Annotated in this window: 62 protein-coding genes and 1 pseudogene (2 of these 63 cut by a window edge); 29 read left to right on the top strand and 34 right to left on the bottom strand. The window is 72.6% G+C overall.

Features of this window, described 5'->3' with window-relative positions; translation table 11 throughout:
- From OG218_RS14910 to OG218_RS14895, 4 genes are all read right to left on the bottom strand, one after another.
- Positions 1-748, bottom strand: partial view of a hypothetical protein gene (locus OG218_RS14910; RefSeq protein WP_328294013.1) — the 5' portion only. The gene continues 692 nt to the left of window position 1, outside the view; only the first 748 of its 1,440 coding nucleotides appear in the window; the start codon lies at positions 746-748; its stop codon lies beyond the left edge, outside the window.
- Complete coding sequence (locus OG218_RS14905) at positions 741-1,493, bottom strand: glycosyltransferase family 2 protein (protein WP_328294012.1); 753 nt, start codon at positions 1,491-1,493, stop codon at positions 741-743. The genes OG218_RS14910 and OG218_RS14905 overlap by 8 nt, the downstream gene beginning before the upstream one ends.
- Positions 1,494-1,502: 9 nt before the next feature.
- Positions 1,503-3,629 (bottom strand): SpoIIE family protein phosphatase, encoded by a 2,127-nt coding sequence (locus OG218_RS14900; RefSeq protein ID WP_328294011.1) that lies wholly within the window; start codon positions 3,627-3,629, stop codon positions 1,503-1,505.
- Positions 3,630-3,741: 112 nt separating this feature from the next.
- Positions 3,742-4,170, bottom strand: a complete 429-nt coding sequence (locus OG218_RS14895; protein ID WP_328294010.1) for an ATP-binding protein — start codon at positions 4,168-4,170, stop codon at positions 3,742-3,744.
- Between the two features lie 276 nt (positions 4,171-4,446).
- On the opposite strand from OG218_RS14895, the gene OG218_RS14890 reads away from it, so the two are divergent.
- Entirely contained in the window at positions 4,447-5,394 is a 948-nt protein-coding gene (locus tag OG218_RS14890) for a glucosyl-3-phosphoglycerate synthase (RefSeq protein WP_328294009.1), read from the top strand.
- 61 nt (positions 5,395-5,455) lie between these two features.
- On the top strand, positions 5,456-6,169 hold the full coding sequence (locus tag OG218_RS14885; protein ID WP_328294008.1) for an alpha/beta fold hydrolase: 714 nt from the start codon (positions 5,456-5,458) through the stop codon (positions 6,167-6,169).
- Here the strand turns inward: OG218_RS14885 and OG218_RS14880 are convergent.
- Complete coding sequence (locus tag OG218_RS14880) at positions 6,148-6,495, bottom strand: rhodanese-like domain-containing protein (protein ID WP_328294007.1); 348 nt, start codon at positions 6,493-6,495, stop codon at positions 6,148-6,150. The genes OG218_RS14885 and OG218_RS14880 overlap by 22 nt on opposite strands.
- A 61-nt stretch (positions 6,496-6,556) precedes the next feature.
- Here OG218_RS14880 and OG218_RS14875 point away from each other — a divergent pair, with 61 nt between their 5' ends.
- A complete protein-coding gene (locus tag OG218_RS14875) occupies positions 6,557-7,495 on the top strand; it encodes a ribose-phosphate diphosphokinase (protein WP_380162290.1) in 939 nt (312 codons plus the stop codon).
- Positions 7,496-7,512: 17 nt separating this feature from the next.
- On the opposite strand, the gene OG218_RS14870 is transcribed toward OG218_RS14875, so the two are convergent.
- On the bottom strand, positions 7,513-9,555 hold the full coding sequence (locus tag OG218_RS14870; protein WP_328294005.1) for a HelD family protein: 2,043 nt from the start codon (positions 9,553-9,555) through the stop codon (positions 7,513-7,515).
- Positions 9,556-9,785: 230 nt separating this feature from the next.
- On the opposite strand from OG218_RS14870, the gene OG218_RS14865 reads away from it, so the two are divergent.
- The 4 genes from OG218_RS14865 (at position 9,786) to trpS (ending at position 13,860) form a co-directional block, all read left to right on the top strand.
- Positions 9,786-10,301: an SSI family serine proteinase inhibitor gene (locus OG218_RS14865; protein WP_328294004.1), complete on the top strand. Its 516-nt coding sequence runs from the start codon at positions 9,786-9,788 to the stop codon at positions 10,299-10,301.
- Between the two features lie 192 nt (positions 10,302-10,493).
- Complete coding sequence (locus OG218_RS14860; RefSeq protein ID WP_328294003.1) at positions 10,494-11,429, top strand: ferritin-like domain-containing protein; 936 nt, start codon at positions 10,494-10,496, stop codon at positions 11,427-11,429.
- Between the two features lie 35 nt (positions 11,430-11,464).
- A complete protein-coding gene (locus OG218_RS14855) occupies positions 11,465-12,496 on the top strand; it encodes a cell wall-binding repeat-containing protein (RefSeq protein ID WP_328294002.1) in 1,032 nt (343 codons plus the stop codon).
- 281 nt (positions 12,497-12,777) lie between these two features.
- Positions 12,778-13,860, top strand: coding sequence for a tryptophan--tRNA ligase (trpS, locus tag OG218_RS14850; protein ID WP_328294001.1), 1,083 nt, complete (start codon positions 12,778-12,780; stop codon positions 13,858-13,860).
- Positions 13,861-13,905: 45 nt separating this feature from the next.
- Here the strand turns inward: trpS and OG218_RS14845 are convergent, their stop codons facing one another.
- The 4 genes from OG218_RS14845 to OG218_RS14830 all read right to left on the bottom strand — a co-directional run bounded on the left by OG218_RS14845 (position 13,906) and on the right by OG218_RS14830 (position 16,942).
- On the bottom strand, positions 13,906-14,409 hold the full coding sequence (locus tag OG218_RS14845; RefSeq protein ID WP_328294000.1) for a hypothetical protein: 504 nt from the start codon (positions 14,407-14,409) through the stop codon (positions 13,906-13,908).
- A 79-nt stretch (positions 14,410-14,488) separates the two neighbouring features.
- A complete protein-coding gene (locus OG218_RS14840) occupies positions 14,489-14,743 on the bottom strand; it encodes a hypothetical protein (protein ID WP_328293999.1) in 255 nt (84 codons plus the stop codon).
- A 146-nt stretch (positions 14,744-14,889) separates the two neighbouring features.
- A complete protein-coding gene (locus OG218_RS14835) occupies positions 14,890-15,990 on the bottom strand; it encodes a glycerophosphodiester phosphodiesterase family protein (protein WP_328293998.1) in 1,101 nt (366 codons plus the stop codon).
- Positions 15,991-16,054: 64 nt separating this feature from the next.
- Positions 16,055-16,942 (bottom strand): Fpg/Nei family DNA glycosylase, encoded by an 888-nt coding sequence (locus tag OG218_RS14830; RefSeq protein ID WP_328293997.1) that lies wholly within the window; start codon positions 16,940-16,942, stop codon positions 16,055-16,057.
- A gap of 146 nt (positions 16,943-17,088) precedes the next feature.
- Between OG218_RS14830 and OG218_RS14825 the strand changes: the two genes are divergently transcribed.
- Positions 17,089-17,706: a TMEM165/GDT1 family protein gene (locus OG218_RS14825; RefSeq protein WP_328293996.1), complete on the top strand. Its 618-nt coding sequence runs from the start codon at positions 17,089-17,091 to the stop codon at positions 17,704-17,706.
- Positions 17,707-17,898: 192 nt separating this feature from the next.
- A complete protein-coding gene (locus OG218_RS14820; RefSeq protein WP_328293995.1) occupies positions 17,899-18,279 on the top strand; it encodes an ATP-binding protein in 381 nt (126 codons plus the stop codon).
- On the opposite strand, the gene OG218_RS14815 is transcribed toward OG218_RS14820, so the two are convergent.
- Positions 18,276-18,845 (bottom strand): TetR/AcrR family transcriptional regulator, encoded by a 570-nt coding sequence (locus OG218_RS14815; protein WP_328296245.1) that lies wholly within the window; start codon positions 18,843-18,845, stop codon positions 18,276-18,278. The two genes, OG218_RS14820 and OG218_RS14815, sit on opposite strands and share 4 nt — an antisense overlap.
- Before the next feature lie 183 nt (positions 18,846-19,028).
- On the opposite strand from OG218_RS14815, the gene OG218_RS14810 reads away from it, so the two are divergent.
- The 3 genes from OG218_RS14810 (at position 19,029) to OG218_RS14800 (ending at position 23,648) form a co-directional block, all read left to right on the top strand.
- Entirely contained in the window at positions 19,029-20,759 is a 1,731-nt protein-coding gene (locus tag OG218_RS14810) for an amidohydrolase (protein WP_328293994.1), read from the top strand.
- An 11-nt stretch (positions 20,760-20,770) separates the two neighbouring features.
- On the top strand, positions 20,771-22,132 hold the full coding sequence (locus tag OG218_RS14805) for an APC family permease (RefSeq protein ID WP_328293993.1): 1,362 nt from the start codon (positions 20,771-20,773) through the stop codon (positions 22,130-22,132).
- A gap of 61 nt (positions 22,133-22,193) precedes the next feature.
- A complete protein-coding gene (locus tag OG218_RS14800) occupies positions 22,194-23,648 on the top strand; it encodes an NAD(P)/FAD-dependent oxidoreductase (protein ID WP_328293992.1) in 1,455 nt (484 codons plus the stop codon).
- 15 nt (positions 23,649-23,663) lie between these two features.
- Here OG218_RS14800 and OG218_RS14795 read toward each other — a convergent pair whose 3' ends face one another.
- Genes OG218_RS14795 through OG218_RS14785 form a run of 3 tightly spaced genes read right to left on the bottom strand, consistent with a single transcriptional unit; the run spans position 23,664 to position 25,716 of the window.
- The gene (locus tag OG218_RS14795) at positions 23,664-24,869 is read right to left on the bottom strand and encodes an MFS transporter (RefSeq protein WP_328293991.1); all 1,206 of its coding nucleotides are present in this window, start codon (positions 24,867-24,869) and stop codon (positions 23,664-23,666) included.
- Between the two features lie 44 nt (positions 24,870-24,913).
- Complete coding sequence (locus OG218_RS14790; RefSeq protein WP_328293990.1) at positions 24,914-25,321, bottom strand: hypothetical protein; 408 nt, start codon at positions 25,319-25,321, stop codon at positions 24,914-24,916.
- Between the two features lie 11 nt (positions 25,322-25,332).
- Positions 25,333-25,716 carry a hypothetical protein gene (locus tag OG218_RS14785; RefSeq protein WP_328293989.1) on the bottom strand — a complete coding sequence of 128 codons (384 nt, stop codon included), beginning with the start codon at positions 25,714-25,716 and terminating at the stop codon, positions 25,333-25,335.
- Positions 25,717-25,754: 38 nt separating this feature from the next.
- On the opposite strand from OG218_RS14785, the gene OG218_RS14780 reads away from it, so the two are divergent.
- Positions 25,755-26,825 (top strand): alkene reductase, encoded by a 1,071-nt coding sequence (locus OG218_RS14780; protein ID WP_442906507.1) that lies wholly within the window; start codon positions 25,755-25,757, stop codon positions 26,823-26,825.
- Here the strand turns inward: OG218_RS14780 and OG218_RS14775 are convergent.
- A complete protein-coding gene (locus OG218_RS14775) occupies positions 26,807-27,847 on the bottom strand; it encodes a CapA family protein (protein ID WP_328293987.1) in 1,041 nt (346 codons plus the stop codon). The genes OG218_RS14780 and OG218_RS14775 overlap by 19 nt on opposite strands.
- A 41-nt stretch (positions 27,848-27,888) precedes the next feature.
- On the opposite strand from OG218_RS14775, the gene OG218_RS14770 reads away from it, so the two are divergent.
- Positions 27,889-28,701, top strand: coding sequence for an Fpg/Nei family DNA glycosylase (locus tag OG218_RS14770; RefSeq protein ID WP_328293986.1), 813 nt, complete (start codon positions 27,889-27,891; stop codon positions 28,699-28,701).
- 43 nt (positions 28,702-28,744) lie between these two features.
- Here OG218_RS14770 and ykgO read toward each other — a convergent pair whose 3' ends face one another.
- From ykgO to rpmB, 4 genes are read right to left on the bottom strand one after another with little or no spacing between them, the layout of a single operon-like run.
- Entirely contained in the window at positions 28,745-28,867 is a 123-nt protein-coding gene (gene ykgO / locus OG218_RS14765; protein ID WP_328293985.1) for a type B 50S ribosomal protein L36, read from the bottom strand.
- Positions 28,868-28,880: 13 nt separating this feature from the next.
- Positions 28,881-29,186 (bottom strand): 30S ribosomal protein S14, encoded by a 306-nt coding sequence (gene rpsN / locus OG218_RS14760; RefSeq protein ID WP_328293984.1) that lies wholly within the window; start codon positions 29,184-29,186, stop codon positions 28,881-28,883.
- A gap of 3 nt (positions 29,187-29,189) precedes the next feature.
- A complete protein-coding gene (gene rpmG / locus OG218_RS14755; RefSeq protein ID WP_328293983.1) occupies positions 29,190-29,357 on the bottom strand; it encodes a 50S ribosomal protein L33 in 168 nt (55 codons plus the stop codon).
- Complete coding sequence (gene rpmB / locus OG218_RS14750; RefSeq protein ID WP_328293982.1) at positions 29,357-29,593, bottom strand: 50S ribosomal protein L28; 237 nt, start codon at positions 29,591-29,593, stop codon at positions 29,357-29,359. The genes rpmG and rpmB overlap by 1 nt, the downstream gene beginning before the upstream one ends.
- Before the next feature lie 72 nt (positions 29,594-29,665).
- Here rpmB and OG218_RS14745 point away from each other — a divergent pair, with 72 nt between their 5' ends.
- Positions 29,666-29,920 carry a type B 50S ribosomal protein L31 gene (locus tag OG218_RS14745; RefSeq protein WP_328293981.1) on the top strand — a complete coding sequence of 85 codons (255 nt, stop codon included), beginning with the start codon at positions 29,666-29,668 and terminating at the stop codon, positions 29,918-29,920.
- Positions 29,921-29,928: 8 nt separating this feature from the next.
- Here OG218_RS14745 and OG218_RS14740 read toward each other — a convergent pair whose 3' ends face one another.
- Positions 29,929-30,324, bottom strand: coding sequence for a hypothetical protein (locus OG218_RS14740; RefSeq protein ID WP_328293980.1), 396 nt, complete (start codon positions 30,322-30,324; stop codon positions 29,929-29,931).
- 210 nt (positions 30,325-30,534) lie between these two features.
- Between OG218_RS14740 and OG218_RS14735 the strand changes: the two genes are divergently transcribed.
- The 3 genes from OG218_RS14735 to OG218_RS14725 all read left to right on the top strand — a co-directional run bounded on the left by OG218_RS14735 (position 30,535) and on the right by OG218_RS14725 (position 34,107).
- The gene (locus tag OG218_RS14735) at positions 30,535-31,533 is read left to right on the top strand and encodes a GTP-binding protein (protein WP_328293979.1); all 999 of its coding nucleotides are present in this window, start codon (positions 30,535-30,537) and stop codon (positions 31,531-31,533) included.
- 26 nt (positions 31,534-31,559) lie between these two features.
- Positions 31,560-31,838 (top strand): DUF1490 family protein, encoded by a 279-nt coding sequence (locus tag OG218_RS14730; RefSeq protein WP_328293978.1) that lies wholly within the window; start codon positions 31,560-31,562, stop codon positions 31,836-31,838.
- A gap of 73 nt (positions 31,839-31,911) precedes the next feature.
- On the top strand, positions 31,912-34,107 hold the full coding sequence (locus tag OG218_RS14725; RefSeq protein WP_442906505.1) for a heavy metal translocating P-type ATPase: 2,196 nt from the start codon (positions 31,912-31,914) through the stop codon (positions 34,105-34,107).
- A gap of 49 nt (positions 34,108-34,156) precedes the next feature.
- On the opposite strand, the gene OG218_RS14720 is transcribed toward OG218_RS14725, so the two are convergent.
- From OG218_RS14720 to OG218_RS14695, 6 genes are all read right to left on the bottom strand, one after another.
- The gene (locus OG218_RS14720) at positions 34,157-34,789 is read right to left on the bottom strand and encodes a GntR family transcriptional regulator (RefSeq protein WP_328293976.1); all 633 of its coding nucleotides are present in this window, start codon (positions 34,787-34,789) and stop codon (positions 34,157-34,159) included.
- Position 34,790: 1 nt separating this feature from the next.
- Positions 34,791-36,350, bottom strand: coding sequence for an ABC transporter ATP-binding protein (locus OG218_RS14715; protein ID WP_328293975.1), 1,560 nt, complete (start codon positions 36,348-36,350; stop codon positions 34,791-34,793).
- Positions 36,351-36,355: 5 nt separating this feature from the next.
- A complete protein-coding gene (locus OG218_RS14710) occupies positions 36,356-38,083 on the bottom strand; it encodes a gamma-glutamyltransferase family protein (RefSeq protein ID WP_442906504.1) in 1,728 nt (575 codons plus the stop codon).
- Positions 38,084-38,154: 71 nt separating this feature from the next.
- Positions 38,155-39,042 carry an ABC transporter permease gene (locus tag OG218_RS14705; protein ID WP_328293973.1) on the bottom strand — a complete coding sequence of 296 codons (888 nt, stop codon included), beginning with the start codon at positions 39,040-39,042 and terminating at the stop codon, positions 38,155-38,157.
- Positions 39,039-39,995, bottom strand: a complete 957-nt coding sequence (locus OG218_RS14700; RefSeq protein ID WP_328293972.1) for an ABC transporter permease — start codon at positions 39,993-39,995, stop codon at positions 39,039-39,041. The genes OG218_RS14705 and OG218_RS14700 overlap by 4 nt, the downstream gene beginning before the upstream one ends.
- A 2-nt stretch (positions 39,996-39,997) precedes the next feature.
- Entirely contained in the window at positions 39,998-41,626 is a 1,629-nt protein-coding gene (locus OG218_RS14695) for an ABC transporter substrate-binding protein (RefSeq protein WP_328293971.1), read from the bottom strand.
- 159 nt (positions 41,627-41,785) lie between these two features.
- Between OG218_RS14695 and OG218_RS14690 the strand changes: the two genes are divergently transcribed.
- The 6 genes from OG218_RS14690 to OG218_RS14665 all read left to right on the top strand — a co-directional run bounded on the left by OG218_RS14690 (position 41,786) and on the right by OG218_RS14665 (position 48,397).
- Positions 41,786-42,439 carry a YoaK family protein gene (locus OG218_RS14690; protein ID WP_442906503.1) on the top strand — a complete coding sequence of 218 codons (654 nt, stop codon included), beginning with the start codon at positions 41,786-41,788 and terminating at the stop codon, positions 42,437-42,439.
- 146 nt (positions 42,440-42,585) lie between these two features.
- On the top strand, positions 42,586-43,485 hold the full coding sequence (locus OG218_RS14685; protein WP_328293969.1) for a diguanylate cyclase domain-containing protein: 900 nt from the start codon (positions 42,586-42,588) through the stop codon (positions 43,483-43,485).
- Between the two features lie 114 nt (positions 43,486-43,599).
- Positions 43,600-45,249, top strand: coding sequence for a phosphoglucomutase (alpha-D-glucose-1,6-bisphosphate-dependent) (gene pgm, locus OG218_RS14680; protein ID WP_328293968.1), 1,650 nt, complete (start codon positions 43,600-43,602; stop codon positions 45,247-45,249).
- On the top strand, positions 45,246-45,617 hold the full coding sequence (locus tag OG218_RS14675; RefSeq protein WP_328293967.1) for an RNA-binding S4 domain-containing protein: 372 nt from the start codon (positions 45,246-45,248) through the stop codon (positions 45,615-45,617). Before pgm ends, OG218_RS14675 begins: the two co-directional genes overlap by 4 nt.
- Positions 45,618-45,640: 23 nt before the next feature.
- The gene (gene add / locus OG218_RS14670) at positions 45,641-46,579 is read left to right on the top strand and encodes an adenosine deaminase (protein ID WP_328293966.1); all 939 of its coding nucleotides are present in this window, start codon (positions 45,641-45,643) and stop codon (positions 46,577-46,579) included.
- Positions 46,580-46,651: 72 nt separating this feature from the next.
- On the top strand, positions 46,652-48,397 hold the full coding sequence (locus tag OG218_RS14665) for a SpoIIE family protein phosphatase (protein ID WP_328293965.1): 1,746 nt from the start codon (positions 46,652-46,654) through the stop codon (positions 48,395-48,397).
- On the opposite strand, the gene OG218_RS14660 is transcribed toward OG218_RS14665, so the two are convergent.
- Together OG218_RS14660 and OG218_RS14655 are read right to left on the bottom strand one after the other, a co-directional pair.
- A complete protein-coding gene (locus OG218_RS14660; RefSeq protein WP_328293964.1) occupies positions 48,348-48,560 on the bottom strand; it encodes a hypothetical protein in 213 nt (70 codons plus the stop codon). The two genes, OG218_RS14665 and OG218_RS14660, sit on opposite strands and share 50 nt — an antisense overlap.
- Positions 48,557-48,937, bottom strand: coding sequence for a MerR family transcriptional regulator (locus OG218_RS14655; protein WP_328293963.1), 381 nt, complete (start codon positions 48,935-48,937; stop codon positions 48,557-48,559). The genes OG218_RS14660 and OG218_RS14655 overlap by 4 nt, the downstream gene beginning before the upstream one ends.
- 55 nt (positions 48,938-48,992) lie before the next feature.
- Between OG218_RS14655 and OG218_RS14650 the strand changes: the two genes are divergently transcribed.
- Positions 48,993-49,700 carry an SDR family oxidoreductase gene (locus tag OG218_RS14650; protein ID WP_328293962.1) on the top strand — a complete coding sequence of 236 codons (708 nt, stop codon included), beginning with the start codon at positions 48,993-48,995 and terminating at the stop codon, positions 49,698-49,700.
- A gap of 2 nt (positions 49,701-49,702) precedes the next feature.
- Here the strand turns inward: OG218_RS14650 and OG218_RS14645 are convergent, their stop codons facing one another.
- Positions 49,703-50,560: an NmrA family NAD(P)-binding protein gene (locus OG218_RS14645; protein ID WP_328293961.1), complete on the bottom strand. Its 858-nt coding sequence runs from the start codon at positions 50,558-50,560 to the stop codon at positions 49,703-49,705.
- Between the two features lie 84 nt (positions 50,561-50,644).
- Here OG218_RS14645 and OG218_RS14640 point away from each other — a divergent pair, with 84 nt between their 5' ends.
- Positions 50,645-51,355 (top strand): TetR/AcrR family transcriptional regulator, encoded by a 711-nt coding sequence (locus OG218_RS14640; protein WP_328293960.1) that lies wholly within the window; start codon positions 50,645-50,647, stop codon positions 51,353-51,355.
- Between the two features lie 45 nt (positions 51,356-51,400).
- Here the strand turns inward: OG218_RS14640 and OG218_RS14635 are convergent, their stop codons facing one another.
- The 4 genes from OG218_RS14635 to OG218_RS14620 all read right to left on the bottom strand — a co-directional run bounded on the left by OG218_RS14635 (position 51,401) and on the right by OG218_RS14620 (position 54,399).
- A complete protein-coding gene (locus OG218_RS14635; protein WP_328293959.1) occupies positions 51,401-52,006 on the bottom strand; it encodes a dihydrofolate reductase family protein in 606 nt (201 codons plus the stop codon).
- 80 nt (positions 52,007-52,086) lie between these two features.
- Complete coding sequence (locus OG218_RS14630) at positions 52,087-52,485, bottom strand: pyridoxamine 5'-phosphate oxidase family protein (protein WP_328293958.1); 399 nt, start codon at positions 52,483-52,485, stop codon at positions 52,087-52,089.
- A 71-nt stretch (positions 52,486-52,556) separates the two neighbouring features.
- The gene (locus OG218_RS14625; protein ID WP_328293957.1) at positions 52,557-53,465 is read right to left on the bottom strand and encodes an alpha/beta hydrolase; all 909 of its coding nucleotides are present in this window, start codon (positions 53,463-53,465) and stop codon (positions 52,557-52,559) included.
- 4 nt (positions 53,466-53,469) lie between these two features.
- Positions 53,470-54,399 (bottom strand): aldo/keto reductase, encoded by a 930-nt coding sequence (locus OG218_RS14620; protein WP_328293956.1) that lies wholly within the window; start codon positions 54,397-54,399, stop codon positions 53,470-53,472.
- A gap of 56 nt (positions 54,400-54,455) precedes the next feature.
- On the opposite strand from OG218_RS14620, the gene OG218_RS14615 reads away from it, so the two are divergent.
- The 3 genes and pseudogenes from OG218_RS14615 to OG218_RS14610 all read left to right on the top strand — a co-directional run bounded on the left by OG218_RS14615 (position 54,456) and on the right by OG218_RS14610 (position 56,493).
- Positions 54,456-55,904 carry a glucose-6-phosphate dehydrogenase gene (locus OG218_RS14615; protein WP_328293955.1) on the top strand — a complete coding sequence of 483 codons (1,449 nt, stop codon included), beginning with the start codon at positions 54,456-54,458 and terminating at the stop codon, positions 55,902-55,904.
- A gap of 38 nt (positions 55,905-55,942) precedes the next feature.
- A pseudogene (locus OG218_RS26665) lies at positions 55,943-56,290 on the top strand (HAD family hydrolase); the annotation flags it as partial.
- Positions 56,284-56,493: a hypothetical protein gene (locus OG218_RS14610; protein WP_328293954.1), complete on the top strand. Its 210-nt coding sequence runs from the start codon at positions 56,284-56,286 to the stop codon at positions 56,491-56,493. The pseudogene OG218_RS26665 and the gene OG218_RS14610, both read left to right, overlap by 7 nt.
- 1 nt (position 56,494) lies before the next feature.
- On the opposite strand, the gene OG218_RS14605 is transcribed toward OG218_RS14610, so the two are convergent.
- A protein-coding gene (locus tag OG218_RS14605; protein ID WP_328293953.1) for a hypothetical protein crosses the window boundary here: on the bottom strand, positions 56,495-56,745 show its 3' end. It continues 586 nt past the right edge of the window; 251 of the gene's 837 nt are visible here — the last part of the coding sequence; its start codon lies off the right edge, out of view; it ends in the stop codon at positions 56,495-56,497.

The raw sequence follows: 56,745 nt of genomic DNA, 5'->3' as shown, positions 1-56,745 counted from the left end.
AGAACGGGTGGCGACGCGCCGCGAGCAGGGTCGCGAGCGCCGCGGTCCCGGCGAGCACGTCGGCGTGGGCGCCGCTGAGCCCGACGGTCAGCAGCAGCGGGTTCGCGGTCCACAGCAGCTGGGCCCGGGCCCGCCGCTGCGGGTCGCGCACCGCGACCCGCAGCGCCAGGGCGCTCGCGAGCCACGCGAGCAGCAGCAGGACCTGCCAGCACGAGACCGTCGTGCGCACGGAGTCCCCGCCCCCGAGGGAGGCCAGCGCCATGAGCAGCGCCCCGACGGGGCCGTAGACGGAGGTGGTGGAGCGCCACGGGTCGCGCACCGCGGAGGTCACCGGGTCGTGCCCGCCGGCGAAGGTGTCCGGCGGCTGGCTGTAGGGGTCGCCGCCGAGCGCCGCGATCCGGCCGTAGGCGGCGTAGCTGAGGTGGTCGGCGGAACCGACGGGGGGCAGCAGCGTGAACAGCACCGCGCCGATCAGCGCGACGAGCACGAACCGGCGCGGGTGCCACCCCCGGGCCACGGCCCGCCAGCCGGCGAGCAGCGCACCGCCCCCGGACAGCACGGACGCGGCCAGCAGCGCCGTCACCAGCCCCGACGACGGCCGCAGGCCCAGGTCGAAGGACCCGGCGCCGCTCCCGAGCGGGGGGACGGCGGCGGAGGGGCCGGCGAGCGCGACGGCGGCCCAGCAGAGCAGGGACAGGACCAGACACCCGCCGGCGAGGCGCACCGGGGTCAGCGGTCGCTCAGACACCAGTGACGCGACGGAGCACGTCGGCGAGGCGGCGCCGTCCGAGGGCGCGGGCGACGTCGCGGTACTGCGCCGCGCGGTGCAGCTGCGAGCGCCAGTCGGAGCCGGTGACCCGGTGGTGCAGGTCGCAGGGCACCTCGCGCACCCGGAACCCCGCGCGCAGCAGGTCGATCGTCAGCGCGGTCTCGACGCCCCAGCCCGGGGCCAGCGGCAACGCCGCCTCGAACGCGGCCCGGGTCAGGCAGCGCATCCCCGACAGCGGTTGCTCCGGCGACCAGCCCGCGGCGGCCACGGTCCCCTTGCGGGACAGGCCGACGACGAACCCGTGCCCGCCCCCGGCGGTGGACTGGCGGGGCAGCACCGCGATCGTCATGTCCGCGGCCCCGGCCAGCACGGGCAGCGCCAGCGGCCAGGTCCGCACGGCGCTGTCGGCGAGGTCGGCGTCGACGAAGAGGAGCGGACGGGCGCGCAGCCCCTCGCGCGGGCGGGCCGCCTCGAACTCCGCGACGGCGCGGGCGCCGGTCTGCATCGCCGCGGCCTTGCCGCGGTTGCGGGCGTGGGCGACGACGAGCGCCCCCGCGTCGCGCGCGGCCTTCGACGTGGCGTCACCCGACCCGTCGTCCACGACCACGACGAGGTCGACGTCGGGCAGCGAACGGACCGCGCGCACGGTGGCGGCGATCCGGTCCTGCTCGTCCTTGGCCGGGATCACGACCGCGACGGTCGGGGACGGGCTCAGGGGTGGCACCCGGCGAAACTAGCGCAGCCGCAGGCCGAGCACCGTGACGTCGTCGTCCGCGGCCCCACCGGTGTCGCCGGTCTCGCCGGTCTCGACCATCTGCGCGACCAGCGCCTCGACGATCTCGGCCGGCGTGCCGTACGCCTGGTCGTGGAAGTGCCCCAGCACCTCCGCCAGCCCCTCGGTCAGCGACCGCGTGCGGGTCTCGACCAGCCCGTCGGAGAACACGACCAGCGCGCTGCCCGGCGCCAGCCGCACGTCGAGGACGTCGCGGCGCGGGTCGCCCTCCACCCCGATCGGCACCCCCGGGGGGACGTCGAGGTAGTGCGGGCCCTCGCTGCACGTCAACGGGGGCAGGTGCCCGGCACTGGCCGCCGACAACCGGCCGTCGCGGTGCAGCACGCCGTAGAAGATCGTCACGAGGTCCTCGCCGCCGCCCGCGGCAGCGCAGGCGTCGAGGCCGCGCAGCACCGCCGTGGGGTGCGGGTCGATGAGGGCCAGGGTGCGGACCTGGGTGCGGACCTCGCCCATCACCGTCGCCGCGCGCACCCCCCGGCCCATGACGTCACCGAGCACGACGGCGACCCGGTCACCGCTCAACGGGATGATCTCCGCCCAGTCGCCGCCGACCTCGACCCCCGCGCTCGTCGTCGCCGAGCGGTGCGTCGCGAGCCAGTCCACGTCCGGCAACGGGCCGGGCCGCAACGCCTCCTGCAGCACGGTGGCCTGGTCGCGCTCGGTCTCCAGCAGCTGCATCCGTTCCAGGGCGCTGGAGACCTGCCCCGCGAAGGCGAGCAGGAACTCCCGCTCCTCCTCGTCGTCGACCCCTGGTTCGGTGAAGCCGAGGGTCAGCGTCCCGAGGCGACGACGACGGGTGGCCAGCGGCAGCACCGCCCACGCGGTCTCGCCGGCGGCGTGGGCGGCCTCGAAGTTCCCGCGGACCACGTCGGAGAGGCCCGCGATCCCGCGCGCCCCGACGAGGTAGCGCCCGCTGGCCCCCGCGAAGGCGGTGAGCTGCTCGAGGGTCACCTCGGGCACCTGCCCGGTACGGCGCTCGCGGTCGGTGAGCATGCGGTGCAGGCTCAGGGCCGACCCCTCGCCGTCGGCGAGGAGGACGGTGGCGCGGACGGCTCCGAGGCCGTCGAGGCAGACGCGCAGGACGGCGTCGAGCAGCTCCGGGTAGGTCGTGGCGGTGGCGATCGCGGCGGTCAGCGCCTGCAGGGTGCGGGTGCGCCGGGTGGCGCGGGCCCGGTCGGTGACGTCGTCGAGGGACCCGACCCACTCCAGGACCTCGGAGTCGGGGGCGGTGGGCTCGCTGAGCACGGGGACGGCGACGGCGGCGAGGGTCCGCCAGCCGTCGGGGGTCGCGATCCGGAACCGGAAGCGGGTCCCGGAGCGCGCGGCGACGGCGTCGCGGAAGGTCCGCAGGACGGCGGGCAGGTCGTCGGGGTGGACGTCGTGCTGCCAGGCCCGGCCGCCGACGTCGGCGCGGCCGGTGAGCGCGGTCCAACCGGGCATGGTCCCGGTGACGCCGTGCCCCGGGCGCACGGTGAACACGTCGAGCGACCCCGCTTCGGCCAGGGTCCGGTAGCGACGTTCGGAGATCCGGGCCTCGCGCAGCAGGCTGGCCCGTTCGACGGCGAGGGCGCACTGCCCGGCGAGGGTGGCCGCGAAGACCTGCTGCTCCCCGTCGAGGGACCCCTCGCGGGTGAAGCCGAACCGGAGGACGCCGACGAGCTTCCCGCGAGCCAGCAGCGGGTACATCGCCCAGGAGTGCTCGCCCTGGGCCAGGACGCTGTCGTTGAGCCCGCCGGGTCCGCCCCCGAAGCGGGCCGCCAGCTCGGCACGGTCGTGCAGCAGCACCGGACGCGACGTGCGGGCCGCTTCGGCGCTGGGCGTCGCGGAGGCCAGCGGGACGGGCCGTCCGACGCCGAGGCCGGTGAGGTCGCCCTCGGCGGGCAGCTGCGGGACCAGGACGGTCCCCGTCTCGTCGAGCAGGGAGACCCCGCAGGTGCTGGTGGCGAGGACGTCGCGCCCGGTGCGCAGCACGGCGGTGACGGCTTCTCGGACGTCGAGCGCCGCGGCGAGTTCGGTGGCGGTGCGGTGCAGTCGCTCGAGGGCAGGGATGGCCGCCGACGAGTCCACGCAGTCGCCTCCGGTCCGGGTCACCGATCCGGCCGGTGCCCGATCGTGACCGAACCGTAGCCGAACCATCCGCGCTGGGTGGTCGATCAGCGGCAGGGAGTGACCGAACGGGTCAGTGCGGGTGATGCCTCGTCGGACCGCCGAAGGAGGCCCACACCGTGCGGCTGAGGTTCTCGAGGTTCTCCACGACACCCCACTCGTCGGCGAGGCCGTCGACGATGAACAACCCCCGACCGCTGGTGTCGGACTCCCCCGCGACGCGTTGGTGGACCATCCGACCGGGCGAGCCGCCGTCGGTCACGGCGATCTCGACGTGCGGCTGCACCTCGACGGTGATCTCGCACTGCACGTGGATGGCGCCGTCGCCGAGGGGCCGGGCGTGCCGGATGGCGTTGCCCACGATCTCCGAGAGGACGATCTCGATCTCGGCCGTGGCCATCTCGTCGAGACCCGCCCCGTCGAGGACACCCCGGACGACGTGTCGTGCCCGTGGCACCGACGCCGCGTCGTGGGCGAAGGTCGCCCAGTGCGTGGCCGGCACGGGTCGTGCTCCCGTCGGCATGGTTCCCTCTCGTCGCGTCCCTGTCTGACCGAGCCACGGGTACCCGGGGTCCGGGGAAGTCAAACCTGGGACTCCACGGCCCCGCGGAACGGGACACCCGGAGACCTGCCGGACTCCCCGCCGCAACGTGGCCGAAACGTCACCGGGTCTGCGGGGGTCCCGTGTGACGGCCAGGTGAACTTCCCCGTCGGCGGGTGTCCTTCCCGGACGACCTCGTGCGACGGTGAGATCCGTTGCTGCCCACTGGAGGTCGTCGTGAAGCTGCCCGTGCAGACCTGGTTCGACAGGTCGACGTCCCGTGCGCGGGACTGGCCCATCGACCGCCTCCGCGCCCAGAAGGCCGGCACCCGGGTCAGCGTGGTGCTGCCCGCCCTCGACGAGGAGGCCACCGTCGGGCGGGTCGTCCGGATGGTCCACCGACTGGCCCACGACACCGGTCTCGTCGACGAGATCATCGTCATGGACTCCGGCTCCACCGACGACACCGCACGGGTCGCCACCGAGGCCGGCGCGACCGTCCACCACCGCGACGAGGTCTTGCCCGAGGTCGGGTCCCGCCCCGGCAAGGGCGAGGTCCTGTGGAAGTCCCTCGCGGTCACCACCGGCGACGTCGTCGTCTTCGTCGACGCCGACCTCGTGGACCCCCAGCCGCAGCTCGTCACCGGCCTGCTCGGCCCGTTGCTCACCGACCCCACGGTCGAGCTGGTCAAGGGCTGCTACGACCGCCCGCTCGAGGGCGCCGGGTCCACCTCGGGCGGTCGGGTCACCGAACTCGTCGCCCGACCGCTGATCAGCCGCTTCTACCCGGACCTGGCCGGGATGGTCCAGCCCCTGGCCGGGGAGTACGCCGGGCGCCGCCGCCTGCTCGAGGCGATCCCCTTCTGCGGCGGGTACGGCGTCGAGATCGCCATGCTCATCGACACCCTGGAACTGCGCGGACTCCCGGCGATCGCCCAGGTCGACCTCGGCCGCCGCCAGCACAGCCACCAGGACACCGCGGCCCTGGGCCGGATGGCCACCCAGATCACCCACGTCGTGCACCAGCGCGCCTCCGGGGAGCGCTCCGACGCGCCCTCGATCACCCAGTTCGCCCGCGACGGCTACGGCCACTACGCCCCCGTCACCCACGTCCTCGACACCGCGGAACGTCCCCCGATGAACACCGTCGCGGGCTACGCCCGGCGCACCGCGAAGGTCTCCTGACCCTCCCCCGCGGGGGCGGGTCCTTGCGGGAGACCGGTCGTCCGGTCCTAGGGTTCCTCCTGTGCCACCGCTCGACCGCGTGACCCTCGTCTGCGTCCCGGGGACGTTGTGCCCCCCGGCGGCCTACGCGGAGTGCACGCGGGACCTGGGAGTCGACGTCCGCACCGTGGGCTGGCTGGAGGACCCACCCCCGCACGACCTGCGCACCGTCGCGTCGCGCGTCGCCGCGCTCGTCCCCGGTCCCGTCGTCCTGTTCGGCCACTCCACCGGCGGAGTCGTCGCGGCGCTCGCGGGGCAGGCCCTCGGCGAGCGGCTGCGCGGGATCGCGCTCTGCGACACCGGCGCACACATGCGCACGCAGGGTGACGTCAGCCGGGTCATCGACCGGGTCCTCACCGGGTGGGGCCCGGAGTTCTTCGCGAGCTTCCTGGCCCGTTCGGTGGCGAAGCCGCCCGACGAACCGCTGCGCTCGCTGCTGCTCGGGTACCCCGCCCGGATCGAGCCCGAGCACGCCGTGCAGGCGCTGCGCAGCCAGCAGGCCCTCGACGTCAGCCAGGCGCTGCGCGGCCTCGACGTCCCGGCGCTGGTGATGCACGGCCTGCACGACGTCGCCCGCCCGGTCGCGGACGCCGAACGGGCGACGCGACTGCTGCCCGACGCCGAGCTGCACGTCCTGGACTGCGGGCACTCCCCGCCGTTCGAGCGGCCCGCGGAGGTCAACGACCTGCTGCGGGGCCTGCTCGAGCGGGTGGCTCAGCGGACGAACGGCTCCTGACCGGAGCTCGACTCCATGCCGCGGCCGGCCTCGGCCCACGCCGACATCCCGCCGTCGACGTTGACGGCGTCGTAGCCGTTGCGCTGCAGCCACTCCGTCGTCCGGCGCGAGCGGCCGCCGGAGCGGCAGACGATGTGGAGCTCACCGTCGGGGAGGTCCCCCAGTCGCTGCGGCACCTGGCCCATCGGGATGTGCACGGCGGAGGGGATGTGGCCCGCCTCCCACTCGTCGTCCTCACGGACGTCGATGATCACGGCGTCGTCGGCCAGGTCCGTCACCGTGGTGGTGCGGACCCCGTCGACGTCGAAGGTGTTCGAGTCGGTCATGCCCCGACCCTACGTCGCCCGGGGACGACGGGGGCTAGCGTGGCGCCTCGTGCGTGACAGCCTGCGAGACATCGCCCTCTTCAGTGGCTCGGCCCATCCCGAGCTGGCCCGGGCGGTGGCCGCGGAGATGGGCATCGCCCTCTCCCCCACCCGGGTGAGCCGCTTCTCCAACGACTGCCTCGAGGTCCAGCTCGAGGCCAACTGCCGCCAGCGCGACGTCTACATCATCCAGCCGCTGGTCCCCCCGGTGCAGGAGGCGCTGGTCGAGCTGCTGCTCATGCTCGACGCCGCTAAGCACGCCTCCGCCGGACGCGTCACCGCCGTCATGCCGCACTACGCCTACGCGCGCTCGGACAAGAAGGACGCCGGCCGCATCTCGATCGGCGGTCGCCTCGTGGCGGACCTGCTCGAGACCGCCGGCGCCGACCACGTGCTCGCGATGACCCTGCACTCCCCGCAGGTCCACGGGTTCTTCCGGATCCCCGTCGACCACCTGCACGCGCTGCACCAGCTCGCGACGCACTTCGACGGCGACGACCTCTCCAACACCGTCGTGGTCTCCCCGGACCTCGGCTACGCGAAACCCGCGGCCGCCTTCGCACGGATGCTCGGCTGCGGGGTCGCCGCCGGCGCCAAGCAGCGCTTCCCCGACGACCGGGTCGTCATCGCCAACGTCATCGGCGAGGTCACCGGCAAGGACGTCATCGTCCTCGACGACGAGATCGCCAAGGGCAGCACCGTCTTCGAGCTCGTCGCCCGCCTGAAGGAGCTGAAGGTCGCCAGCATCCGGGTGGCCTGCACCCACGGGATCTTCGCCGGCGACGCCCTCGACCGCCTCATCAAGCACCCCGACATCGACGAGGTCGTCTGCACCGACACCGTGCCGCTGCGCGGCGGCCCGCGCCCCGGGCTGTCCGTCATCTCGGTGGCCCCGGCGCTGGCGACCGCGATCCGCCACATCCACGAAGGCGAGTCCGTCAGCGCCCTGTTCCAGCACTGACCACCCGGGGTCGCCGGTCAGGCGAGTTCCGGCGGGAGTTCCCGGGAGTGCAGCACCACCATCGCGGTGACCGCGCGGGTGAGGCTCACGTAGAGGCGGCGCAGGCCGGTGCGCTCGTCGGGTTCCCCGTCGACGATGTCGGCGGGTTCCACGACGAGCACCCGGTCGAACTCCAGACCCTTGACCAGGCTCGCCGGGACCAGCGACACCCGTTGCTGCACATCACCTTCGACGACCTCGTCGAGCCGGGAGAACTCGACCCCCGCCGCGGTCAACGTCGAGGCCACCGCCTCGAGCGAGTTCGCCGCCACGACCACACCGACGGAACCCTCCTCGGCCAGCAGTTGCGCGGTGACCGTCGCCGACCACGCCACCGGGTCGGGAACCTCGAGGACGTCGAGGCGCCCGGGGTCGTCACGCACCGACGTCGGGACGGAGAGGTCGGGAGCGATGCGGGGCAGCAGTCTCGCCGCGTAGTCGATGACGGCCGAGGGGACGCGGAAACCCCGGTCGAGGACCTCGAGGCTGCCGTCGGGTTTCCCGAGGTGGCCGAGCACGTCGTCCCAGCTGCTCGCCGACCACGGTGTCGTCCCCTGGGCGATGTCGCCGAGGACGGTCGCCGCACCCGTGCTGCAGCGCCGGCCGACGGCGCGCAGCTGCATGGCGGAGAGGTCCTGCGCCTCGTCGAGGACGACGTGTGCGCGGGACCGGGTGCGCTGCAGCTGGTCGCCGATCTCGTCGAGGAGGACGCTGTCGGCGGCCGTCCACTTCGCGGTCCCCGCGGTGCGCGGGGGTCTCGGCCACAGCAGCAGGTCGCGTTCGGCCCCGGTCAGCAGGTCCTGCGAGTTCGCGACGAGGAACTCGCGGTCGGACAGCAGCCGCCACAGCACCTTCGCCGCGTCCTGGGCCGGCATCAGCAGCTTCACGGCCTTCCTCACCTCGGCGCTGCGGGCGACGGCGTCCTGCACCACGTCGTCCGGGGAGTCCCCCGCCGCTTCGAACAACTGCAGGACGGCGTGCGAGAGCCGTTGCGGCAGCAGGGCTCGCGCGGCCTCGTAGCGGATCCCGCGGTGGGTCAGCTCGTGCAGGAGGTCCTTGACGAGGTAGCCGGGGACCCGCCACCGCCGCGACCCGCGGGTGACGACGACGGCCCCGCTCTCGAGGACCTGCGCCGGGTCGCCCACGACCGACCACACCGCCCGGCGCACCACCTCGGCCATCCGCCCGTCCCCCTTGAGCGTGGCCACCGAGGGGGGTTCCTCACCGCGCAACCGCACCTCCTTGCGCCCGTCGCCCGCGACGGTCAGGAGTTCGGTGACGGTGCGCTGCTCGACCTCGACCTCACCCAGCGCGGGCAGCACGGCCGAGATGTGCGACAGGAACGCCCGGTTCGGCCCGATGACCAGCACGCCCTGCCGGGTCAGGCGCTCGCGGTGGGCGTAGAGCAACCACGCCGCGCGGTGCAGACCGACGGCCGTCTTCCCGGTTCCGGGGGCCCCCTGGACGCAGACCGTGGTCTGGGCGTCGGCGCGCACCAGGGCGTCCTGCTCGGGCTGGATGGTGGCGACGATGTCGCGCATGGGGCCGGAGCGTGGGCGCTCGATCTCGCGGGCCAGGATGGCGCTGGAGTGGTCCTGCTCGTGCCGGTCGACGAGGTGCTCGTCCTCGTAGGCCGTCAGCCGGCCCTCCTCGACCCCGAACCGGCGGCGCAATCGCACCCCCGCGCGGTCGTCGCGGGTGGCCCGGTAGAAGCCGCGCGAGACGTCGGCGCGCCAGTCGATGACGACGGGGTCGCCGTGGGAGTCGGTGACGTGGCGGCGCCCGATGTGCAGGCGCTGGCCGTCGTCGTGGTCGGTGCGACCGAAGAACAGCGTCGTCGACGGGTCGTCGACGAGGCTGAGGGCGCGGCGGTGCAGGGCCCAGGCGAGGGCCTCGTCGGCGATGGCGTCCCCACCGTCGGGGACGAGGGACAGCGTGTGCTCGCGCATGCGGGCGAGTTCCGCACGGGCGTGGTCGAGGTGGGACTGCTCGGCGGCGAGGACGCCGTCGTGGTCGGACACGGTTCCTCCTGAAGCTCGACCCGGTTCGTGAGAGCCGACTGATTCTGCCGGAATCGCTGCGGGACAACAACGTTGTGATCTCGACACCGTTCGCGGGATGATGAACGTGGTGGTTCTGAGAATTCCCGGAAGTGGTCAAAAGCCCCAGCCTACGGTGGTGGTGCGGCCCTGTCACCGCCCGCGTGTCGCACCGGCGGGAACCGGCGCCGGCCACGCCGCGTCGTACCCGGGTGACCGCACGAACGAAGGCCCGCAGGGCCGTCCCGGCAGCACGGGGCGGTCTCGCCGCGATCGCCCTGGCCGGTCTCGCGGTCCTCGGCGGTTGCGGACAGGAACAGGCAGGGAGTCCCACGATGAGCAGTTCGAGCCCGTCCGGTCCGTCGGCGACGACGACCCCCGCCGAGAGGTCGCTGACCGTCGCCCTCGACGACGGGAACGGCACCCGCCAGACCTGGCAGCTGGCCTGCTCGATCGACGGGACCGTCTCGGGCGACCACCCCGACGCCACGAACGCCTGCGCGGCGATCGCCGCGGCGAAGGACCCGTGGGCACCCGTCGACAAGGACATGGCCTGCACGATGATCTACGGCGGTCCGCAGGTCGCGACCGTCCAGGGGACCTGGGACGGCGTCAGCGTCGACGCCCGCTTCGTGCGGACCGACGGGTGCGAGATCGCCCGCTGGGACCGCCTCGCCCCGCTCCTGCAGCCGGGATCGGTGCCCGGCGGCTCTCCTGGCGCGATGTAGGCAATTGATCACAAGGAGTAGCGAAAAGAGCGCGGTCAGGGCAAGGTGTGTTGAGGCGACCTCAGAACGTGTTGAGCCGTACCCATCCAGGGCACGACCGGCACCGAACGTCTGATGTCCGAAGACGACGACGTGACACCTGCCGCGTCGAGCACCGGTGCCAAGGACGGCGCCCTGACTCTAAGGCTGCCCATGTTCAAGAAGTCTCTCATCGTCGACATGATCAACCGCAGTTCCGAGACCCCCGCCGACCGCAGGAACTTCCTGCGCGGCATGGGCCTGCTGTCCGCCGGCACCGTCGGCGCCGGCCTCGTCGGAGCTTCCGTCGCCGCCCCCGCGGAAGCCGCCCCGGGCGACCCCATCAGTGACGGCACGGTTCTCAACTTCGCCCTCAACTTGGAATACCTCGAAGCCGAGTTCTACTGCTTCGCCGCCTACGGCCACGGCCTGTCCGAAGCCATGGCCACCGGTACCGGCACCATGGGTGGCGTCACCGGCGGGCACCGGGTGCCCTTCAAGAGCAAGTCGATGCGCTACTACGCCGAAGAGATCGCCAACGACGAGATCGCCCACGTGAAGTTCCTGCGTGCGAACCTCGGGGCTGCCGCCGTCGCACGGCCGACGATCGACCTGCAGAACTCCTTCACCGGTGCGGCCGTCGCCGCCGGGGTCATCAAGCAGGGCGAGACCTTCGACCCGTTCTCCTCCGAGGCGTTCTTCCTGCTCGGGGCGTTCCTCTTCGAAGACGTCGGGGTCACCGCCTACAAGGGCGCGGCACCGCTCATCCAGAACAAGGACTACCTCGAGGCCGCGGCCGGCATCCTCGCCGTCGAGGCGTACCACGCGGGCATCGTGCGCACCCTGCTGTACGAGAACGGCCTCTCCACCCCCACCAACGCCATCTCCGACGCCCGCGACTCCCTCGACGGGGCCGGCGCGGACAAGGACCAGGGCATCACGACCGGTGCGTCCGGGCGCGCGAACCTCGTCCCGACCGACGCGAACTCGATCGCGTTCAGCCGTTCGCCGCAGGAAGTCCTCAACATCGTGTACCTGACCCCGGGCACCGGCGTCAGCAAGGGCGGGTTCTACCCCGCCGGTCTCAACGGCGACCTCAAGACCAGCTGACCCTGTCCCCCTCGACCTCTCGAAAGAAGAACACCGTGAAGAGATCCGTCATCACCGCCGGTGTCGCCGTGCTCGTCGGCCTCGGCACCACCGTCTCCGTCGCCCTGCCCGCGCAGGCGGCCACCGGCTTCAAGTTCGACCACCGCATCTCGGGCGCGGACCGCTTCGCGACGGCCGTGGCCGCCTCGAAGCTGCTCTACCCCACCGACGACACGGCGAGCGACATCGTCATCGTCAACGGGTACGCCACCGTCGACGGCCTCACCGCGTCCTACCTCGCGGGCCTGAAGAGCGCCCCGATCCTCTACACCGACACGAACGCCGTGCCGGCCTCCACCGCGACCGAGATCGCGCGTCTCGGGGCCACCGACGTCTGGATCGTCGGCGGCACCAACCGGGTCTCGCAGGCCCAGGAGGACGCCTGGAAGGCAGCGGGCAAGACCGTGCACCGCCTCGCCGGCGCGGACCGCTACGAGACCTCCGCCCTGGTCGCGGAGGCCGACGACTCCGGTGACGCACCGGAACAGGTGTTCATCGCCAGCGGGCTCTCCACCGCCGACGCCCTCGCCGCCGGACCGGTCGCGTGGGCCCGGAACTACCCGATCCTGCTGACCGACCCGAACAGCGTCCCGGCCGCGACCGCGGACGCCCTGAAGGAACTCGGGACGACGAACCGGGTCGTGCTGGGGAGTTCGACGTCGGTCTCCGACTCCGTCTACACCCAGGTCGCGGGGACCCAGCGCCTCGGCGGTGCGAACCGCCAGGAGACGGCCACCAAGATCGCCGACGACGTCATCGCGAACGACAACTTCGACCCGCAGAGCGTGGCCCTCGTCGGCGGGACGGACGCCACCGCGGCCGACGCGCTCGCCGCGGCCCCGGTCGCGGGTTCCTACGGGGTGTCGCTCGTCTTCACCGGCTTCGACGGCTCCCTGGGCGACAGCACGAAGGCCTACCTGGTCGCGAAGAAGGGCAACTACGTCCTCCCGGGCACCGGATGGATCTTCGGCGGAACCCCGTCGGTGCCGCAGGCCACCGCGGACGCGGCGACCGCAGCGGTCCAGTAGTCCCACCCGCTCCACGAACACCCACGTCAGTCGCCCCCTTCGTCCACCGCCTCGGCGCGGACGAGGGGGGCGATCTGCGTCCGGCCGCAGCACGAGGGGAAACCCTTACCGCGGGAGGCGCGAAGCGGGTACCGTCGCAGCGTGTCCACGACCCCGTGCACCGGGTGGCAGTCGCCGTAAGGCGGCTGTCGCGACCCTCCACGTCCCGAGCCGCCCACCGGCGGTCGGGGCCACGGGGTGGCACACGTGCGGTGGGTGGCTCCCGTCCCCGGGAGTTCCCGTTGTCCACCACCTCCATCGACGTCGCGCGACGACGCAGCGCCGAACTCGAACACGACCTGCTCGCCGATCCCGGACGTTTCCGCGTCCTGACCGGCGACCGCCCCACCGGTCCCCTGCACCTCGGCCACTACGTCGGAACCCTCGCCAACCGGGTCCGCCTCCAGACGGCCGGGATCGAGGTCTTCGTCGTGATCGCCGACTACCAGGTGATCACCGACCGCGATTCCGTCGGCGACGTCCGCGGGAACGTCCGCGAGGTGCTCCTCGACCACCTGGCCGCGGGGTTGTCCGTGCGCGACGGTTCCGGGGTTCCCGGGGCGACCGTCTTCACCCACAGCGCCGTTCCCGCGCTGAACCAGCTGGTGCTGCCCTTCCTCAGCCTGGTGAGCGTCGCGGAACTCCAGCGGAACCCCACGGTCAGGGCCGAGACCGCGGCGGCCACCCGCCGGGGTTCCGGCGCAGCTGGACCCAACGGGCTGCTGCTGACCTACCCCGTCCACCAGGCGGCCGACATCCTGTTCTGCGGTGCGAACCTCGTCCCGGTCGGACAGGACCAGTTGCCGCACCTGGAGACCGCACGCCTCGTGGCCCGTCGCTTCGGGGAGCGCTACGGCCAGGTGTTCCCCGAACCCGAGGCCCTCCTCTCGGCCGCACCGCTGCTGCTGGGGACCGACGGCGCGAAGATGAGCAAGAGCGCCGGGAACTCCATCCCGTTGCGGGCCGACGAGGACGAGACGGCGCGGTTGGTCCGCAGCGCCCGCACCAACACCGAGCGCCGGATCAGCTACGACCCGGTGCACCGTCCCGAGGTCGCGAACCTCCTCCTGATGGCCTCGCTGTGCTGCGGCCGTCCCCCCGAGGGGCTCGCCGAGGAGATCGGCGACGGCGGTTCGGCCGCGTTGAAGCACCTGGTCACGGAGTCGGTGAACGAACACCTGCGACCGCTGCGGGCCCGCCGTCGCGAGCTGGCGGGAGCGGACGACCACCTGCGCGCCGTCCTCGCCGCCGGGAACGCGCACGCGAACGAGGTCGCGGACGCCACGCTGCAGCGGGTGCGGGAGGCGATGGGGATGACGTACTGATCCCTTCGGACGCTCCCCGCCCAGGGTTCCCGCCCCGGCGGCACGTCAGGTGGTGATCCAGTGGTCCGGGGGTTCCTGCGGAAGGCCGGGAACCTCCCGCTCCTCCTCGCGCCACCCACCCGGCCCGAACACCTCGTCGGCGATCCGGCGCCAGAACCGTCCGGCGGTGAGGTTGTCGTGCTGGAAGACGACGTCCCAGGGTCCCGCGTGCCGGCCGAGGACGTCGAGGGCCAGCCGGCGCCCGACCCCGTCACGACGGGCGACCGGCGCGGCCCAGAACGCCGTCACCGCACGACGTTCCCCCGTCGACCCCGCCACGACCGCGAAACCCACCGGTGCCGCCTCCCCGGTCCTCGGGTGCGGTCGCCAGGCGAGGTACGTCGCGACGTCCCCGTCCGCACCGGACGGCAGACCCTGCGTCTGGTAGCGGCCGTCGGGGTACGGGAGGGCGGAGACCACGAGGGCGAGGTCGTGACGGAAGCACTGCCACAACCAGGCCACGACGTCGTGCTCCGCCCGGTCGACGGGACGGACCTCGAGGTCGTTCACCGCCGGCCCCCGGCCGCGAAGGGGCCGGACACGACCTGACCGACGGCGATCCGCACACCGGTCATCCTGTCAGCGGGGTTCAGGCGGCCTCGTGCGAGCTGTCCGCGCGACGCGTCCGGTGCTCGTCCAGGTGGACGACCTCCGCGTACGGTCCCGCCTCCTCGCGGGCGGCGCGCAGGACGATCCGCGTCGCGTCGCCGAACTCGGCGCCGCGCGGGGCGACGAGCAGCAGCCCGTCGCCCCTCCCCTCACGCGCGGCTCGACCCGCAGCGGCCATGACGGCGAGAACCAGCGTTCCCAGCGGAACCACGACCCCGACGAGAATGCTCGTCACGATACCCATCCCCCACGCCTCCCCCGTCGCTCGACCACTCGAACCGAACACCTCGAGCATCGGGGACGGAGCTGTGCGGGCGCATCGGACCGCGGGTGGAACCGCTGGTACTCCCGCAGGAGGACCCTCCCCCGCAGGGCGTGGGTCTAGCGTCCGAGGAACCGGTCGCGGGCGAGGACCCCGATGTCCGGGGCGTCGGTGAACAGACCGTCGATCCCGGTGTCGAACAACGCCTGCGCGTAGTCGAGCACGTGGCCCCAGGCCGTCGGGTCGTCGCCGTCGCGGTACTGCTCGGGCAGGAAGGTGTTCTCGGGTCGCAAGGTGTACGGCACGACCTCCAGGCCCGCCGCGTGGGCGTCGTCGACGAGTCCCCGCGTCACCTGCACCAGTGACGGACCGATCTGGTCCGTGAACGTGGCGAGCTCGCGCAGGGCCGAGGGGATCAGCAGGTCCGCGTACTGGCGGGGGTCACCGGCCGCGACGAGGTCGGCGGGGGCACCCGTCTCCGAGGTGAGGAACACCGTGGGCGTCCGCAGGCCGTAGGCCGAGCGCAACTGCTGCAGGTTGGTCAGCTCGAAGGACTGCACGACGACCGGCGCGTCGGCGGAGTTCAGGCCGGTGGAGTTCAGCGTCGCCACCACCTGCGCCTCGACGTCGAACCCGAGGGAACGGAAGTAGGTCGAGTGCTTGATCTCCGGGACGATCCCGATCGTGCGGCCGAGCTCGCGGGACAGGCGCTGCCGCAGCCGCAGGGCCTCGCGGAACGTGGGGACCCGCCACGACCCGTCGTAGATCGTGTTGTGCTGACGGATCTGCGGGAGGCGTTCCTTCGCCCGCAGCGTGCGGAGCTCGGCCAGCGTGAAGTCGGTGGTGAACCAGCCGGTGTACACGATCCCGTCGATGGTCCGCGTCGCCGACCGGTCGGCGAACTCCGGGTGGTCGGCGACGTCGGTGGTCCCGGAGATCTCCGGTTCGTGCCGACAGACCAGGACGCCGTCCTTCGTCGGGACCAGGTCGGGTTCGACGACGTCCGCACCCATCCGGGCCGCGAGTTCCCACGACGCCGTGGTGTGCTCGGGACGGTAGGCGGAGGCGCCGCGGTGGCCGACGACGAAGGGGGTCGGCCAGCCGTGGTCGGGGGCGGCCGAGGCGGTCGTGGCCGTGGCGGGGACCACCGCGAGCCCGCCGAGGACGGCGGAGGTGGTGAGGACGGAACGACGGGTGGGGGCTGCGCTGCGTCGCGTCATGCCCGCAGTGAACTCCTCCCGGGCCCGTCCCGCACAGGGGGGTCTGGGTGGACTCCGGGGGAACTCACTTCAGCAGGCGGGACATCCTGCGGTCCGCGAGGGGTTTGCCGCCGGTCTGGCAGGTGGCGCAGTACTGCAGGGAGCGGTTGGCGAAGGAGACCTCGCGCACGGTGTCACCGCAGACCGGGCAGGGCAGACCCGTCCGTCCGTGGACGCGCATGCCGGCCCGTTTGGCGTCCTTGAGCTCCTGGGCGGGTCGACCGCCGGCCTCGGCGACGGCGCCCCGCAACGTCGTCCGCAACGCGGTGTGGAGCCGTTCCACCTCCGCCTCGGGGAGTTTCCCGGCGATCGCGTAGGGGGAGAGCTTCGCGACGTGCAGCACCTCGTCGGAGTAGGCGTTCCCGACCCCCGCGAGCACCGACTGCTCGCGGAGCAGCCCCTTGACCTGCTGCCGCGAACCGTTCAGCAGCGCCGCGAACGCCGCCAGGTCGAAGGAGTCGTCGAGGGGGTCGGGCCCCAGCGAGGCGATCCCCGGGACCTGCTGGACGTCCTTCACGACGTGCACGGCCAGCCGCTTCTGGGTGCCGGCCTCGGTCAGGTCGAACCCCGGCGGGCGTTCGGGGTCCTCGTCGCCCTCGGGGGCGAGCCGGACCCGCAACGCGACGGAGTTCTTGCCGCTGGGCTTCAGCGGCGCCTTCGGCAGGGCGTCGGACCAGCGCACCCAACCCGCGCGGGACAGGTGGATCGCGAGGTGGATCCCGTCGACGTCGATGTCGAGCCACTTGCCGTGCCGCTCGACGCCGCTGACCAGCAGTCCACCGAGCGCCGTCGGCGGCGGGTCGTAGGTCTTGAGCACGTTGAGGGCGCCGACCTCGACGCGGGCGACGACGCGGTCCGTCATCCGCTCGCGCAGGAAGGCGGCGAGCCCTTCGACCTCGGGGAGCTCCGGCACCCGCCCAGTGTGGTGGACCGGCCACCGCGCGGCCAGGTTTCGTCGCACCGCAACCGTGCTCGACGGTCCGCAGAACTGTGGTTCTGGCGTTGTCGTGGCTCGCGGCGGACGTGCTCTCATGGCCGCTGCCCCCTGAGAGGAAACCCGTGGATCCCGCCGTCTTCGCCGCCAGCTTCCTGCCGATCCTGCTGCTGGAGCTGCCCGACAAGACCTTCGTGGCGACCCTCGTGCTCGCCACCCGGTTCAAGCCGCTGACGGCCTGGATCGGGGTCGGCCTCGCCTTCGCCGTGCAGTGCCTCATCGCCGTCGTCGCCGGACGCCTGCTCGCCCAGCTGCCCGAACGGCCGGTCGCGGCGGTGGCGGCGCTGCTGTTCGCCGTCGGCGCCTTCACCCTCTTCCGCGGTGCGGCGAAGGCGCAGCAGGCCGAGGCGGACGCGCTGCAGGAGTACGAGCAGAAGGTCACGGGCGGGAAGTCGGGGGTGCGCGCCGTCCTGGCCTGCTTCGGGGTCGTCTTCCTGGCCGAGTGGGGCGACCTGTCGCAGCTCTTCACCGCCGGACTGGCCGCCCGCTACGACGACCCGGTCTCGGTGTTCCTCGGTTCCTGGGCCGCACTGCTCGTGGTGTCCGGGCTGGCCGCGGCGATCGGGGCGACGGTGGTGAAGCGGCTCAGCGTCGCCACGGTGAGCCGGATCGGCGGGGTCGTCTGCACCGTCCTGGCGGTCCTGACCGTCCTCGAGGTGGTGGGCGTCGACCTGCCGGTCTGAGCCCGTGGGGCCCCTGTGACGGCGCTGGGTCGAGACACGAGTTCCGCCTGCGTTCGGACAAGCGGCGACCCGAGTGATTGACTGTGTGTCACGCATCGATGACTCTGCTCACATGCGTGGGGCTGGAGCGCCGTGGAGGGACCTCGGCGGGGTGTCGTTCGGGGCTGGGGAGGTCGAGGACCGTTGTTCCGCGTGGTCCTCCCACCCAACCCCCGGTCGGTCGGCATCGCGAGGTGGCTCATCACGGAGTGGTGCGCGCCCTGGGTCGCGGCCGACGAGATCCAGGAGGACACCGTCGAAGCGGCGCTGCTGCTGGCCAGCGAGGTCGTGACCAACGCCGTCATCCACGGTGACGGCATGGTGCTGGTGGCCCTCGACCGCGTCAACGGCGCCTCGCTGCGCGTGGAGGTCTCCGACAACGGCGGCGGGATGCCGCTGATCGGCTCGCAGCGCGCCGACGCCGAGAGCGGACGCGGGATGGCCATGGTCGAGATGCTGTCCAGCCGCTGGGGGACCGACCTCGCCGTCGGCCCGCTCGGCAAGACCGTCTGGTTCGAGCTCTCCGGGTCCTAGCCGTCCGTCGGCGCTGCCCCTCGTGCGAGCACCCCGACCAGCTGTTCGGCGGCCGCTCGCGCGTCGGCCTGACGTCGTCCCAGCTCCGGGACGTCACTGAGGTAGCTGTTGCCGAGCGCGATGGTGAGCACCCCGTAGACGACGGGGACGACGGCGGCCTCCTCGACACCGGGCCGATCACGGACGATCGCCGCGCGGATCGACCCCTCGAGACCCTGGTAAGCCGCGGAGACGATGTCGTGGATGGCCGGGATGGTCCGACCGGCGTCGACGAAGGCGTTGACCGCGGCGTTCTCGACACCGGGCACCGCGAACTTTCCGAACAGGTAGTCGAAGGTGGCCGAGAGGTCCGAGCCCGTGGGCACCAGGGGCGCCACCGCGGCGAGCTCCGCCAGGTCGGTCAGGGCCAGGGCCGCCTCCCCGAAGTAGAAGTAGCGAGCGGCCTCGATGAGCAGGTCCTCCCGGTTGCCCGCGATGTAGCGGACGTGACCGCGGGCCAGCCCTGCCGTGTCCGCGATCACCTCGAGCGTGGCACCACGGAAGCCGTGGGAGGCCATGGCCTGCACGGCGGCCGCGAGGACCTGGCCCTTCCTCTCGTGAGCTCGCGCCTGTCGCGACCCCGCTGCACCTCGTGTGCCCACCACTCTCCCCGATCTCCCCGAACCCCTTGTAGAACTTCGTCACTTCTGACTAAATGCACGCAACCGCGAGCCGGGCGAGTGCCCCAGAGCCGACGAAGGACCACTGCCGTGAGCCTGATCCTCAGCAACGCGAACATCCACACCTCCGACCCCGAACGACCGCACGCGGACACCATCGTCATCGACGGCGAGCACATCGCCTTCGTCGGGGCGGCGGACTCGTGGGACGCACCCGAGGGTTCGGACACGGTGGACCTGGGCGGACGCACGATCGTCGCGGGATTCGTCGACGCGCACGCCCACCCGGCCATGATCTCCCGCAGCGCCTGGCACACGACCCTGCCGTGGACGCACGACGCCGAGGAGCTCCTCGAGTTCGTACGACGCTACGCCGCCGAGCACCCCCGCGACGAGGCCCCCTACCTGTACTTCGAGTACTACCCCAGCACGTTGTTCCCGGCAGGTCAGCCCACGAAGGAGCTGCTGGACCGAGTGGTCGACGACCGTCCCGTCCTCTGCACCGACTTCAGCGATCACGAGCACTGGGTCAACAGCCGGATGCTGGAACTGATGGGGGTGACGGCCCGGACGCCCGATCCCATCCCCGGGCTGCAGGTGTTCGTCCGCGACGAGGACGGCGAACCCACCGGTCTGCTGCGCGAGTTCGCCCACCTCCCGTTCCTGGAGACCATGTACGACCGACTGGGCTGGAGGCCGCCGGAGCACATCACCCCCGAACTGCTCGCCCCCGTGCTGGACCAGCTGACGGCGAACGGCGTGACGGCCGTGTTCGAGGCCATCCTGGAGGACGACGAGGTCCTCGCGGCCGCGCAGGAACTGGACCGCCGGGGCGAGCTCGACCTCTACTACGAGGGTGCGGTGGTCTTCCGGGAACTGCGGGAACTCCCCACCGCCCTCGAGAAGGCGCACGAGTACCACGAACGGTACGGAGGTGCCCGCATCCGCGTCCGCACCCTCAAACTCATGCTGGACGGCACCAACGAGAGCGGCAACAGCGCCGTGCTCGAACCGCTGTGCCGAGCGGGGAACGGGCACGAGCTCGGCGAGATGGCGATGTCGACGGAGGAGCTGACGTCCTGCCTCCTGACCTGCAACGACGACGGGACGGACCTCCACGTCCACCTCGTCGGCGACCGCTCCTTCCGGTCAGCCTGCGACGCCGTCGCCGCCGCCCGGACGGCGTGTGCCGCGACCGGGACTCCCTGGCGCACGCAGGTGACGCTCGCCCACTGCGAACTGGTCGACCCCGCGGACATGCACCGGCCCGCGGAACTCGGGATCATCGTCAACTGGACGCCGCACTGGTCCGGAGGGTACTTCGGCGAGGAAGGACGCGCCCACCTCGGCGACGGACGCTGGAACCGCATGTACCGGTTCACCGAGTTCGTCGCCAGCGGCGCCACGCTGACCTTCGGCAGCGACACCGTGACGCAGTACGAGGCCCACCGGGGTTCCCCGCTCTTCGGGATGCAGGTCGCCGCCACGCGCGTCGACCCCGAGTTCCCGCTCGACGCCTCCCGGTACCCCCGCGGGGTACGGCCTCCGGAGGACGCAGGCCTCGGTCCCGACGTCCTGCTCAGGGGACACACGCTCGACGCCGCCCGGCAACTCCGCCTGGACGACCGGATGGGATCGCTGACCCCCGGGAAGCTGGCCAACCTCGTCGTGCTCGGGGAGGACCCGCTGACGGTCGACCCGAGCCGGCTGTCCGAGGTCACGGTCGACGCGGTGGTCTTCGAGGGGACCGTCGTCGCCGGCTCCCTCCCGTTCGGCACGGAATCGCCCGCACCGTCCCGCTCCGGCGCCACCCCAGTGTGAAGGAGACCCTCGTGACCGTCGAAACCCGAACTCCGGCACTGCGCCGCGTCCTCAACCTGCGCTACCTGGTCGTGTTCGGGCTGGCGTACCTCGCACCCACCGTGGTGTTCGACCAGTTCGGCATCACGAGCGACCTGACCGGGGGGATGCAGACCCTGGCCGTGCTCATCACCACCGTCGCGATGTCCTTCACCGCGTACAGCTACAGCCTCATGGTGCGTGCCCACCCGGTCGCGGGCTCGGCGTACACGTACGTGCAGAGGTCGGTGAACCCCTGGTTGGGGTTCTTCACCGGCTGGGTGATGCTGCTCGACTACCTGTTGCTCCCGATGATCTGCTACCTGCTCCTGGGCACCTACCTCAACGCCTTCGTGCCGGGGGTTCCCGTCGCGCTCTGGGTCGTCGCGGGTGCGGTCTTCGTCGCGGTGTTCAACGTCATCGGGGTGCGCGCCGCCGGTCGCATCAACATCGCCGTCGTCGTCGCGCAGGTCGTCTTCAGCGCGGTGTTCGCGATCGTGCTCGTCGTCGTCATCCTCCGGGCCCAGGGAACGACCGGACTGATCGACACCCACGCTCTCGTGAACCCCGACACCTTCGACACCGGAAACGTCCTGCGGGGAGCGTCCGTCCTCGCCGTGTCCTTCCTGGGTTTCGACGCGGTCTCCACCTTCGCGGAGGAAACGGTGGAACCCAGGAAGACGGTGCCGCGAGCGGTGATGATCGTGTGCGTCGGAGGCGGCGCCGGGTTCGCGGTCATGGCCTACCTCCTGCAGACGGCCTGGCCCACGTCCGTCAGCGACATGGTGGACCCGAACGTCGGCATCCTGGAACTGATCGCGCACACCGGGACGTCCTGGATCGAGGTCCCTTTCCTCGTCGTCGACAACGTGTCCACCATCGTCTGCGCGATGGCTGCGGTGGCGGCCGTCTCCCGGGTCCTGCTCGGGATGGGCCGGGACGACGTGCTGCCGCGTCGGTTCTTCGGGCGGGTCGACGCACGCTTCCAGACCCCGGTGCGCAACATCCTCGCCACGTCGGTCATCTCGTTGTCAGCCATCTTCTACGCGGACGACCTGCTGGGGGCGGCCTCGCTCGTGAGCTTCGGCGCCATCACCGGGTTCGTGCTGGTCAACTACGCCGCGATCAACCACTACTTCGTCAGGGGCGGACGCCGCCACGGTGCGGACGTCCTGAAGTTCCTGGTGCTCCCGGGTCTCGGCGTGCTGGTGACGGTCGTCCTGTGGGTGGGCATCGACGCGCACGCGAAGGAACTGGGACTCGTCTGGCTGGGGCTGGGTCTCGTCTACATCGGGGTGAAGACCCGGGGGTTCCGCCGACCGCCCGCACCGTTGGCACTGCAGGACGCCGACTGAACCGCACGACGACCTGAACCGCACGACGACCGACCGCGACGAACCGACTGGACGTGCTGCTGTGAGTCTCGACCTTCGAACGCCCGCCCGACACCGCACCGTGTGGGAACGGTCCGCCCCGGACCCGGCGCTCGTCCACCGGGCCCTGGCCGGCACCGAACTCGCGGCGTACTGGCTCCAGGACGCCCCGGCGGGACCGACCCCGGAACAACTGACCAGCGCGACGACGGCCGACCTGGTCGTGGTCGGCGGTGGGTACCTGGGGTTGTGGACGGCGGTGCTGGCCAAGCGGCGCGACCCCGCGCGCAGCGTCGTCCTGCTGGAGTCCGAGACCGTGGGGTGGGCGGCTTCCGGCCGCAACGGGGGCTTCTGCGAGGCGAGCATCACCCACGGGGACGAGAACGGGCGCACCCGCTGGCCCCGCGACCAGGAGGTGCTGCGGCGTCTCGGGCGGCAGAACCTGGACGCGTTCGCGCGGGACGTCGACGAGCTGGAGGTGGACTGCCAGTTCGAGCGGACGGGCAGTCTGACCGTCGCCGTCGAACCGCACCAGGTTCCCTGGCTGGCCGACGGGTCCACCTCGCCGAGCGACCTCCTGGACGCGGCCGCGGTCCGCGCCGAGGTGGACTCCCCCGTCGTGCTCGGCGCACGGTGGGACCGCCACGACGTCGCGCTGCTGCACCCCGCACGGCTGGCCCGGGAGCTGGCCCGGGTGGCCCGGGACCTCGGGGTGGAGGTCTTCGAGCACTCCCCCGTCACCGAGGTCGTCGAGGACAAGAAACCCAGCGGTGGCCGCCTGACGGTCCGCACGGCCCGGGCCGGCATCAGCGCGGCCCACGTCGTGCTGGCCACCGGCGTCTTCCCCAGCCTGTTGCGGCGTGACCGTCTCCGGACGGTCCCCGTGTACGACTACGTGCTGATGACCGAACCGCTCACGAGCGCCCAGAAGGCGTCCGTGGGCTGGGCCCACCGCCAGGGGATCACCGATCTCGCCAACCAGTTCCACTACGTCCGGCTCTCGGCCGACGACCGCATCCTCTTCGGCGGCTACGACGCGGTCCACCACGCCGGGGGCGCGGTCCGCTCCCGCTACGAGGACAACCGCGCCTCCTACGAGCGGCTCGCGAGCCACTTCTTCACGATGTTCCCCCAGCTCGAGGACGTGCGCTTCAGCCACCGCTGGGGCGGAGCCATCGACACGTGCACGCGGTTCACGGCCTACTACGGGACGGCGAAGGCGGGTCGGCTGGCCTACGCCCGGGGTTTCACCGGCCTCGGTGTCGGGAGCACCCGCTTCGCCGCCGAGGTGCTGCTGGACCTCATCGCCGGCGCCCCGACGGAACGGACCGAGCTGGAGATGGTGCGACGCAAGCCGTTGCCGTTCCCCCCGGAACCGGTGGCCGCGCTGGGCGTGGCCATGACCCGCGCGGCCCTCGACCGCGCCGACCACCGGCAGGGGCACCGCGGTCTCTTCCTGCGGGGTCTCGACGCCGCCGGTCTCGGGTTCGACTCCTGACGCGCCCCCGACCGGTCACGCCCGCACGAACGCGTCCTTCCCGGCCGCCCGCGCCGCCACCAGCTGCCCGGCCGCCACCAGCACGAGCACCACCAGCGGCACCGTCCACGAACCGCTCGCCACGTGCAGCGCCCCGATGAGCACCGGTCCGACCGCGGCCGCGAGGTAGCCGACGCCCTGCGCCATCCCGGACAACGCGACCGCCGTGGCCCCGTCCGCCGCCCGCGCCGAGACGCTCGCGAGCGCCAGCACGACGGCCCCACCCATCCCGAGCCCGGCGACGACGACGGCGACGACGGCCGCGTCGGGGACGAGCAGGAGGAGGAGCAGGCCGGTCATCGTGAACGTCGTGGCCCCCATCGCCGCGCGCCGGGTGCGCACGACGGTGCGACCCGCGACGACGGGGACGAGGAGGCTGCCGACCACTCCGGCGACCTGCATCACCGACAGCAGCACGCCGGCGGCGGCGCGGTCGGTCCCGGAGCGGTCGTGGACCATCGTCGCCAGCCACGCCAGCATCACGTAGAAGATCACCGACTGGGCGGCCATGAACGCGGTGACCGCCCAGGCCAGTCCCGAACCCCAGGGCGCGCGAGGTCGCGGTCCTCCGGTCGCCGGGCCGGAACCGCGGCGGACCAGGGGCAGCCACAGCACGACGCAGACGAGGGCGGGTGCGGCCCACACGACCAGCGCGCTGCGCCAGCCGCCGGCGAGGTGCTCCGACAGCGGCACGGCGACGCCGGAGGAGACGCTGGCGACGACCTGCATGAGGACGACGTAGGTGCTGGTGAGCAGGGGGATCCGGGCGGGGAACTCGGCGCGGATGAGCGCGGGCATGAGCACGTTGGCGACGCCGATGGCGACCCCGAGGACGGCCGTCCCGGCGAAGAGGGGCACGACGCCCGGGACCCAGCGCAGCAGGGACCCGGCGACCAGCAGGAACAGCGCGAGGACCAGGGTGAGCCGGGTCCCGAGGCGGGCGGCGACCCGCGGGACGACGAGCGAGCTCGCGGCGAAGGCCAGCAGCGGCAGCGACGTCAGCGCCCCGGCGAGCGTCGCGGACAGGGCGAGGTCGTCGGAGACGATCGGGAGCACGGACCCGACCCCGGTGATGGGGGCGCGCATGGCGCAGGCGACCAGCAGCAGCCCCACGAGGAGGACGACGGTGGTGCCACGGGTGGTCGGGGCGGTCGGGGCGGCGGCGGTCTCGGGTGTGCGCATGACCCTGGCATCGTCGCGCACGGGTGGTTCGGTCGGGACACCGGTCAGGAGCGGCGGGACTCCCGCCGCAGGTAGACCAGGCCCAGGACCGGCAGCACGAGCGGGACGAAGCCGTAGCCACGGCCGTAGCCGGACCAGACGGTGGAGTCGGGGAAGGCGGCCGCGTCGGCGAGGCTGAGGGTCCCCACGGTCAGGACGCCGAGCAGTTCGACGCTGCAGGCCACCCAGGCGGCGCGACGCCAGCCGTGGCCCGTGCGGCCCAGCCCGAGCGTCGCGACGACGTAGACGACCCCGGCGAAGGCGGACAGCACGTACGCGAGCGGGGCCTCGTGGAACTGCGTCGCGATCTGGACGCCGGCGCGGGAGACCGCGGCGATGGCGAAGACGCCGTAGAGGGCGACCAGGACGCGTCCCAGCCCCGTCGTCCGGCGGGGTTCGGGTCGCCCGCTCACCGGGTCACTGCTCACTGGGTCACTCCGAACAGCAGGTAGGCGCGGTAGGCGATGACGACGACGGCGAAGCAGGCGACGACGAGCACGAGCGTGCTGGGTCGTGACCGGTCCGCGAGCGCCCAGAACGTCCCCGCCGGCAGCACGAACGGCGACACGACGAGGTAGGCGATCGTGGTGGCGAGCTCGACGGGACGCGGTCCGGTGACGAGGTCGACGACCCCGTCGACCACGAGGGCGAGGACACCGAGCTCGAGGACCGCCAGGCCGACGAGCAGCGCGCGGCCGACCCGGCGGTCCCGGGCGACGACGACGACCGCCCAGGCACCCACGACGAGGGCGAGCAGGCAGACCACCGCGACGAGGATCCCGGACACGGGGGTGAACTCTACGGTCATCGGGAAGACGGACTCCGGTCCGGTTGTTGAGCCGGTACGTGGACCTCTTCTCCCCCGTCGCCCTGGGCGACCTCCAGCTGCCCAACCGCCTCGTCATGGCCCCGCTGACCCGGACCCGCTCCGGTGCCGAGGGTGTCCCCGGACCCCTCGTCGCCGAGCACTACGGCCAGCGCGCGAGCACCGGCCTCATCGTCACCGAAGGCACCTACCCCAGCCGCGAGTCGCGGTCCTACCCCGGCCAGCCCGGGATCGTCACCGACGAGCAGCAGGAAGGCTGGCGCGGTGTCGCCGAGGCGGTGCACGCCCGCGGCGGCCGTCTCGTGATGCAGGTCATGCACGGTGGCCGCGTCACGCACACCGACATCACCGGCACCGAGCGGATCGTCGGGCCGAGCGCCATCGCGATCCAGGGCGAGACCCACACCGCGACCGGCAAGGTCGCCTACCCGGTCCCGCACGAGCTGACGACGTCCGAGATCGCCGACGTCGTCACCGACTTCGTCACCGCGTCGCGTCGCGCCGTCGACGCCGGGCTGGACGGGGTCGAGATCCACTCCGCGAACGGCTACCTGCTGCACCAGTTCCTGGCGCCGGGGTCGAACCACCGCACCGACTCCTACGGCGGTTCCCCGGAGAACCGTGCGCGCCTCTCGATCGAGGTCGCGACGGCCGTGGCCGCCGAGATCGGCGCCGGCCGCGTGGGCATCCGCATCTCCCCCGCGCACAACATCCAGGACGCGCTCGAGACCGACCCCGCCGACGTCGAGGCCACCTACGCCGCGCTGGTCGAGGGCCTGGCTCCGCTGGGTCTGGCCTACCTGAGCGTCCTGCACGCCGACCCGACGGGCGACCTCGTCCAGGGCCTGCGCAAGCGCTTCGAGGGCCCGCTCATGCTGAACACCGGTTTCGCCGCCGTGACCACCCGCGAGGAGGCCACGGGCCTCGTCGCCGACGGTGTCGCGGACGTCGTCGCCGTGGGCCGCGCCGTGATGGCGAACCCGGACCTGCTGGCGCGCTGGCAGGGGGGTCACCCCGAGAACGAGCTCGACCCGACCACGAGCTACGGCTCGGGCGCCGAGGGCTACACGGACTACCCCTTCCTGGCCTGACCTCCCGACGTGGCGGCGAGGTCGGCGCAGGCGCGCAGGGAGTCCTTCTCCTGCAGCGCCTCGGCCGCCTCGTCGCCCGTCAGCGGGACGGGGACCCCGGAACGGATGGTGGCGGGCGTCCACGCCGCGGCGGAGACCCCGCCCGTTCCGGGCAGCGTCAGCTTCAGGACGCCGGAGTCGACCGTCCCGGGGCGCTCGGCGTAGAACACGAAGTTCCCGAGGCCGTAGTCGACGAAACCCGTCCGGTCCCCGGCGGTCAGGAAACCCTGCCCGAGCTGGATGTGCGCGTGCGATCCGACGACGGCGTCGGCGCCCGCGGCGACGAGTTCCCGGGCGATCCGGCGCTGGTCGTCGGTGGGGCACCCGGCGAGTTCCCTGCCGTAGTGCAGGACGACGACGATCGAGTCGCTGCGTCCGCGTTCGGCCTTCACCGCGGCGACGAGCCGCGCCCGCCCGGAGTCCGTCTGCACGGAGGCCAGTCCGGGTTTCTCCGCGGTCGCGGTCCACGCCGTCGCGAGCGAGGTGTCGAGGACCTGGGTGGCGTCGAACACGGCGAGGCGGTTGTCGCGGACGGTCGTGCGGTACGGCGCGAACGCCGCGCCGACGTCCGTCCCCAGCCCGATGATCGGCAGTCCCTGCGCCTTCCCCGCGGCGAGGGTGTCCTGCAGACCGGTCCGGCCGTAGTCGAGGCTGTGGTTGTTGGCCATCGCCGCGACGTCGACCCCGACCGCCTTCAACGCGCCGAGCCCGGACGCCGGCGCGCGGAACGTGTACTTCTTGCCCGCGGGGTCCCCGCGGTCGGTGATCGCGGTCTCGACGTTGACCACGGTGACGTCGGCGTCGCCGAGCACCCCCGCGACCGCCTCCAGCCCGCCGGGTCCGAGGGCCGCGGCGCTGGAGCCGGCGAAGTGGACGTCGCCGGCGACGTTCACGGTGATGGGTTGCGGCGCGGGTGCTTCGGGCTCCCCGGAGCACCCGGCGAGGAGCAGCAGGGCCACGACCGCGAGAACCCCTGAGCGCACCGGGCCACAGTAGGGGCGGAACCGGAGGTTATGGTCACGACGTGCCGGAGCTGCCCGAGGTCGAGTCCGCCCGCAAGGTCATCGAGGAGAGCGGTCTGGACCGCCGGATCGCCGACGTCGACGACCGCGACACCTACGAGTGCCGCCCGCACGCACCGGGCGACCTGCGCAAGGCCCTGCTGGGCCGGACCCTGACCGCGGCCCACCGGCGCGGGAAGTCCATGTGGTGCGACTCCTCCGAGGACGGTCCGTCGCTCGGGATCCACCTGGGCATGAGCGGACGCATCTTCATCAGCCCGCCCGGCGGCGAGGGAGACCTGGCGGTCGGCGGCGACTACGCCGGGCCGCGGCCGCAGTCGACCGCGGTCAAGGACGAGTGGTACCGCTTCACCCTGGACTTCGAGGACGGCGGGCAGTTGCGCCTCTTCGACAAGCGCCGCCTGGGCCGGGTCCGGCTCGATCCCGACCTGGCCGCGCTGGGCCCGGACGCCGAGGAGATCGGGCGCGAGGAGTTCCGCGAACGCGTCGGCCGCGGAACCGCTCCGTTGAAGGCGCGGTTGCTGGACCAGTCGGTGCTGGCGGGGATCGGGAACCTGCTGGCCGACGAGGTGCTGTGGCGCAGCCGGATGTCCCCGCGCAGGCCGGCCGGGGAACTGCGCACCGAGGAGCTCGACGAACTCCGCCGGGAACTGCGCGCCGGGATCCGGCACGCCGTCAAGCACGGCGGCGTCCACACCGGCGAGGTGATCCCGCACCGCACGAACGGAGGGCACTGCCCCCGCTGCGGCGCCGAGATGGTGCGCGCGACGGTCGGGGGCCGCACGACGTGGTGGTGCTCGGCAGAACAGGCCTGACCCCGCTCCCGACCGCCGATCGCGTCGGAGCGCCACCGCGGGGTCAGCCCTGCCGCGCCTTCCAGCGCGGGTTCCTCTTGTTGATGACGTAGGTCTTCCCGTGACGACGCACGACGATGGATCCCTCCTTCTGCTTCAGGCTCTTCAACGATGCGCGTACCTTCACGACGTCGCTCCCCTCACCAGCTGGACTTCGTGACGCCGGGTAGCTCCCCGGCGTGGGCCATGTCGCGGAACGTGATGCGCGACAGCCCGAACGTGCGCAGGACGCCACGCGGGCGCCCATCGGTGACGTCGCGGTTGCGGACCCGGGTGGGGCTGGCGTCGCGCGGGAGCTTCTGCAGGGCCAGCTGGGCCGCGACCCGTTCCCGGCTGGTCGCGTGCGGGTCGACGGCGGCCTGCTTGAGTTCGGCCCGGCGCGCGGCGTACCGGGCGACGACGTCCTTGCGCTGCTCGTTCTTGGCGATCTTGCTCTCCTTGGCCACGGTTCAGCGCTCCTCGCGGAAGTCGACGTGCCGGCGCAGGACGGGGTCGTACTTGCGGACGACCATGCGGTCGGGGTCGTTCCGGCGGTTCTTGCGCGTGACGTAGGTGTAGCCCGTCCCACCCGTGGAGCGGAGTTCGATGACAGGACGCACGTCCTGGGACCTGGCCATCAGAACTTCTCCCCTCGGGCTCGCAGTTGCGCGACGACGGACTCGATGCCGCGCTTGTCGACGGTCTTGATGCCGCGCGCGGAAACGGTCAGCGTCACGGTGCGCCCCAGGGAGGGGACGAACCACTTCTTGCGCTGGACGTTCGGGTCGAACCGGCGGCTGGTTCGCCGGTGCGAGTGCGAGACGGACTTGCCGAACCCCGGAACAGCTCCGGTGACCTGGCAGTGAGCGGACACGTGGGCTCCCTGGTCGTGGTGAACGGGTTTGGGTCCTACTGTTGAGAACGTATCTCATCTACAGGAGGAACTGTGAAACCACACCTGCATCCCGTCTACGGCCCGGTCGTCTTCCGCGACAAGGCCGCGGGCACGGCGTTCCTGTCGAACTCCACCCTCGCCGCGCGCCGAGACCTGCCGACCGCGGAGTGGGAGGACGGACGCACCTACCCCGTGTTCGACGTCGACGTGTCGGCGGCGAGCCACCCGTTCTGGACCGGGAGCGCCCGCGTGCTGGACACCGAGGGCCGGGTGGAGAAGTTCCGCCGCCGCTACGCGCGCGACTGACCCTCCCCTCACGGCCGGGCACCCGCCGGCTGCACCGCGGCGATGCGGCGGTGCAGCGCGGCGGGGACCGCGGCCAGTTCCGCCACCGGACCCGCGATCCAGTCCAGGGCCGCGGCGGTCTCGTGGGCGGTGAGGTCGCGGAACCACGTCAGGCACCCCGGGCGCGGTGCGGTCCAGGCGAACTCCACCCCGACGGCCAGGCAGGCGCGGGCCGGTGTCGCCACCCCCGGGTCCAGGGCGACCAGGACGAGGTTTCGCGAGTTGCGGACGACGGCGCGCGCCCGGTGCAGCAGGCCGGGTTCCCCGGCGGGGACGAGCACCCAACCCCGGAGCGCGGGGACGGGCGGCGGGGTCGTCGGCGTGGTGAACGGTTCAGCGGACGGGCGGGCTGCGGGACGGGGCACGTCTCCTCCAGGGTTCGGCGGCTGGTAGCGTCACCCTAAACGAGAACTGTTCTCATGTGGAGGTGTCCGTGTCGTCCGTCCTGCCGATCACCGTCGTGACCTCGATCCACCCGCTGCAGCGCGACCTGGTGACGAGCACCGTCTTCTGCGACGTCCCCGGCGCCCGTCGTCCTGCGCTACGACCTCGGGGCCGAGGACCTGCGGCGCGTCGTGAGCGACTTCGGCGGCGTGGTGGAGGACGTCGTGGTCCCGCTCGAGCACGCCTGCCTGGGCTGCGCCCAGCGCGAGGACCTCCTGCCGACGGTGGCGGCCATCGCGGCCACCGGCCGCTGGTCCGCCCTCGTGCTGGCCCTGCCGGTCGGTGCCGACCCCACCCCGGTCCTGGCCGCGCTGTGCACGCAGGACGACCTGCGCGACGCCGTCGCCGTGCGCGGGGTCGTGGCCGCCGTCGAGGCCGCCGGCCTCGTCGAGGACCTCCTCGGCGACGCGCTGCTGTCCGAACGCGGCACCGCCCTCGGCGAGGACGACGAACGCGCCGTCGGCGAGGCCCTGGCCCGACAGCTCGACGAAGCGGACCTGGTGCTGACCGACGGCACCGCCGACGGGCGCGCACGCACCCTGCTGGCCCACCTGTGCGGCCCGGGGGTACCGGTGCTGCCCCTGGAAGGCACCGGCGGCGCGCAGCTCGTCGACGTCGCGGGCGGGACGCACCGCAGCGGCGCCCGCGCCGACCTGCTGACCGTGCGCCGCCCCCCGGTCGAGGACACCTGCGGGGTCTGGACCGTGGAACTCACCTCCGACCGCACGCTGCACCCGGGCCGGCTGCTGGAACGGATCGAGGACCTCGGCGCCGGGCGCCTGCGCGCCCGCGGCACCTTCCGCCTCACCACCCGGCCGGGCACGATCTGCGCGTGGGACGGCGCCGGAGGCCAGCTGAGCATCGGCGAGACCAGCACCTGGCGCCCCGGGGACCGCAGCACCCACCTCGTCGTCACCGGCACAGAACCCGGCGACAGGGACCGGGTGCGGGCCGCCTTCACCGACGTCCTGGCCACGGTGGCCGAAGAAGCCGGGGCGCAGGAGGCGGCGGCCCAGCAGGCCGCCGGTGCCCAGGGCGGCCCCCGGGAGGACGGGTTCGAGGCGTGGCTGGGCCCGCGAGAGCCCCACGTCCCGGCCCACCTCCTCACCGATCCGCTCGTGGTGGAATGAACGTCCGTCGTCTCAGGAGGTCATCCGTGCTGCCCATCGCCGCGCCCCTCGGGCGTCTCGCCCTCACCGCGGCCGCTTCGGCCGGGATCGTCAAGGCCCTCGGCGACGGCCGCGGCGGCGCGGCCCTGCGCCGCCTCGCCGTCAGCGGGACCAAGGCCGGCATCAAGGCCTCCCGCGCCGCCGAGACCGGGGTCGAGCGCCTGCGCCTGGGCACCGGCGACATCGTGGCCCAGGCCTACGACGAGCTCGGCGAGCAGGTCCCCGTACCGCCCACCCCGCAGGCGGGGCACGACCACCAGCACTGACCGGTTCCGGCTCACCGTCCCCCACCCCCCAGGAGGTGCGCACGTGTCCAGCCCCACCTGGAGCCCGGTCGAGTTGTCGCCGCTGAACGTCGTGGCCGTGGCTCCGGGTCGCCTGCGGCTGCAGGCGGACTGGTTGCGCCGCAGCCCAGCTCGTGCGGTCGCGGCCGAAGAAGCCCTCGACCGCCTCGACGGTGTCCGCCTGGCGCGGGCCTACCCCGTGACGGGCAACGTCGTCGTGCACTTCGACCCCGCGACCCTGCCCGTGGAGCAGATGGCGGCCGCGGTCGCCTCCAGCGCGCGGGTCGCGCACGACGCCGAGCCGTCCCGCACCCCGCGCTCGGCCGACGTCGGCAACGGTGAGGTGGCCCGCATCGCCGTCGGCGGTGCCGCACTGGCCCTGCTGGGCCTGCGCCGCTACGCCTTCGGTCGCCCGGCGTTGCTCGGCCCGACCTCCCGTCTCGTCGCGACGGGTGTGACGATCTTCTCCGGCTACCCCTTCCTCAAGGGGGCCTTCGGTTCCCTCGTCGGGAAGCGGAGCGCGGGCACCGACGCGCTGGTCTCCGCCGCCACGGTCGCGAGCCTGTTGCTGCGCGAGAACGTCGTGGCCCTCACCGTGCTCTGGTTGCTCAACATCGGGGAGTACCTGCAGGACCTCACGCTGCGCCGCACCCGGCGGGCCATCGCAGACCTGCTGCAGGGCAGCGAGACCACCGCGTGGGTGCGGCGGAACACCCGGGACAGCAGCGGCGCCGAGGAGGTCGTCGAGCAGCGCGTGGACCTCGCCGAACTGCGGGTCGGCGACCTCGTCGTCGTCCACGACCAGTCCACCGTGCCCGTCGACGGCCTGGTCGTCGACGGCGAGGCCGTCGTGGACCAGGCCGCGCTGACGGGGGAGAACCTCCCCGTCCAGCGCGCCGTCGGTGACCCCGTGCTGGCCGGCAGCGTCAACCTGCGCGGGCGTCTCGTCGTCCGGGCCACCGCGACGGGTTCGGACACCGCGGTGGGACGGATCATCGCCCGCGTCGAGGACGCCCAGGCCGACCGTGCCCCCGTGCAGACCGTGGGCGACGCGTTCAGCCGCAAGTTCGTCCCCGCCTCCTTCGGGCTGGCCCTGGCGACGTTGGTGTTCACCCGTGACGTGCGGCGGGCCATGACGATGCTGCTCATCGCCTGCCCCTGCGCGGTCGGACTGGCCACGCCGACGGCCATCAGCGCGGCCATCGGCAACGGGGCCCGGCGCGGGATCCTCGTCAAGGGCGGTTCGCACCTGGAAGCCGCGGGTCGTGTCGACGCGTTCGTCTTCGACAAGACCGGGACCCTGACCGTCGGCCGTCCCGTCGTGACGAACGTGTTGTCCTTCCGCGAGGACTGGACCCCTGAGCAGGTCCTCTCCGAGGCCGCGAACTCCGAGGTGCACTCCAGGCACCCGCTGGCCCAGGCCGTCATCCGCTCCACCGAGGAACGTCACCTGCTCATCCCCACCCACGAGGAGTGCGAGGTCATCCTCGGTCTGGGGATGCGCGTGCAGGCCAACGGCCGGGTCCTGCTCGTGGGATCGCCGGGGTTGATGCGCCGCGAGGGCGTGAGCGTCGACGAGCACGCCACCGACTGGGTGGACCGGTTGCAGCGGGCCGCCGAGACCCCGCTGCTGCTGGCCGTGGACGGAGTCCTCACGGGGTTGGTGAGTCTGCGTGACGAGGTCCGCCCGGAGGCGTACGAGGTGCTGGACACCCTGCGTCGCAGCGGGGTCCAGCGGATCGTCATGCTCACCGGCGACAACCCCGACACCGCCGCCGCCGTCGCCGCAGAACTCGGCATCACCGAGTTCCGCGCGGAAACGATGCCGGAGGACAAGCAGGACGTCGTGCGGGCCCTGCAGGCCGAGGGCTTCACCGTCGCCGTGGTGGGTGACGGCACGAACGACGCCCCGGCGCTGGCCCTGGCCGATCTCGGGATCGCGATGGGCCTGTCCGGCACCGACGTCGCCGTCGAGACCGCCGACGCCGCGCTCGTCGGCGACGACCTGCGCCGGTTGCTGCAGTTGCGGGACCTGGGGGACCGGACCCTGGGTCTGATCAAGCAGAACTACGGTGCCTCGATCGCCGTGAACGGCCTGGGGCTGGCGCTCGGTGCCGCGGGGGCGCTGTCGCCCGTGGTGGCGGCCATCGCGCACAACGCGTCCTCGGTCTTCGTGGCCGTCAACTCCGCACGGCTGATCCGCTACCAGGTTCCCGTGCGCCGCCGGAGCGCAGCACGAGAACGGCCGTGACGGCGGTGAACGACGTCCCCGCCACCGCGGCGAGGTGAGGGGACGGGGCTCAGCGGCCGTGGAACCCCGCCCGCGACCTCTCGACGTGGGTCTCCATGCAGCGACTCGCCCGGGCCTCGTCACCCGCCGCGATGGCGGCGACGATCTGGCGGTGCTCGGTCCAGGCCCGCTTCCCCTGCTGCGGGACGGTCGTCGCGTAGGCCCACTGGATCCGCTCGGTCACCCGGCGCAGCACCATCGTCATGCTCGCCGCGCCCGAGGCCCGCGCGATGGTGGCGTGGAACTCGGCGTTCAGCCGGGCCCCCTCGGCGGCCCGTTCCTCGGCCAGCGCCGCGAAACCCGCCTCGACGACCTCCCCGAGTTCGGCGACGAGCCCGTCCGCGTCCCCCGCCGCGACCCGCCGCGCGCAGCGGGCCGCGGTGATCCCCTCGGCGACCCTGCGGACGGCGTAGAGGTCCGCGAGGTCGTCGACGGGCACGGCGGCGACCGTCGCGCCCGCGTTGGGGCGCAGGTCGAGGAAACCGTCGGCGGCCAGGGCCCGCACGGCTTCCCGCACCGGGACGCGGGAGGTCCCGTACCGCTGCGCCAGGAGGGTCTCGGTGAGGCGGGAACCCGGGGGCAGCGCGCCGCTGAGGACGTCCTGGCGCAGGGCCTCGGTGACCCGTTCCGCCGTGGCGCCCACCTCAGGCCGCGCGCCGGGGGGTGGCCCCGGGGATCGCCGTCAGGAGTTCGCGGGTGTACTCGTGCTGGGGGTGGTTGAACACGTCCTCGATCCTGCCCTGCTCGACGACCTCCCCGCGCCGCATGACCAGCACGTCGTGCGCGATGCTGCGCGCGACGGCGAGGTCGTGGGTGATGAACAGGTAGCTCACCCCGAGGTCGGCCTGCAACCGGCCCAGGAGTTCCAGCACCTGCTTCTGGACCAGGACGTCGAGGGCCGAGACGGCCTCGTCGCACACCACCAGCTTCGGGTTCAGCGCGAGCGCCCGGGCGATCGCGACCCGCTGCCGCTGCCCGCCGGAGAGTTCCGCCGGGCGTCGCTGGGCGAGGTCGCGGCCGAGGGCGACCTGGTCGAGCAGTTCCCCGACGCGTTCCCGGCGGGCCCGGGCGTCACCGACCGAGAACACCCGCAGCGGTTCGTCGATCAGCCGTTCGACGGTCATCGTCGGGTCCAGCGAACCGTAGGGGTCCTGGAACACGGGTTGCATGTCGCGGCGCCCGCCGTCGAGCGTCACCGTGCCCGACGTCGGTTCCTCCAGCCCCAGGACCATCCGCGCCGTCGTCGACTTCCCCGAGCCGGACTCCCCCACGACGGCCGTCGTGGTCCCGGCCCGCACCGAGAACGACACGTCGGACACCGCCCGCAACCGTTCGCGCCGGCCGCGGACCCGGTAGTCCTTGACGAGGTTCTCCACCCGCAGCACCTCCGCCGCACCCTCCGGCGCGGTGCGGGGTTCGGTGCGTCCCGGCACCGCGGCGACCAACCGCTGCGTGTACTCGTGCGCCGGGGAGCGCAGGACGCCCTGCGCCGCACCGGTCTCCACGACCCGGCCCGCCGACATCACCACGACCTCGTCGCAGCGGTCCGCGGCGAGGGCCAGGTCGTGGGTGATGAGCAGCAGCGAGGCACCCCGGGCCGCCGTGAGGCGTTCGAGGTGGTCGAGGATCTGGCGCTGGACCGTGACGTCGAGCGCGGACGTGGGTTCGTCGGCGATGAGGAGTTCCGGTTCCGCGGCCAGGGCCATCGCGATGAGGACGCGCTGGCGCATCCCGCCGGAGAACTCGTGCGGGTACTGCTTCGCCCGACGCCCGGCGTCGGGGATCCCGGCCTCCTCCAGCAGTTCCACCGCCCGCGTCCGCGCCGCCGCCCCGCGGGCCATCCCGTGGATGACCAGGGTCTCCGCGACCTGTCGCCCCACCCGCGCGGAGGGGTTCAGGTTCGACATCGGGTCCTGCGGGACGAGGCCGATCTGGCGTCCGCGCAGCCGGGCGGCGCGACGTTCGTCCCGGCCCTGCACGGCCGCGGTGACGTCCTCTCCGTCGAAGAGGACCCGCCCGGCGGTGATGCGGCCCCGACCCGGCAGCAGCCCGATCGCCGCGGCGGCCGTGGTCGACTTGCCCGACCCCGAGGCCCCCACCACCGCGACCCGCTGGCCCCGGCCGACGGTGAGGTCCACCCCGTGGACGACGGTGTTCGTGCCGTAGGCGACGTCGAGTCCTTCGATCCTCAGCAGCTCGTCCACCCCGCTCACCGCCCCGCCGCGTAACCCTGGGCGCCGCGGGAGTTCGCGGCGGCCTGCAGCACTCCGGTGGCCGGGTCCCGTTCGACCGTGGACAACCGCCCGAGCGTCCACCCGCCGGCGACGGTCACCTCGTGCCCGCGGGCCCGCAGACCGGCGACGACGTCCGCCCCGATCCGGTCCTCGACGACGGCACCCCCCGGGGTCCACGTCCGGGGCCAGAACGACCCGGGCATCGACGTCGTGTGCAGCGCGGGGGCGTCGATGGCCTGCTGCGGCGAGTACCCGCCGACGAGGGTCCGCAGCAGGTAGAGCAGCTGCCACTGGTCCTGCTGGTCGCCGCCGGGGGTCCCCAGCGCCGCGACGGGAACCCCGTCGCGCAGCAGCAGCGTCGGGGTCAGCGTGGTGCGCGGCCGTTCCCCCGGGGTGAGGGCGGAGGGGGAACCCTCCTCCAGCCACGTCATCTGCAACCGCGACCCGAGGCAGAAACCGAGTTCCGGGATCGTGGGGGAGGACTGCAACCACCCGCCCGACGGCGTGGCGGAGACGACGTTCCCCCAGCGGTCGACGACGTCGAGGTGGCAGGTGTCGCCCTTGGTGCTGCCACTCGTCTCCACCGTGGGCTCCCCCGCTCCCGCGGCGGTCCCGGCCTCGGTGGCCAGCGGCGGCAGGAACGGTTCCGCACCGTCCACGACACCGGGGCGGAACTCGTGCGAGGCGCGGTCGGTGATGAGCGCGCGTCGCGTGGCCGCGTACTCCGGCGAGAGCAGCTGCGCCAGCACCGCCGGATCGGCCTGCGACCCGTAGTAGGCGTCCCGGTCCGCGAGGGCGAGCTTCAGCGCCTCGAGGACCGTGTGCGCGCCGCGTTCCGTCGAGGGGTCGAGGTCGGCGTCGTCGAACTTGTCGAGGATCCGCAGCGCCTGCAGCAGGACGGGGCCCTGGCCGAACGGCCCGGTCTTGGCGACCGTCGTCCCCCGGAACCCGATCGTGACGGCCTCCTCGAGACCGGCCGAGAACCCGGCGAAGTCGGAGACCTCGATGACCCCGGCGTGGTCGGTGCCGGAGGAGTGGCGGTGCGGGGTCCGCAGGAACTCGGCGGCCTCGCGGGCGACGAAGCCCTCCCGCCACTCCCGCCGGAACGCCTCGATCCGGCCCTCGCGGGTCGTCTCGGCCTTCCCGGCCTCGAGGAGGCGTTCCAGGGTGCGGGCCCAGGCGGGGTTGGTGACGATCTCGCCCGGTTCCGGGATCCGACCTTCGGGCATCCACAACGCGGCCGAGGTGGGCCAGTGGTCGCGGAACAGTTCTTCGACGGAGGCGATCGTCCGCCCGACCCGGCGCAGCACGGGGTGGCCGTCGCGGGCGTAGCCGATGGCGGGCGCGAGGACGTCGGCGAGTTCCCAGGTGCCGTGCTCGCGCAGCAGGACCATCCACGCGTCGACCGCGCCCGGGACCGCCGCCGCGAGCCCACCGGCGCCGGGCACGAGGTCGAGTCCCTCCCCGCGGTAGTGCGCGATGCTCGCCGCCGCGGGCGCCGGCCCCTGCCCGTTCAGCACGACGGGCGTCGGGTCCGCCGCGGTCGCGAGGACGGCCGTCATGTCGCCGCCCGGGCCGTTGAGGTGGGGTTCCACGACGTGCAGCGTGAAACCCGCGGCGACGGCGGCGTCGAAGGCGTTGCCGCCGCGTTCGAGGACGGACTGCCCGACGGCCGTCGCGATCCAGTGCGTCGTCGCCGTCATGCCGAAGGTGCCCTGCAGGGTGGGGCGGGTGGTCTCGTCGGACGGTTGCGTGAAGTCGGGCGAGAAGGGGCTCACCGGTGTCCTCCGGGTTCGAGGGCGTCGCGCAGCGCGTCGCCGAACAGGTTGAAGGCCAGGCAGACCAGGACGATCGCCAGACCGGGGAAGAGGGCCGCGTACGGCGCGCGGAAGATGTACTGCTGGGCGTCGGAGAGCATGATCCCGAGGCTCGGGGTGGGCGGCTGGATCCCGAGCCCGAGGAACGACAGCAGCGCCTCGCCGATGACGACGGCGGGCATGATGACGGTCGCCTGCACGATGATCGAGGGTACGGCGTTGGGCAGGAGGTGGGTGGCGAGGATCCGCAACCCCGAGGCGTCCATGCTCCGGGCGGCCAGGACGTACTCCGAGCCCTTCAGCCGCAGGGTCTCCGCGCGCACCACCCGGATCATCTGCGGGACGTGCGCGATGCCCAGCGCGATCGCCGCGTTCGACAGGCTCGCCCCGCGGATCGCCGCCAGCCCGACGGCCAGGACGAGGAACGGGAACGCCAACGTCAGGTCGGTGAGGCGGGAGACGACCGCGTCGAGACGGCGCCAGTAGCCCGCGACCAGTCCCAGCGGTGCGCCGACGACGATGGACAGCGCGACGGCGAGGATCCCGACCTCGAGCGAGGCCCGGGTCCCGAACAGCACGCGGGACAGGATGTCGCGGCCCAGGTCGTCGGTGCCGAGCGGGAAACCCACCGTCCGGGGCTGCTGAAACGGCGTCTCGAAGTGGACCTGCGTCGGCGGGTGCGGCGCGATGAGCGGCGCGAACACCGCGGCCACGACGACGAGCAGCAGCAGGATCCCGCCGGTCAGACCGAGGCGGTCGTGCAGCAGGTTCTTCAGGACCCGCCCGCGGCTGGACCCGAGGTCGACCGACAACCGGTCCACGGGTGTCTCCGTCGCCGCGCTCACGAGGTCGCCCCCGCCACCCGGATGCGGGGGTCGAGGACGCTGTAGAGGACGTCCACGGCCAGGTTGATGACGATGTAGGCGAGGGTCACGACGAGGACGACTCCTTCGATGACGGGGTAGTCGCGGCTGAACACCGAGTCGAGGGTGAGCTTGCCGAAACCGGGCAGGCCGAAGATGCGTTCGGTGACGACGGCGCCGGAGATCAACCCGCCGAGCTGCAACCCGACGAGGGTCACGACGACGACGAGGGAGTTCCGCAGCGCGAACCGGACGACGACGCGGGCGCGGGAGGCGCCCTTCGCGCGGGCCGTCCGGACGTAGTCGGCGCCGAGGTTGGCGAGCATCGACGCGCGGGTCTGGCGCATGACGACGGCCGCGATCCCGGTCCCCAGGATCACCGCGGGCAGGGTGAGGTGGTGCAGCGCCCGCAACGGGTCCTCCACCGGGGAGACGTAGCCGGAGGCGGGGAACCAGCCGAGGCCGACGGCGAGGTAGAGGATCGCGAGCAACCCGAGCCAGAAGCTGGGGACGGACAACCCCAGGATCGACAGCGTGTTCAACCCGAACTCCAGGGGGGTTCCGCGCCGGACCGCCGCGAGCGTCCCGGCGACCAGGCCGATGACCACGGCGAACGCCATCGCGTAGAGGGCCAGCCAGGCCGTCACCGGCAACGTGGCGCCGATGAGTTCGGTGACCGGGGTGCCGGTGCGCACCGAGGTGCCGAGGTCACCGGAGAGGAGGTTGCGCACGAACCGCCAGTACTGGACCCAGATCGGCTGGTCGAGGCCGAGCTGGACCCGGATCGCCGCGACGGCCTCGGGGGTCGCCTCCTCGCCGGCGGCCGCGAGCGCCGGGTCACCGGGCAGGGCCCGGACCCCGGCGAAGACCACCATCGAGGCGAGCACGAGGGTGACGACGCTCTGCCACGAACGGGTGAGCAGGAATCTCGCCACGGTCACTTCCCTCCGGCCAGGAACGCGGCCCGGGACAACCGGACCACTCCGTCGGCGTAGGTCTCGATCCCGGCCACGCCGGGATCCTGGGTGGTGTACCCGGTGATGCTGCGCTGCCGGTACAGGTAGACGATCGGGTTGTCGCGCTGCACGACGGTCACCAGCTTCCCGTAGAGCTCGGCGCGTTGCGCGGGGTCGGTGGCCCGGGCCGCGGCCTTGACGAGGTCGTCGGCCTCGGGCGAGGAGTACCCGGAGTAGTTGTTCCCGGCCCCGGTGCTGAGGAAGCTCGCGCTGTTGCCGTTGGGGTCGACACGACCCGACCAGCCGAGCTGCACGGCCTCGAAGTCACCGCTGGTCTGCTGGTCCAGCAGCGTCGAGTACTCCACCGGCTGGATGGTGAGGTCGAAACCGCCGGCGACGACGCTGGCCTGCAGGGCCTGGGCCAGTCGCAACGAGTCCGCGGTGTTCGAGGTCGCCATGGTGAACCGGTAGGGCAGCTCGACGCCGGCCTCGGTGAGGAGCTGCTTGGCCCGGGCGGGGTCGTAGGTGGGGCAGGCCTCGCTCGCCTCGGTGGAGTACGTGCTGTCCGGTGGGACGAACGAGCAGGCGGGTTCGTACCAGTTGTTGAACACCGAGTTCACCAGCGCGGTCCGGTCCACCGACAGCGAGAACGCCTCCCGGATCCGCGGGTCGGTGGCCAGCGGCGTGTCGATGCGGCCGGGCGGCTTCCCGGTCCCCTCGGTGTTGCCGAGGTTGAACGTCACCGCCTGGTAGCCGAACGATCCGGTCTGCAGCAACCCGACGTCCTTCTCCTGGGCCAGCGCGTCGACGTCCTGCGGGGAGAGGCTGTCGGCGACCTGGACGTCACCGGAGCGGAGGTTCGCGGCGCGGATGTTGGCGTCGGTCATGATGCGGTAGGTGATGGTGTCCAGGTGGACCTCGTCGGCGGCGTAGTACAGCGGGTCGCGTTCGACGGTGATGGAGGTCTGCGGGACGCGTTCGACGAACTTGAACGGCCCCACGCACACGGGGTGCGCCCCGAAGTTCGTCCCTTCGGCCGCCAGCGCCGTGGGCGACATGATCATCCCGGCCCGGTCGGCGAGCGCCGCGGTGAGCGGGGAGAACGGCGTCTTGTAGGTGACGACGACCGTCCCGGGGTCGGGTGCGGTGACGTCGGCGACGGGTCCGAGTTCGCTCTTGCGCGAGGACCCTTCGAGGGTCAGGTTCCGCTGGAGCGTCGTGACGACGGCGGCGGCGTCGAAGGGGGTTCCGTCCGCGAACACCGGGCCGGTGCGGACGGGGATCGTGACGGTGAGGCCGTCGGGCGAGATCGTCGGCAGCGCCGCGGCGAGCTGCGGGACGAGGTTCCCGTCGGCGTCGATGTCGTAGAGCTTCTCGCACACGGCGTTCATGACGTAGCGCGTGTAGAGCGAGGAGGACGTGGTCGGGTCGAGCTTGTCGGGTTCGGCCGACAGCGCCATCACCAGGTCGCCGCCGTCGGCGACGGGACGGGAACCGATCGCGACGCCGGTGACGTCCTCGCGGTCGGGGGCGGGCTGCACGGGCTGGACGGCCACGCAGCCAGTGAGGAGGAGCAGCGCGGCGAGCGAGCACGGGACGCGGACCTTCATGTGAACACCTTCGGGACGCCGACGAGCAGGTCAGGAACGTATACAATCGGGGACCGTACTCCGACTTTGTTTCGTCTGTGTTGCCGACGCTCCGGTATCTTCCGGAACTCACCTGGAGGAACGGGGAGTTTCGTGGCGAAGAAGTGGCACCTGGCGCTCATGCTGGTCCTGACGTTCTCGACCGGCATCGTCGACGCCGTCGGCTACCTCGGCCTCGACCGCGTGTTCACGGCGAACATGACCGGCAACGTCGTGATCCTCGGCATGGCCCTCACGGGCGCGGAGGACCTCCCGATCGTCGGCCCGATCATCGCGCTGCTCGGGTTCCTCGTGGGCGCGACCGTCGTCGGCCGGGTGCTGCGGAAGGCGCCGACGGGCTGGACGACCGCCTCCTCGGTGGTCTTCGGACTCGTCGGGGTCGGACTCGGCGTGCTGGCCGCCGTGGTCACCGGACTGCAGGGCGTCCCCGTCGAGGCCGGCACCACCGCACCGCCCGCCGCCCTGGCCGTCACCGGCACGCTCGGGGTGGTCATGGGTGGTCAGGGCGCCGCCGCCCGCCGCCTCGCGGTCAAGGACGTGACCACGGTCGTCGTGACCTCCACGCTCACCGGCCTCGCGGCCGACTCCCGGCTCGCGGGGGGCACGGGCGAAGGGTGGCGGCGACGGATCGGCGCGGTCGTCCTCATCCTGGCCGGGGCCGCGGTCGGCGCGGCCCTGCTGCGCTGGCACATCGGCGCGGGCCTGGCCCTCGCCGCGGTCATCGCCCTGCTCGCCGCCCTCCTCGGCCACCTCAAGGCGCGCGAGACCCCCTGAGGACAGGCGCTCCCGCGAGTGGGGCTGCGAACGGGTGATGCGGTACTCAACCACTTTCCGTCCAGGAAGGCATCACGTAGCGTCACCTCATTGCTCCACCCGTCCCCTGCACCCGCCGGTGACGCGCGGGGACGGAAGGAGACCCGATGGACAGCGGACGCGTCAGCGTGCCGTCGCGACCACGGGTCACCGTGCCGTTCGAGGAGCTGGTCCAGCAGGTGCCGATGGGGGTGTGGATCCACCTCGACGACCGGATCGTCTACGCCAACCGCTGCGCCGAGGAGATGCTCGGGACGGGCCCGGGGCAGGCGGTGGGCCTGTGGATGTCGCACCTGGTCCACCCGGCCTCCGCCCAGCTGGTCCAGGCCCGCACCGCCCGCCTGCTGAGCGGGCGGGCGCTGTCCGGGTCGGCGGAGGTCACCCTCCTGCGTCCCGGCGGCGAGGAGGTCCGCATCGAGTCGGTGGAGACCACGATCGAGCTCCCCGAGGGGGTCGCGGTGGTCGTGACGGCCTGCGACGTCACCGAGCGCGTCCGCCGTGAGCAGCACCTGGCCCACGTGGCCACCCACGACGGCCTCACCGGCCTGCCCAACCGGCTGCTGTTCATGGACCGCCTCGAGCAGGCGCTGAGCGGTGCGGCCCGCCGGGGTGGGTACGTGCTGCTGGCCTTCGTCGACCTCGACGGGTTCAAGGCCGTCAACGACCGGCTGGGGCACGCCGCCGGGGACGAGGTCCTGCACCGCGTCGCGCAGCACCTGCTCAGCGGTTCGCGCAGCGGTGACACCGTCGCACGACTGGCCGGGGACGAGTTCGTCGTCTGCGCCGAGCTCGACGAGGCCGCCGACGCCGAGGGGTGCGTGGCCCGCTACGCGGAGGCTCTCGCCCGGGCGCAGCGACCCTCGGACGTCGTCGCGTGGGGGGCGAGCACCGGTGTCCTCGTGTGCGACGGGACCTGGTCGGCCGCCGACGCCCTCGCCGAGGCGGACCGGCGCATGTACGCCGCGAAGCTGCCCCGGGCCCGCGGGACGGACGGCCTCCCGGCCTGAGCGTCCCGGGTCGCCACGCCAGGGCGGTGGCGGGACGGCGGGCACGGGTGCAGCATCATCGGTCTCGACCGCAGAGCGCGGTGTCACCGGAACCGCAGGAGTGACGAGGAAGCCATGACGACATCGCGCGCAGGACAGCTCGCAGAACCCTCGGACCTCATCGACGTCTCGCACGTCGTCACGGCCTACTACGCGACCCAGCCGGACCCCTCCGACGTCGGGCAGCGCGTCGCGTTCGGCACCTCGGGCCACCGCGGGTCCAGCCTCGACGCGGCGTTCAACGAGAACCACATCCTCGCCACCACGCAGGCGATCGTGGACTACCGCCGTGAGCAGGGCTTCGACGGTCCGCTGTTCATCGGTCGCGACACCCACGCGCTGTCGGAACCGGCGTGGGTCTCCGCCCTCGAGGTCCTCGTCGCCAACGACGTCACCGTGCTCGTCGACGACCGTGACTCCTGGACCCCGACGCCGGCGGTCTCGCACGCGATCCTGCGCGCGAACCGCGACGGCTCCTCGATCCGCACGACCGGTAGCGGCCTGGCCGACGGGATCGTCGTCACCCCCTCGCACAACCCGCCCCGCGACGGTGGTTTCAAGTACAACCCGCCGAACGGCGGCCCCGCCGACACCGACGCGACCGGCTGGATCGCCAGGAAGGCCAACGCCTACCTCGAGGCCGGCCTCGAGGGCGTGCAGCGGGTCCCGTTCGCGAAGGCTCGCGCCGCCGCGCAGGGGTACGACTTCATCGGCACCTACGTCGACGACCTCCCGAACGTCCTGGACATCGACGCGATCCGCGACGCGGGGATCCGCATCGGCGCCGACCCGCTCGGCGGGGCGAGCGTCGAGTTCTGGCAGGCCATCGCGGACCGTCACCGGCTCGACCTGACGGTCGTGAACCCGCTGGTGGACCCGACCTGGCGGTTCATGACGCTGGACTGGGACGAGAAGATCCGGATGGACTGCTCCTCGCCGTCCGCGATGGCCTCGCTCATCGCCAAGCGCGACCAGTTCCAGATCGCCACCGGCAACGACGCCGACTCCGACCGCCACGGCATCGTCACCCCCGACGGGCTGATGAACCCCAACCACTACCTCGCCGTCGCGATCCAGTACCTGTTCGGCAACCGGAAGGGCTGGCCGCAGAGCGCCGCCATCGGCAAGACGCTGGTGTCGAGCTCGATGATCGACCGCGTGGCGGAGTCCCTCGGTCGCACGCTGCTCGAGGTCCCCGTCGGGTTCAAGTGGTTCGTCCCGGGCCTGCTGGACGCCTCCGTCGGCTTCGGCGGCGAGGAGAGCGCGGGCGCGTCGTTCCTGCGCAAGGACGGTTCGGTCTGGAGCACCGACAAGGACGGCATCCTGCTGGCCCTGCTCGCCTCCGAGATGACCGCTGTGACGGGGAGGACCCCCAGCCAGCACTACGCCGACCTGACCGCGCAGTTCGGGGCGCCGGAGTACAAGCGTTCCGACGCCGCCGCCACCCGGGAGCAGAAGGCGACGCTGTCGAAGCTCTCCGCGGACCAGGTCAGCGCGACCGAACTCGCGGGCGAGAGGATCGTCGCGAAGCTCACCGAGGCGCCCGGCAACGGGGCGGCGATCGGTGGCCTCAAGGTCGTCACCGAGACCGCGTGGTTCGCCGCCCGCCCGTCGGGCACCGAGGACGTCTACAAGATCTACGCCGAGTCCTTCCAGGGCGCCGAGCACCTCGCCCGGGTGCAGGCCGAGGCGCAGGAACTCGTCGACGGAGTTCTCGCGAGTTGACCCGCATCGACCAGTGGACGTGGGCGGTGCGGCTCTACAAGAGCCGCTCGCTCGCGTCCGCCGCCGTGAAGGCGGGACACGTGCGCGTCAACGACGAACGCGCGAAACCCTCGACCAGCGTGCACGTCGGCGACGAGGTGCGCGTGCGGGTCGAGGGGTACGAGAAGGTCTTCGAGGTGGTGCAGCTGCTCGAGAAGCGGGTGGGCGCCCCGATCGCGCAGGCCGCCTACGTCGACAACTCCCCACCACCGCCCCCGAAGGACGAGTTCTTCGGCGCGTTCGGCACCCGTGACCGCGGGGCCGGACGTCCGACCAAGCGCGACCGTCGCGAGATGGAACGCCTCCGCGGAGAACCCCCGCAGGACTGAACCCGCCTCGGTAGGGTCGGGACGTGATCGAGGAACTCGACAAGGCCGAACTGCACGTCCACCTCGAGGGGACACTGGAGGCCTCCGAGCTGTTGCGGATGGCCCGGGAGAACGACGTCGACGTGCCGTACACGAACGTCGAGGACGTCGACGCGGCGTACGAGTTCTCCAGCCTCCAGTCCTTCCTCGACGTGTTCTTCCAGGGGTGCCGGGTGCTGCGCCGTCGCGACGACTTCGCCGACCTGGCCACCACCTACCTGCGCCGGGCGGCGGCCGACGGGGTCACCCGGGCCGAGGTCTTCTTCGGTCCGCAGACGTTCCTGGCCAACGGTGTCCCGCTCGAGGACCAGCTCGAGGGGCTCTTCGACGGCTTCGCCCGCGCCCACGAGGAGACCGGTATCGACGCCGCGCTCGTCGCGAGTGCGCAACGCCACCGTTCGGAGGACGACGCGCTGGCGATGCTGGAGGCCGTGATGCCCTGGGCCGACCGCATCGTGGGGTTCGGCCTGGGTTCCTCCGAACTCGGCAACCCGCCGTCGAAGTTCCTCCGGTACTTCGACGCCGCCCGGGAACGGGGTTTCTGGACGACCTGCCACGCGGGCGAGGAGGGGCCGGCCTCCTACGTCTGGGAGGCCCTCGACCTCTGCCGCGTGGACCGGATCGACCACGGGGTGGCGATCGCGAGCGACCCCACCCTGGTGGACCGGGTGGTTCGGGACCAGGTACCGCTGACGATGTGCCCGGTGTCGAACCTCCGGCTCAAGGTCGTCCCCGACCTGGCGTCGCACCCGATCCGGGAACTCTTCGACGCGGGAGCCCTGGTGACGGTCAACTCCGACGACCCGACCTACTTCGGCGGCCACGTCGCGGACAACTACCGACGCCTGCGCGACGACGCCGGGTTCAGCGAGGCCGAACTGACGCAGCTCGCGCGCAACAGCCTGACCGCCAGCTGGACGTGATCTTCAGCGTTCTGCTTCCGCACCCTCCCGCCGCATGCTAAGAGTGATGTCTAGATGACGGAGGGTGGGGAAATGGCCGACGCCGTGCGCGACTTCGCCGCGCTGTTCGACGGGTTGCCGGCGGCGTTCCTCGTCATGGACCGGGAACTGGTCATCGTCGAGGCGAACCAGGCCTACTGCCGACTCCTCGGGCGCGACCGGGACCAGCTGGTCGGGCGCCACGTCTTCGACGCGTTCCCGCCCACGGCGGGGTCCCTGTCCGAGGACGGTGGGAACCCACTGGAGGCCGCCTTCCTGCGCACCCGCGACGAGGGCAGCACGGAATCGTTGCCGCTGTTCACCTACGACGTCGGCGACCCCACCACCGGGGAGCTCGTCCAGCGATGGTGGTCGTTGGTCTGCGCACCGCTGCCGGGCGCGGACGGGAGCACGGACCACGTCATGCAGCGCATCGAGGACGTCACCGACTACGTGCGGGACCGTTCGCACACCCGCGACGTGGAGGCCGAACTCTTCGTCCGCCTCCGTGAGGTCGAATCGGCGAGAGCGGCGGAACGTTCGGCGGCGCAACGGGTCAGTGCCCTCGGCGGCGCGGCGCTGCGCCTCGCCCAGGCTCAGCACCAGGAGGTGCTGATCGAGGTGGTGGCCGGTCTGGGACTGGAAGCCGTGGGCGCGACCAGCGTCGAGATCGCCCTGGTCCCGCTCGGCGATCCCGCCGGGCCCCTCGACCTCTGGCAGGTCACGACCACGGCGGAGCGGCGGGTGACCACCCGGGGCGCACTGTCCCGGGACCAGGGCTCCCACCTCGCCACCGCCCTCGGGACCGGCCTGCGCTCGATCGAGCCCGAGTGCGTCGTCGTCCCGCTGAGCGCCGGCGACGGTCCGCTCGGCGCACTGGCCTTCTGCTGGCCGGAGACCCGGGCGATCCCCGACGTGGACGTGGACCTCGTGGAGACGATCGCGGTCCAGTACGGCCAGGCCGTCGCCCGGCTCCGAGCCCGCGAGACCGAGCAGGCCGTCGCCGCGGACGCGGTCAGCATGTCCGAGGCGTTGCAGCGCAGCCTGTTGACCGAACCGCGCCAGCCCGAGGACGTCCTCGTCGTCGCTCGCTACCGACCGGCCGCGCAGCGCGCCCAGATCGGCGGCGACTGGTACGACAGCTTCCGGACCGCCGACGGCCGCACGACGCTGGTCGTCGGGGACGTCAGCGGGCACGACGAGGAGTCCGCCGCGGTGATGGGTCAGGTCCGGAACCTGTTGCGCGGCATCGCCTACTGCAGCACGGCGGGGCCGGCGACCGTCCTGACCCGCCTCGACCACGCCCTGGCGGACCTCGACGTGGGTGGCCTCGCCACCTCCGTCCTGCTCACGCTGCAGGAGGGGCCGGGCGAGGGGGAACGCACGATGCGCTGGAGCAACGCCGGCGCCCCGCCGCCGCTGCTGCGCTCGCCGGACGGTTCGGCGACCCTGTTGCAGCCGGAACCGGAACTCCTGCTGGGACTCGACCCGGAGACCGGACGCAGCGACCACCGACTGGTCCTGCCCCTCGGGGCGGGCGTCCTGCTGTTCACCGACGGACTCGTGGAACGTCGCGACGCCAGCATCGAGGACGGGCTGGAGTGGTTGCGGCGCACCGTGTCCGGGATGCCCCACCACAACCTGGAGCAGATCTGCGACGAGCTGCTGAGGATGGTCGAGGGCTACGCCGAGGACGACGTCGTGCTCCTCGGCGTGCAGGTCCTGGCCCCCCAGCAGCACGACGTCGACCTCAGGTCCGTGGCAGTTCCCGGAGCCACTGCTCGACCTCGGCGACGGTGAGCACCGGACCCGCCGCCCCGAAGGCGATCCGGGCGTCCTTGTCCCCGGGTCTCCCGCTGGTCAGCAGGTACCCGGGATGCCGCGAGGTGGGGGCCTCCAGGGTCCAGCCCTTGGCCTTCGCCTCCTTGCGCAACCGGGCGAGCTGCTCGTCGGGGGCGCTCACGACGCGCGCTCGCAGCCCTGTGCGGCCGGGTCGCGGCGGTAGGCCTCCCCGAGGCGGATGACCTCGTCGAGCTTGTCCCGGGTCGCGGTCAGCTCCTCGAGCTGGGTCTGGATGCGTTCACGTTCGGCGAGCAGCCGGTCCTGCATCTCGTCGGTGAGGACCCCGTGCTCCATGCACGGCAGGATCCGCAGGACCGCCTTGCTGCCCAGCCCCGCCGTGTAGAGGTTCTGGATGAACCTCACCCGTTCCACGGCCGAGACCGGGTAGTGCCGTTGTCCGCTCGGAGCGCGGTCGGAGGTCAGCAACCCCTGCTCCTCGTAGTAGCGCAGGGCGCGGACACTCACCCCCGCCTCCTTCGCGACCTCACCGATGCGCACGAATGCCCCTCACGACTTGCCTCTCACGTCAACGTCAGGTTTTAGCGTAGCCGACATGGACATCGACAGCACCACCACGGCACTCGTCACCGGCGCCAACCGCGGCATCGGGCGCCACTTCGCCGGCCAGCTCCTCGAGCGGGGCGCGACGGTCTACGCCGCCGCCCGCAACCCCGCCTCGATCGACCTGCCCGGCGCCCGGGCGATCGCGCTCGACATCACCGACCCCGAGGCCGTCGCGGCCGCGGCCCGCGAGGCGGGCGACGTGAACCTCCTCGTGAACAACGCCGGGATCTCCACCGGTGCGAACCTCCTCGACGCCGACCTCGACGGCGTCCGCGCCGAACTGGACGTCAACTTCTGGGGGACCCTGTCCATGGTCCGCGCCTTCGCCCCGGTCCTGGCCCGCAACGGCGGCGGGGCCATCGCGAACGTCTCCTCGGCGCTGTCCTGGTTCGCCTACCCGGGCACCGGCGCCTACGCCGTGTCCAAGGCGGCGAACTGGAACATGAGCAACGCCCTGCGCCTGGAACTCCACGGCCAGGGAACCCTGGTCACCTCCGTCCACCTGGGGTCGGCCGAGACGGACATGACCAAGGGCTACGACGTTCCCAAGATCGACCCGGCCGACGCGGCCCGCGCGACCCTCGACGGCATCGTGGCGGGGAAGATCGAGATCCTCGTCGACGACTGGAGCGAGATGATCAAGGCCTCCCTCGCCAAGGACCCGGCCGAGTTCTACCGCCAGTTCCTCACGGCCTGACCTCAGTGCACCGCAGGCCGTTCGAGCACGTCCCGGACGGTCTGCGGTTCCCGGCCCAGCAGGTCGGCGAGCAACGGGTCGGTCCCGGCGAAGAACCCCTGCTCGGCCGCCTGGTACATGCCCAGCAGGAACCGGGCCATGAACTCCTGGGTGCCGGCGGCGACCTGCGCGGCGACCCACGCCTCCGGCGCGAGGACCTCGAGCTCGATCGTGCGTCCCGCGATCGCGGAGGCGGTCTCGGCCACCTCGGCGAACGTCGGGGCGGCGGTCGCGGTGAGGGTCGTCGGGCCCTCGAACGGGGTCGGGGACGTGAGGACCACCGCCGCCGCCTCCCCCGCGTCCTCGCGCGCCGTCCAGGAGACGGGCCCCTCGGCCGGGACGGTGATCCGCCCGGTCTCGCGCCAGGGTCCGCTCAGCCAGCCCAGGCTGTGCGCGTAGAACCCGTTGCGCAACGAGGTCCAGGGCAGGCCGGAACCGGCCAGCAGTTCCTCGGTGGCGGCGTGGTCACGGCCCGGCCCGAACGGGGTTCCCGCGGCCGCCCCCTGGTGGCTGGTGTAGAGGATCCGCCCGACGCCGGCGGCCACGGCGGCCCCGATGGCGTTGCGGTGCAGGGCGACCGCATCGGCACGCGGGTCGCTGGAGGAGACCAGCAGCAGCTGGTCCGCCCCGGCGAAGGCGGTGGGCAGCGAGGCCGGGTCGGCGTAGTCGCCGCGGCGGACCTCGATCCCGCGGTCGGCGAAGCGCTGCGCCTTCGCGAGGTCGCGCGCCACGACGGCGATCTCGCTCGCCGGGACGCGTTCGAGCAGGTGGTCGACGGTGACGCCGTTGAGGGCGCCGGTCGCACCGGTGACGACGATCATGGTGAACTCCTCTGGTATCGCTGGTATCTGAATCAGAGTAACCATGGAATCTCGGCGATAGCAAGAGTGCGTTACCGTTGGAACGTGACCGAGACGACCGACCGCCGCAGCGACACCCGGTCGAGGATCGTGGACGCCGCCGCCCGACTCCTGCGCGAGCAGGGGCCCGCCGCCGTGACCACCCGTCGGGTCGCCGAGGCCGCCGGACTGCAGGCCCCCGCCATCTACCGCCTCTTCGGGGACAAGGACGGGCTGCTCGAGGCCGTCGCCGAGCACGTCATGTCCGGCTACGTCACCGCGAAGGCCGCCGTCGCGGCCGCCGCGACGGCCGAGGAGGTCGACCCGCTGGCGGACCTGCGCCGCGGCTGGAACTCCCAGATCGAGTTCGGGGTCACGAACCCGACCCTGTTCCGCCTCCTGAGCGATCCGGACCGCGTGGTGCGTTCCCCCGCAGCCGAATCCGGACGCCAGGTCCTCGCGGCCCGGGTCCACCGGCTCGCCGCCAGCGGCCGCCTCCGCGTCGCCGAAACCCTCGCCGTCGACCTCTTCCAGGCCGCCGGGGTCGGCACCATCACCACCCTGCTCGCCTCCCCGCCGGAACGGCGCGACCCCGGTCTGGCCGATGCGATGTTCGAGGCCGTCCTGCGTCAGATCCTCACCGACGCCACCGACCCCGTGGAGGACGCCTCGATCGCCGTCGCGTTCCGCGCGCTCGCGCCGGAACTCGACGTGCTCAGCGAGGGCGAGCGCCGGTTGCTCGTCGAGTGGCTCGACCGGGTGATCGCCCGGCGGTGACGGCCGCAGGCAGGGACACGCCTCCCCGGGGCAGCGGGCCCGGCCCTACCCCATGTCGCCGGTCGCGGGCACCCCGTCGGCGAGGCCGTAGCGCAGGTGCACCGCGCCCTGGGGCCCGGCCGACGGCGGTTCGAGCAGGGTGAGGTTGGTCGGCACCGCGCCGCCGTCGAAGACCTTCTTGCCCTCCCCCAGCACGATCGGGTGGATCCAGAGGTCGAGGACGTCGAAGAGCTTCTCGCGCAGCAGCGTCTGGACGAGGTTCAGGCTCCCCACGACCTTGACGTTCTCGTGCCGGTCGCGGATCTCGCGGACGGAGGCCGCGAGGTCGCGGCCCAGCAGCGTCGAGCCGGCCCAGGAGAGGTCGGGCCGACCGCGTGAGGCCACGTACTTGGGGACGCGGTTGAAGAGGGTCGCGATGTCGCCCCCGGTCTGGTCCGGCCAGTAGCCGGCGAAGATCTCGTACGTCCGACGGCCGAGCAGCAGGGCGTCCGTGCCCTCGTAGGCGGCACCGACCTGCGCCCCGCTGACCTCGTCCAGCAGAGGCGCCTGCCACCCCCCGAACCCGAACCCGACCGGGTCCTCGTCGGGGCCGCCGGGGGCCTGGCCCACGAGGTCGAGGGTCGCGAACAGCTCGAGGTGGATCTGGCCCACGTTGTCCTCCCGGTGTCGTCGTCGGTCCGCTCGCGTGGTGGACCCGGAGGGGCCCGCGGACTCATCGGTCGCGTGCGCGACTACTGCGCGGCACCCGTCAGGAGCCAGCGGGTGACGGGCACCTCGAAGAGCACCTGCGCGCCCCCGGGGTGCACCGGGACGGTGATGTCCCACCCGCCGTACTTGGCCGCGAAACCCCGGACGACGTGCCGCGGGAAGCCGTCCCGGTGCACGTGCGCGACACCCTCGGCGACCACCGGGTGGTCCCCGTCCGGCAGGGCCAGCGACACCCGGGGGTCGAGCGACAGGTTGCGCACCTTGACGTTGCGCCCGCCGCTACCGATCCACCAGGTGCCGGGCTCGTGGACGAACCAGACGGGAGTCGTGTGGGGCGATCCGTCGGGACGCAGGGTCGTCAGCCAGACGGTGCGTTCCGTCAGCAGACGGTCCTCGAGCTCGGGGCTCAGCGGTGGCGGCACCGGGGCAGTGGACCACGTCGGCGCACGTCCGGTGCTCCCACCCGCCGGATCCGCACGGGTCCATCGTGGGATCAGCGGAAGGGGTCCGCGGTGGGTTCCAGGCGATCCTGGAGCCAGTCCTCGACGTCGGCGAGCGCGGCGCGCGCCATCGACGTCGGGTGCCCGGTGAAACCGTGCGGCGAGGCGGGGTAGACGCGCAGGTCGACGTCGACCCCGGCGGCCGAGAACCGCTCGGCCATCGCCAGGTTGTCCTCGAGCAGCACGTCGTCGGCCCCCACCACCAGGAGGACGGACGGGAGGCCCCGCAGGTCGGCGAAGACGGGCGAGAAGTCCGGGTGCGTCCGGTCGGCCAGGGAACCCGCGTAGGCGTCGAGGAAGTACTCGTCCGCGATGAGGCGTCCGGCGGGGGTGGAGCCGCTGAGGTCGTAGGTCCCGAACTGCAGCACCGCGCCGCCGATGTGGTCGAAACCCCTGTCCCGCAGTCTCACCATGGTCACGACGGCCAGGGTCGATCCCGCCGAGAAACCCGTGAGGAGGAACCTCTCCGTGCCGAACCGGTCCGCGGCGTTGCGGACGAGCCAGCGCGCCACGGTCTCGCAGTCGTCCGGGGCGGCGGGCCAGGGGTCCTCCGGGGCGAGCCGGTGGTCGACGCTGACCACCGCGACCCCGAGGGCGTCGACGAGTTCGCGGTTGCGGACGTCGCTCGCCGCCGCCGACCCCAGGAAGAAACCACCACCGCGCAGTTCCAGCAGGACCCCCGTCGCACGAGCGGCCGGGACGTGGATCCGGACGGGAACCCCGTCGAGCACCTCCACGGCCGGCGCGGGGTGCGACACGGGCGGTGGGGTCGACGCGGAGCGGGCCCGTTCGAGTTCGACCGGACCGTTCGGACCGCGTCCGGGCGCCCGACGGGCGTAGAAGTCGCGGGACTCCGCGACCAGCGCGGCGAGGCGGGGATCCTCGGCAGCTCGAGCGGTCACGAGGTCATCCCCAGGACAACGCGCTCCGGGTCGCCCAGTACGCCGCAGGCGCCTCGACGACACCGTCGGGCACCGACGCCGGGGGGCGCGCCGCGAGGTTCTGCTCGAGCTGGGGCAACGTCACCGCCCCGCTGAGGACGACGTCGACGAAGGGCTGGGCGAGCACCGCACCGAGCGCGAAGGCGTCGAGGGTCTGCCCGTCGAGCGCGGCCATCTGCGCCAGACCCGGTTCCGCCCCGTGGGCGGTGAGCCGGCCGTTGGCGACGCCCTCCTTCACCACGACGAGCCACCCGGCGTCGTGCGCCTCCGCCAGCGCGGCCCCGACCGAGCGCTCGAGGAGGTTCCACGTCGACTGCACCGCGCTGAAGGGGTTGTCGGGGACCGCCAGGGCCTGCTGCACGACCGAGAACTGCTCCGGGCCGCTGGTGGAGATCCCGACCCGCACCCCGCCCGCCGCGAGCGCACGCAGCCGGTCCAGCAGCTCGTCGTCGCCCAGCGCCGGGCTGTCCGGGGTCACCGAGTGCACCAGGTAGACGTCCGGGGTGGTGCCGAGGGCCTCGAGGGTCTCGGGCCACTGCCGGTCGAGGACGGCCGGGCTGTGGTCCTTGCGCTCGTGCAGCGGGGCGTCGAGCGTCCACTCCCCCACGTACTCGTAGCCCCACTTCGAGCCGATGGTGAGCTGCTCCCGGCGACCGGGGTGGGCGGCCAGCCAGCTGCCGAGGAAGCGCTCGGCGTAGCCGTAGGAGCGGGCGGCGTCGAGGTAGCGGACACCGAGGTCGAAGGCCCGGTCGAGCAGCTGGTGCGACCGGGCCTCCAGCTCCTCGACGGACCGCGCGGCGGCGAGGTCCTCGTCGCGGCCGAGCGTGATGTAGGCGGGGCGGCCCACTGCGGCGAGGCCCAGGCCGAGACGGTGCACCCACGGAGACGTGTCCACAGCCAGGTAGCGTAGGCGTGGGCATCATCTGACCCCCCATCGAGTTGGAGACGGACATGAGCAACGCGCTGGGCGCCACCACCACGAGCGCCGGCCCCACCGTCTTCGTCGTCTACGGCGCCACGGGTGACCTCGCCAAACGTCTCGTCATGCCGGGCTTCGCGGCTCTCGCCGCCGCGGACCTCCTCCCCGAGAAGTGGGTCCTGATCGGCAGCGGCCGCAAGGCCCAGCCGGACGACTCCTACCGCGACCACGTCCGCAAGGGTCTGCAGGAGTTCGCCCGCGGCAAGAACGGTGTCGACGACGACGTCATCGAGTCGATCATGCCGGGGCTGCGGTTCGCCGGCGGCGGTTTCACGGCCGACGACCCGGGCGAGCTGCTGGACGCGATCGCCGCGGCCAAGCAGGAGGTTGGTGACGACGCGCAGGTAGTCCACTACCTGGCCCTGCCGCCCTCGACCTTCCAGGGCTACACCGAGGCGATCGCCGCGCACGGCCTGGCCGAGGGTTCCCGCGTCGTCTACGAGAAGCCGTACGGCACCTCCCCGGAGTCGTTCGAGGAACTCGACCAGCTGGTCCAGTCGGTCTTCGACGAGCAGCAGGTCTTCCGCATCGACCACTTCCTCGGCAAGGAGGCGACCCAGCAGCTGCACGTCCTGCGGTTCGCCAACCGCATGATCGAGCAGCTGTGGAGCAACGAGCACGTCGCGCAGGTCCAGATCGACGTCCCCGAGGTCCTCGGGGTAGACGACCGCGCCACGTTCTACGACGAGACCGGCGCCACCCTGGACATGCTCGTCACCCACCTCCTGCAGGTCGCGGCCGAGGTCGCGCTCGACCCGCCGAGCGACTGGACCTCCGACGCGCTGGCCCAGGCCCGCGAGAACGTGCTGGCGAAGTTCCGCCCGCTGGACCCGACCGAGGTCGTCCTCGGCCAGGGCACCGGGTACCAGGAGATCAAGGACGTCCGCGAGGGTTCCACGACGGACACGTTCGTCGCGGCCAAGGTGTGGGTCGACACCCCCCGCTGGGAAGGCGTTCCCTTCGTCCTGCGCACGGGCAAGAAGCTCGCCGAGAGCCACCAGCACGTGACCCTGGTGTTCAAGCGCCCGCTGAACAGCCCGCAGCACGACGACGACGCGGTGCCCGAGACGCTGACGTTCATCCTGAGCGGCAACGGGTCCGTCGAGGCCGGCGTCACCGCTCGTCGTCCCGGCGTCTCCGACGACCTGGTGCCGGGCAAGCTGTACCTGGACCTCGCGGCCCTGCCGAACGCCGAACCGCTGCCGCCGTACGCCGCGCTGCTGCGCGACGTCCTCATCGGCGACCGCGCGTTGTTCACGACGTCGGCCGGCCTGCGGGACGCGTGGCGGGTGGCCTGCCCGCTGCTCGCCGAGCGTCCCGAACTGCTGCCCTACGAACCCGGTTCCTGGGGTCCGGAGGCCGCCGAGGAGATCGCTGCACCGTTCGGCTGGCTGACCGAGCGCGGGCAGTCGCGCTCCTGACCGACCGTCGTTCCCACGTCGCCCCGTCCACCACCCCGGTGGGCGGGGCGATCGTCGTCTTCGACCTCGACGGCACGCTGGTCGCGGGCGACGCGTTCGGAGGTTTCCTGACGCGGTCGTCGCGGCGCAACCCGTTGCGCGTCCTCGCCCTCGCCCTGACCGCCCCGCTCTGGGGTTCCGCGCGGCTGCGCCGCGGTGGTCGGGCTCGGGCGGAACTCCTGCTCATCACCTCGATCACTCTCGGCCGCAGCCCTTCCGCTCTGCAGCGCGCCTTCGAGGAGTTCGCCGCGGACCACGTCCGCCGGGGACGGATCGAGGTCGCACTCGAGCGGCTGGTGCTCCACGTGCGGGCCGGCGACGAGGTCGTCGTCGCCACGGCGTGCGCGCAACCCCTCGCCCGGGCGGTCTGCCGGGAACTCGGCCTCGGCGACGGGCGGGGATCCGGTTGCCGGTGGCGCACGCCTACACCGACGACGCCCGTGACCTGCCGCTGCTGCGCCAGGCGCAGCACGCCCACCTCGTGCGACCCCGCGCCGGTGACGAGGTCCGTGTCCGCGCGGAACTCGGCGACGTCGAGGTCCTGCGCTGACTCAGTCCCGGGGGAGGTCGCGCAGCGCGCGACGGGCCAGGTCGTCCCCCGCCGCGGCGCCGGCGGCGAGGTGGAACTCGGCACGCTGCCGGTTGCCCCGTTCGAGCAGCAGCAACGCGAGGTTGTGGTGGCAGTACGCGTCCCCGGCCGCGATCCCCGCGGTGTAGGCGGCTTCCGCGGCATCGATGTCGCTCTCCGCGAGCAGGTTGCCCAGCGGGAGCCAGCACTCGCGCTGGCCGAGCTTCGCGCCGA

Origin of the sequence: Kineococcus sp. NBC_00420, assembly GCF_036021035.1 — a bacterium.
Taxonomy (GTDB): domain Bacteria; phylum Actinomycetota; class Actinomycetes; order Actinomycetales; family Kineococcaceae; genus Kineococcus.
This window is presented reverse-complemented; position numbering and strand designations above follow the sequence as displayed.

Coding starts and splice junctions, on each gene's coding strand:
- OG218_RS14880 (WP_328294007.1), bottom strand. CDS start 6,495: ATGACCGACTCGAACACCTTCGACGTCGACGGGGTCCGCACCACCACG.
- OG218_RS14860 (WP_328294003.1), top strand. CDS start 10,494: ATGTTCAAGAAGTCTCTCATCGTCGACATGATCAACCGCAGTTCCGAG.
- OG218_RS14835 (WP_328293998.1), bottom strand. CDS start 15,990: ATGACGCGACGCAGCGCAGCCCCCACCCGTCGTTCCGTCCTCACCACC.
- OG218_RS14795 (WP_328293991.1), bottom strand. CDS start 24,869: ATGCGCACACCCGAGACCGCCGCCGCCCCGACCGCCCCGACCACCCGT.
- OG218_RS14785 (WP_328293989.1), bottom strand. CDS start 25,716: ATGACCGTAGAGTTCACCCCCGTGTCCGGGATCCTCGTCGCGGTGGTC.
- rpmG (WP_328293983.1), bottom strand. CDS start 29,357: ATGGCCAGGTCCCAGGACGTGCGTCCTGTCATCGAACTCCGCTCCACG.
- OG218_RS14710 (WP_442906504.1), bottom strand. CDS start 38,083: ATGACGGCGACGACGCACTGGATCGCGACGGCCGTCGGGCAGTCCGTC.
- OG218_RS14695 (WP_328293971.1), bottom strand. CDS start 41,626: ATGAAGGTCCGCGTCCCGTGCTCGCTCGCCGCGCTGCTCCTCCTCACT.
- OG218_RS14690 (WP_442906503.1), top strand. CDS start 41,786: ATGCTGGTCCTGACGTTCTCGACCGGCATCGTCGACGCCGTCGGCTAC.
- OG218_RS14685 (WP_328293969.1), top strand. CDS start 42,586: ATGGACAGCGGACGCGTCAGCGTGCCGTCGCGACCACGGGTCACCGTG.
- pgm (WP_328293968.1), top strand. CDS start 43,600: ATGACGACATCGCGCGCAGGACAGCTCGCAGAACCCTCGGACCTCATC.
- OG218_RS14665 (WP_328293965.1), top strand. CDS start 46,652: ATGGCCGACGCCGTGCGCGACTTCGCCGCGCTGTTCGACGGGTTGCCG.
- OG218_RS14650 (WP_328293962.1), top strand. CDS start 48,993: ATGGACATCGACAGCACCACCACGGCACTCGTCACCGGCGCCAACCGC.
- OG218_RS14645 (WP_328293961.1), bottom strand. CDS start 50,560: ATGATCGTCGTCACCGGTGCGACCGGCGCCCTCAACGGCGTCACCGTC.
- OG218_RS14615 (WP_328293955.1), top strand. CDS start 54,456: ATGAGCAACGCGCTGGGCGCCACCACCACGAGCGCCGGCCCCACCGTC.